50 protein-coding genes (1 of these 50 only partly in view) are annotated in these 55884 nt (G+C 68.3%); 22 read left to right on the top strand and 28 right to left on the bottom strand.

Annotated features, from left to right (window positions below; all coding sequences use genetic code 11):
- Nucleotides 1-129: 129 nt before the first annotated feature.
- A complete protein-coding gene (locus Q368_RS0117220) occupies nt 130-840 on the bottom strand; it encodes a Crp/Fnr family transcriptional regulator (protein ID WP_029460285.1) in 711 nt (236 codons plus the stop codon).
- Between the two features lie 88 nt (nt 841-928).
- Here Q368_RS0117220 and Q368_RS0117225 point away from each other — a divergent pair, with 88 nt between their 5' ends.
- Nucleotides 929-1561: a 4Fe-4S dicluster domain-containing protein gene (locus tag Q368_RS0117225; protein ID WP_029460286.1), complete on the top strand. Its 633-nt coding sequence runs from the start codon at nt 929-931 to the stop codon at nt 1559-1561.
- The gene (locus Q368_RS0117230; RefSeq protein WP_029460287.1) at nt 1558-2868 is read left to right on the top strand and encodes a 4Fe-4S binding protein; all 1311 of its coding nucleotides are present in this window, start codon (nt 1558-1560) and stop codon (nt 2866-2868) included. Before Q368_RS0117225 ends, Q368_RS0117230 begins: the two co-directional genes overlap by 4 nt.
- A 4-nt stretch (nt 2869-2872) precedes the next feature.
- Here the strand turns inward: Q368_RS0117230 and Q368_RS26685 are convergent, their stop codons facing one another.
- The 3 genes from Q368_RS26685 to Q368_RS0117245 form a co-directional block, all read right to left on the bottom strand.
- Nucleotides 2873-3019, bottom strand: a complete 147-nt coding sequence (locus Q368_RS26685) for a hypothetical protein (RefSeq protein WP_169740607.1) — start codon at nt 3017-3019, stop codon at nt 2873-2875.
- Between the two features lie 20 nt (nt 3020-3039).
- Nucleotides 3040-6078, bottom strand: coding sequence for a radical SAM protein (locus Q368_RS24880; protein WP_084158871.1), 3039 nt, complete (start codon nt 6076-6078; stop codon nt 3040-3042).
- 130 nt (nt 6079-6208) lie between these two features.
- Nucleotides 6209-8323 (bottom strand): methyl-accepting chemotaxis protein, encoded by a 2115-nt coding sequence (locus Q368_RS0117245; RefSeq protein WP_245611381.1) that lies wholly within the window; start codon nt 8321-8323, stop codon nt 6209-6211.
- A 574-nt stretch (nt 8324-8897) separates the two neighbouring features.
- On the opposite strand from Q368_RS0117245, the gene hcp reads away from it, so the two are divergent.
- From hcp to Q368_RS0117260, 3 genes are all read left to right on the top strand, one after another.
- Nucleotides 8898-10514: a hydroxylamine reductase gene (hcp, locus tag Q368_RS0117250; protein WP_029460290.1), complete on the top strand. Its 1617-nt coding sequence runs from the start codon at nt 8898-8900 to the stop codon at nt 10512-10514.
- Nucleotides 10515-10576: 62 nt separating this feature from the next.
- Complete coding sequence (locus tag Q368_RS0117255) at nt 10577-11338, top strand: ATP-binding protein (protein WP_043786327.1); 762 nt, start codon at nt 10577-10579, stop codon at nt 11336-11338.
- Nucleotides 11339-11364: 26 nt separating this feature from the next.
- The gene (locus Q368_RS0117260; protein ID WP_029460292.1) at nt 11365-11682 is read left to right on the top strand and encodes a cupin domain-containing protein; all 318 of its coding nucleotides are present in this window, start codon (nt 11365-11367) and stop codon (nt 11680-11682) included.
- 548 nt (nt 11683-12230) lie between these two features.
- Here Q368_RS0117260 and Q368_RS24095 read toward each other — a convergent pair.
- The 3 genes from Q368_RS24095 to Q368_RS0117275 all read right to left on the bottom strand — a co-directional run bounded on the left by Q368_RS24095 (nt 12231) and on the right by Q368_RS0117275 (nt 16970).
- Complete coding sequence (locus tag Q368_RS24095) at nt 12231-13979, bottom strand: diguanylate cyclase (RefSeq protein ID WP_052360257.1); 1749 nt, start codon at nt 13977-13979, stop codon at nt 12231-12233.
- Nucleotides 13980-14060: 81 nt separating this feature from the next.
- The gene (locus Q368_RS0117270; protein ID WP_029460294.1) at nt 14061-15341 is read right to left on the bottom strand and encodes a DUF1501 domain-containing protein; all 1281 of its coding nucleotides are present in this window, start codon (nt 15339-15341) and stop codon (nt 14061-14063) included.
- A gap of 120 nt (nt 15342-15461) precedes the next feature.
- Nucleotides 15462-16970, bottom strand: a complete 1509-nt coding sequence (locus Q368_RS0117275) for a DUF1800 domain-containing protein (protein WP_052360268.1) — start codon at nt 16968-16970, stop codon at nt 15462-15464.
- Between the two features lie 109 nt (nt 16971-17079).
- Here Q368_RS0117275 and Q368_RS26690 point away from each other — a divergent pair, with 109 nt between their 5' ends.
- Nucleotides 17080-17247 (top strand): hypothetical protein, encoded by a 168-nt coding sequence (locus Q368_RS26690; RefSeq protein WP_169740608.1) that lies wholly within the window; start codon nt 17080-17082, stop codon nt 17245-17247.
- On the opposite strand, the gene Q368_RS0117285 is transcribed toward Q368_RS26690, so the two are convergent.
- A complete protein-coding gene (locus Q368_RS0117285; RefSeq protein WP_029460296.1) occupies nt 17234-17617 on the bottom strand; it encodes a gamma-glutamylcyclotransferase family protein in 384 nt (127 codons plus the stop codon). The genes Q368_RS26690 and Q368_RS0117285 overlap by 14 nt on opposite strands.
- A gap of 110 nt (nt 17618-17727) precedes the next feature.
- Nucleotides 17728-18720, bottom strand: coding sequence for an NAD(P)H-dependent glycerol-3-phosphate dehydrogenase (locus Q368_RS0117290; RefSeq protein WP_029460297.1), 993 nt, complete (start codon nt 18718-18720; stop codon nt 17728-17730).
- A 142-nt stretch (nt 18721-18862) separates the two neighbouring features.
- Between Q368_RS0117290 and ahbB the strand changes: the two genes are divergently transcribed.
- The 3 genes from ahbB to Q368_RS0117305 all read left to right on the top strand — a co-directional run bounded on the left by ahbB (nt 18863) and on the right by Q368_RS0117305 (nt 21269).
- Nucleotides 18863-19351 carry a siroheme decarboxylase subunit beta gene (gene ahbB / locus Q368_RS0117295; protein WP_029460298.1) on the top strand — a complete coding sequence of 163 codons (489 nt, stop codon included), beginning with the start codon at nt 18863-18865 and terminating at the stop codon, nt 19349-19351.
- Nucleotides 19352-19440: 89 nt separating this feature from the next.
- Entirely contained in the window at nt 19441-19719 is a 279-nt protein-coding gene (locus Q368_RS0117300; protein WP_029460299.1) for a phasin family protein, read from the top strand.
- A complete protein-coding gene (locus Q368_RS0117305) occupies nt 19719-21269 on the top strand; it encodes an ABC1 kinase family protein (RefSeq protein ID WP_029460300.1) in 1551 nt (516 codons plus the stop codon). The genes Q368_RS0117300 and Q368_RS0117305 overlap by 1 nt, the downstream gene beginning before the upstream one ends.
- Nucleotides 21270-21385: 116 nt before the next feature.
- On the opposite strand, the gene Q368_RS0117310 is transcribed toward Q368_RS0117305, so the two are convergent.
- The 7 genes from Q368_RS0117310 to Q368_RS0117340 form a co-directional block, all read right to left on the bottom strand.
- Nucleotides 21386-22699 carry a phenylacetate--CoA ligase family protein gene (locus tag Q368_RS0117310; RefSeq protein WP_029460301.1) on the bottom strand — a complete coding sequence of 438 codons (1314 nt, stop codon included), beginning with the start codon at nt 22697-22699 and terminating at the stop codon, nt 21386-21388.
- 2 nt (nt 22700-22701) lie between these two features.
- A complete protein-coding gene (locus Q368_RS0117315) occupies nt 22702-23421 on the bottom strand; it encodes an ABC transporter ATP-binding protein (protein ID WP_029460302.1) in 720 nt (239 codons plus the stop codon).
- Between the two features lie 451 nt (nt 23422-23872).
- The gene (locus Q368_RS0117320) at nt 23873-24673 is read right to left on the bottom strand and encodes an ABC transporter ATP-binding protein (protein ID WP_052360258.1); all 801 of its coding nucleotides are present in this window, start codon (nt 24671-24673) and stop codon (nt 23873-23875) included.
- The gene (locus Q368_RS0117325) at nt 24670-25632 is read right to left on the bottom strand and encodes a branched-chain amino acid ABC transporter permease (RefSeq protein WP_029460304.1); all 963 of its coding nucleotides are present in this window, start codon (nt 25630-25632) and stop codon (nt 24670-24672) included. The genes Q368_RS0117320 and Q368_RS0117325 overlap by 4 nt, the downstream gene beginning before the upstream one ends.
- The gene (locus tag Q368_RS0117330; RefSeq protein ID WP_029460305.1) at nt 25629-26504 is read right to left on the bottom strand and encodes a branched-chain amino acid ABC transporter permease; all 876 of its coding nucleotides are present in this window, start codon (nt 26502-26504) and stop codon (nt 25629-25631) included. Before Q368_RS0117330 ends, Q368_RS0117325 begins: the two co-directional genes overlap by 4 nt.
- On the bottom strand, nt 26504-27646 hold the full coding sequence (locus Q368_RS0117335; protein ID WP_029460306.1) for an ABC transporter substrate-binding protein: 1143 nt from the start codon (nt 27644-27646) through the stop codon (nt 26504-26506). Before Q368_RS0117335 ends, Q368_RS0117330 begins: the two co-directional genes overlap by 1 nt.
- Nucleotides 27647-27779: 133 nt before the next feature.
- Nucleotides 27780-28925, bottom strand: a complete 1146-nt coding sequence (locus Q368_RS0117340) for an ABC transporter substrate-binding protein (protein WP_029460307.1) — start codon at nt 28923-28925, stop codon at nt 27780-27782.
- A 223-nt stretch (nt 28926-29148) separates the two neighbouring features.
- Here Q368_RS0117340 and Q368_RS0117345 point away from each other — a divergent pair, with 223 nt between their 5' ends.
- On the top strand, nt 29149-29637 hold the full coding sequence (locus Q368_RS0117345; RefSeq protein WP_029460308.1) for a hypothetical protein: 489 nt from the start codon (nt 29149-29151) through the stop codon (nt 29635-29637).
- Between the two features lie 92 nt (nt 29638-29729).
- Here Q368_RS0117345 and Q368_RS0117350 read toward each other — a convergent pair whose 3' ends face one another.
- From Q368_RS0117350 to Q368_RS0117360, 3 genes are read right to left on the bottom strand one after another with little or no spacing between them, the layout of a single operon-like run.
- Nucleotides 29730-30125, bottom strand: coding sequence for a secondary thiamine-phosphate synthase enzyme YjbQ (locus Q368_RS0117350; protein WP_029460309.1), 396 nt, complete (start codon nt 30123-30125; stop codon nt 29730-29732).
- A gap of 10 nt (nt 30126-30135) precedes the next feature.
- The gene (gene cobM / locus Q368_RS0117355; protein ID WP_029460310.1) at nt 30136-30921 is read right to left on the bottom strand and encodes a precorrin-4 C(11)-methyltransferase; all 786 of its coding nucleotides are present in this window, start codon (nt 30919-30921) and stop codon (nt 30136-30138) included.
- Nucleotides 30914-32143 carry a bifunctional cobalt-precorrin-7 (C(5))-methyltransferase/cobalt-precorrin-6B (C(15))-methyltransferase gene (locus Q368_RS0117360; protein WP_029460311.1) on the bottom strand — a complete coding sequence of 410 codons (1230 nt, stop codon included), beginning with the start codon at nt 32141-32143 and terminating at the stop codon, nt 30914-30916. The genes cobM and Q368_RS0117360 overlap by 8 nt, the downstream gene beginning before the upstream one ends.
- Before the next feature lie 130 nt (nt 32144-32273).
- On the opposite strand from Q368_RS0117360, the gene Q368_RS0117365 reads away from it, so the two are divergent.
- Nucleotides 32274-32978, top strand: coding sequence for a hypothetical protein (locus Q368_RS0117365; RefSeq protein ID WP_029460312.1), 705 nt, complete (start codon nt 32274-32276; stop codon nt 32976-32978).
- Here Q368_RS0117365 and cbiD read toward each other — a convergent pair.
- From cbiD to Q368_RS0117385, 4 genes are all read right to left on the bottom strand, one after another.
- Nucleotides 32941-34056, bottom strand: coding sequence for a cobalt-precorrin-5B (C(1))-methyltransferase CbiD (cbiD, locus tag Q368_RS0117370; RefSeq protein WP_029460313.1), 1116 nt, complete (start codon nt 34054-34056; stop codon nt 32941-32943). The genes Q368_RS0117365 and cbiD overlap by 38 nt on opposite strands.
- Nucleotides 34053-35495 carry a cobyrinic acid a,c-diamide synthase CobB gene (locus Q368_RS0117375; RefSeq protein WP_029460314.1) on the bottom strand — a complete coding sequence of 481 codons (1443 nt, stop codon included), beginning with the start codon at nt 35493-35495 and terminating at the stop codon, nt 34053-34055. Before Q368_RS0117375 ends, cbiD begins: the two co-directional genes overlap by 4 nt.
- 200 nt (nt 35496-35695) lie before the next feature.
- Complete coding sequence (locus tag Q368_RS0117380; protein ID WP_029460315.1) at nt 35696-37084, bottom strand: M14 family metallopeptidase; 1389 nt, start codon at nt 37082-37084, stop codon at nt 35696-35698.
- Nucleotides 37085-37185: 101 nt separating this feature from the next.
- Nucleotides 37186-37992 (bottom strand): enoyl-CoA hydratase/isomerase family protein, encoded by an 807-nt coding sequence (locus tag Q368_RS0117385; RefSeq protein WP_029460316.1) that lies wholly within the window; start codon nt 37990-37992, stop codon nt 37186-37188.
- A 210-nt stretch (nt 37993-38202) separates the two neighbouring features.
- Here Q368_RS0117385 and Q368_RS0117390 point away from each other — a divergent pair, with 210 nt between their 5' ends.
- From Q368_RS0117390 to Q368_RS0117405, 4 genes are read left to right on the top strand one after another with little or no spacing between them, the layout of a single operon-like run.
- Nucleotides 38203-40899 (top strand): bifunctional acetate--CoA ligase family protein/GNAT family N-acetyltransferase, encoded by a 2697-nt coding sequence (locus Q368_RS0117390; RefSeq protein ID WP_029460317.1) that lies wholly within the window; start codon nt 38203-38205, stop codon nt 40897-40899.
- Nucleotides 40896-42008, top strand: coding sequence for an HD-GYP domain-containing protein (locus Q368_RS0117395; protein WP_043786330.1), 1113 nt, complete (start codon nt 40896-40898; stop codon nt 42006-42008). Before Q368_RS0117390 ends, Q368_RS0117395 begins: the two co-directional genes overlap by 4 nt.
- A gap of 34 nt (nt 42009-42042) precedes the next feature.
- Nucleotides 42043-43254, top strand: coding sequence for a rhamnosyltransferase WsaF family glycosyltransferase (locus Q368_RS0117400; RefSeq protein WP_029460318.1), 1212 nt, complete (start codon nt 42043-42045; stop codon nt 43252-43254).
- Between the two features lie 20 nt (nt 43255-43274).
- The gene (locus Q368_RS0117405; protein ID WP_029460319.1) at nt 43275-44288 is read left to right on the top strand and encodes a glycosyltransferase family protein; all 1014 of its coding nucleotides are present in this window, start codon (nt 43275-43277) and stop codon (nt 44286-44288) included.
- Between the two features lie 136 nt (nt 44289-44424).
- On the opposite strand, the gene rnhA is transcribed toward Q368_RS0117405, so the two are convergent.
- Genes rnhA through Q368_RS0117420 form a run of 3 tightly spaced genes read right to left on the bottom strand, consistent with a single transcriptional unit; the run spans nt 44425 to nt 46114 of the window.
- Nucleotides 44425-44907: a ribonuclease HI gene (gene rnhA, locus Q368_RS0117410; protein ID WP_029460320.1), complete on the bottom strand. Its 483-nt coding sequence runs from the start codon at nt 44905-44907 to the stop codon at nt 44425-44427.
- Nucleotides 44904-45425 carry a hypothetical protein gene (locus Q368_RS0117415; RefSeq protein WP_029460321.1) on the bottom strand — a complete coding sequence of 174 codons (522 nt, stop codon included), beginning with the start codon at nt 45423-45425 and terminating at the stop codon, nt 44904-44906. The genes rnhA and Q368_RS0117415 overlap by 4 nt, the downstream gene beginning before the upstream one ends.
- Nucleotides 45422-46114 carry an ABC transporter ATP-binding protein gene (locus Q368_RS0117420; protein WP_029460322.1) on the bottom strand — a complete coding sequence of 231 codons (693 nt, stop codon included), beginning with the start codon at nt 46112-46114 and terminating at the stop codon, nt 45422-45424. Before Q368_RS0117420 ends, Q368_RS0117415 begins: the two co-directional genes overlap by 4 nt.
- A 91-nt stretch (nt 46115-46205) precedes the next feature.
- On the opposite strand from Q368_RS0117420, the gene Q368_RS0117425 reads away from it, so the two are divergent.
- The 7 genes from Q368_RS0117425 (at nt 46206) to Q368_RS0117455 (ending at nt 53472) form a co-directional block, all read left to right on the top strand.
- On the top strand, nt 46206-46826 hold the full coding sequence (locus tag Q368_RS0117425; protein WP_425423687.1) for an arylesterase: 621 nt from the start codon (nt 46206-46208) through the stop codon (nt 46824-46826).
- A 9-nt stretch (nt 46827-46835) separates the two neighbouring features.
- The gene (locus tag Q368_RS0117430) at nt 46836-47642 is read left to right on the top strand and encodes a type III pantothenate kinase (protein ID WP_029460324.1); all 807 of its coding nucleotides are present in this window, start codon (nt 46836-46838) and stop codon (nt 47640-47642) included.
- A gap of 87 nt (nt 47643-47729) precedes the next feature.
- Nucleotides 47730-48458, top strand: coding sequence for a tetratricopeptide repeat protein (locus tag Q368_RS0117435; protein ID WP_029460325.1), 729 nt, complete (start codon nt 47730-47732; stop codon nt 48456-48458).
- A gap of 154 nt (nt 48459-48612) precedes the next feature.
- Complete coding sequence (eno, locus tag Q368_RS0117440; protein ID WP_029460326.1) at nt 48613-49920, top strand: phosphopyruvate hydratase; 1308 nt, start codon at nt 48613-48615, stop codon at nt 49918-49920.
- Nucleotides 49921-50001: 81 nt separating this feature from the next.
- A complete protein-coding gene (locus Q368_RS23410; RefSeq protein WP_156955782.1) occupies nt 50002-50784 on the top strand; it encodes a dienelactone hydrolase family protein in 783 nt (260 codons plus the stop codon).
- A 117-nt stretch (nt 50785-50901) separates the two neighbouring features.
- Nucleotides 50902-51783, top strand: a complete 882-nt coding sequence (folD, locus tag Q368_RS0117450) for a bifunctional methylenetetrahydrofolate dehydrogenase/methenyltetrahydrofolate cyclohydrolase FolD (protein ID WP_029460328.1) — start codon at nt 50902-50904, stop codon at nt 51781-51783.
- A gap of 12 nt (nt 51784-51795) precedes the next feature.
- A complete protein-coding gene (locus Q368_RS0117455; RefSeq protein ID WP_029460329.1) occupies nt 51796-53472 on the top strand; it encodes an ABC1 kinase family protein in 1677 nt (558 codons plus the stop codon).
- Nucleotides 53473-53589: 117 nt separating this feature from the next.
- Here the strand turns inward: Q368_RS0117455 and Q368_RS0117460 are convergent, their stop codons facing one another.
- Both Q368_RS0117460 and Q368_RS0117465 read right to left on the bottom strand, forming a co-directional pair.
- Entirely contained in the window at nt 53590-55659 is a 2070-nt protein-coding gene (locus Q368_RS0117460) for a [FeFe] hydrogenase, group A (RefSeq protein WP_029460330.1), read from the bottom strand.
- 1 nt (nt 55660) lies between these two features.
- Nucleotides 55661-55884, bottom strand: partial view of an NADH-ubiquinone oxidoreductase-F iron-sulfur binding region domain-containing protein gene (locus Q368_RS0117465; protein WP_029460331.1) — the end only. Its footprint extends 1666 nt past the window's final position; the window shows 224 of its 1890 coding nt (coding positions 1667-1890); the start codon falls outside the window, past its right edge; the stop codon is at nt 55661-55663.

The raw sequence follows: 55884 nt of genomic DNA on the forward strand, positions 1-55884 counted from the left end.
CCGACCGTCCTCCCGCCCGTTTCCCACCCCCGCGTCGGGGAGGTCCAGGAGGGGATCATCCCCTCCTGGCCGCCGGAGGCATCTTCTCCCACCCCCCCCCCGTCCCCGTCACCGTCACCGTTACCGTCCTCACGCCTTTCCCGTCCCCCATGCCGAATCCCCGTCGCCTGTCGCGACGCCGGCCTGGGTTTCCAGGCGGGCGGGGTCGAGGATTTCCAGGGTATTGCCGGACAGGGCGATGAGGCCGTCGTCGCCGAAGCGGCGCAGCACGCGGGAGAGGGTTTCGGGGATGGTGCCGAGGTAGGCGGCGAGTTGTCCTTTGGGCAAGTCCAGGGTGAGGCGCTTTTTCTTGCTTTGGGCTTGCAGGAGCAGCAGGTGGGCGGCGAGACGCGCGGGCACTTCGCGCAGGCTTAAGTCTTCGAGTTTGCGCACCAGTTGGCGCAGCCGCATGGAAAGCAGCCCGAGCATATCCATGGCCAGGTCGGGTTGTTCGGCGAGGAGCTTGCGGAAACGCTGTCGCGGGAAGAAGAGGTATTCGCCGTCTTCCAGGGCCTGGGCGTTGGCGGGGTAGGCGCTGCCGGAGAAGACGGCCACTTCGGCGAACACCTCGCCCGGGCCGAACACGTGGATGATATGTTCCTTGCCGGCGAGCGAATTCTGGTAGATGCGCACCTTGCCCGTGACCACGGAAAAGAAGCCCTGGGCGGGTTCGCCGGCGAAGAAGATATCCTCGCCCCGGGCGTAGCGCCGCGTTTCGGCCACGCCGGCCAGGGCGGCGCATTCGCGCTGGCCGAGCCCAGTAAAGAGGCCGATGCCGGCCACGGCCTGGACTTTATCCATGGGGTTCCTTCCGGTTTGACGTAAGTCAAGGCATGTTGGGTTCTGGCGTCGCACGATGCCCACGACGCCAGAGCGACAAGGAGACGCCATGCCGCACAGCCCGTACATACTGGAATGCTGCCGGGGCGTGAAGCCGTCCGGCTGCACCCGCGCCGTGGCCCTGCCCGGAGATTTCGCTGAGGAACTTGCGGCGCTTCTGGCCCGGACGCCGCCCCCCGGGGCCTATGCGGCCCTTGGGCGCGAACCCCGCCACCACGAGCGGTTTCGTGTCAGTCTTTGCGCCTGCCCCAACGGATGCGCGCGGCCCCATGTGGCCGACCTCGGGCTTGTCGCGGCCGTGGACGTGCGCGTCGAAGCGGCGGCCTGCACCGGCTGCGGCGCGTGCCTGGCGGCTTGTCCGGACGGGGCCGTCGTCAGGACGGACGGCGTGGCGGCGATCGACGCCGCGCGCTGCCTCGGCTGCGGGCATTGTCTTGCGGCCTGCCCTGCCGGCGCGATGGCGGCCGGACCGACGCTCATTCGCGCGCTGCTCGGCGGCCGGCTCGGGAGGCGGCCGCGGCTCGGTGTGGAGCTTCGGGAACGGCTTGCGCCCCGAAGCGCCCTGAACCTTGCCGGCCGCTGCCTGCGCGCCTGCGCGGACGGACTGCGGCCGGGGCTGCGTTTCGGCGACATCGTCTTTCCGGCCGGCAAGCCGGGGCTCCCTGCCTGGGTGTGGCCATGACCGGGGCCGGGTTGACCGTCCTCGCCCTGGGGCTTGGCCTCTATGCGGCCCATGCCTTGCGCCTGGGGCAGGCGGGGCTTGTCGCCGCAACGCTTGCGCTCGCGGCGCTCATCCCGACAAGGCGGCGGTTCGCCCCGTATGTGCTCGGCCCGGCCGTGCTGCTGGCGGGGCTGGCGCTCGCCGCGGCGGCCCGGGACATGCTCGCCTTCCGGCTGGCGGCCGGGCTGCCATACATGCGTTTGACCGCCATCATGGCGGGCGTGGTCGGCGTCTGTCTGGCGGGAGGGCTTTTCTGCTTTTCCGACCGTGCGCGGCAATTTTTCCGGCGGGGACCGCAGACACCCGTGCCCCAGGCGGCGGCGTTCTGGCTGACGGCCGGGCTACTTGCCCTGGCGCGGGGCAAGGTCGCGTTTCCCATCCTGCTGGCCGACCGTTTCCTGCCCGGCTGGGGAGCGCTCGAAATCGTGCTGCTCGGCGGCTACGCCGCCTGGCTCAGCGGGCGCGTGCTGGCCGCGCCGCGCACGGGGGCGCTGCGTTCCCGCTACTGGGCGCTCTTTTCCCTGGTCTTTTTCGCGCAACTTGGCCTGGGGCTCGCCGGGGCCACGATATTTCTCATGACCGGAGCGCTGCACCTGCCCGTGCCGGCGCTGATCGTGGCCGGGCCGATCTACCGGGGCGGCGGCTATTTCATGCCGCTCCTGTACCTGACGACGCTGCTGCTCGTGGGGCCGGGCTGGTGTTCCCACCTGTGCTACATCGGCGCGGCGGACGACGCCTGCGCGCGGCTCGGCCGCAAAACGCCCAAGCGCCTGCCGCGCCGGTTGCCATTTCTTCGCGTTGCGACATTGGCTTTGGCCGTCTGCGGCGCGGCCGGGCTGCGGCTCGCGGGCGCGGATACGGCCACGGCGGTCATCGCGGCCGCCGCCTTCGGGCTCGTCGGGCTGGGGATCATGGGCACGGCGTCGCGCAGGGCCGGGGTCATGGTCCACTGCACGGCGTATTGCCCCATCGGGCTCGTGGGCAACGTGTTGGGGAAGCTCTCGCCCTGGCGCATGCGCATGGACGCGGGCTGCGACGCGTGCGGCCGCTGCGCCCGGGCCTGCCGCTATTTGGCGCTCACTCCGGCCGATCTGGCCGCCGGCCGGCCCGGGCTTTCCTGTACGCTATGCGGCGACTGCGTGGGGGCCTGCCCGCACGGCAGCATGGGCTACCGTTTCCCGGGGCTCTCGCCGCAGGCGGCGCGCGCGGCCTATTTCACGCTGGTGGTGTCGCTGCACGCCGTCTTTCTCGGCGTGGCGCGGATATGAACGCCTACGCGTTTTCCTTTTGCGAAAGCGCCTTCTGGTAGCGCTTCCAGCCCGGGCACCAGCCCGTGTGCCAGCGCCAGAGGCGCGCGAGAAACGATCCCGGCCGTTTTTCCGCCAGCCGGCGCAGCGGACATTTGTCGCAGGCGTGCATACGTGGTTCTCCTTTGCGCCCTACCCTTCCCGGCGCGGCGTCGTCTGCGGCACGGGCACGCCGCAGGATTTGAGCAAGAGGTCGATGAGCGTCTCGGCTTTATGGAAGGCGGCGCAGCGCGGCGCGGCGACCGCGGATTTGCGGGCCAGGGCGTCGTGGTTGTCGATGAAATGCGCCACAGCCTCGATGATCGACAGCCCGTCGTAGCCGCGGATCAACGAATAACCGCAGTCGAACTGCTTGACCTCGAGCGCGAGCGACGTGCCCACGGGCACGATGAGCGGCACGCCGAGCGCGATGGCCTCGATGACGATCTGCGACGAACGCTCGACGTAGCTCGTGGGCTGGTACGGCAAAAGCAGTGCGTCGAACGAGGCGATGAGCTTATGGAAGTCGTCGCCGACAAAACAGCTTTCGTGCACCCGCACGCGGTCGCCGAAGGAACGCAGCCGCTCCAGTGTATCGTCGTCCACGAAGCGGCAGGCGAACTGCGCCTCGAACACCACGTCCGGATAGGCCGGCAGGATCGCCTCGATGACCTCGGGCAAAAAGCCCACGCCCTGCTCCAGCCGGCCCTCGCCGGCGTAGCCGATGCGCACCACGCCCTTTTCGGCGCGGCTGCGGTACGGCCGGGGCGGCACTTCCAGTTGTAGCGGCACGGGAAAGACCGGGCACGGCTTTTCCGCCATCTGCTTGATCTGCGAGCCGATCAGCTTGTTGCTCGCCGCGAAGCAGACCTTGGGCTCGTTGATGAAAGGCTTGAGCGCCAGTCGGAAGATGGAGCGGGCCAGGGCCAGCTGGTCCTTGGCCACGAAGCGGAAGCAGTGGTTCTGGAACTTGAGGCACAGGTGCGGCCGCCGCGCCTTGTCCATGGCCAGGTACCAGGCCGCGATGCCGCGCACGATCTTCGGGTCGGCGGTGTGGCAGAAGACGATGTCCGAGGGGTCGAGGTCGCGCAGGTTCTTGAACAGACTGAATTCGGTGATGCTCCCGGCGATGAGGAAATCCTCCAGCCACGAGCAGTAGCGGTCTGAGGAGTGGCTATCGTAGCGCGAGGGCTGGAGCACGGCCCGCGCGCGCAGCACCTTGACCGCCTCGGGCTGGCAGTCGGCGTAGACGTAGAATTCCACGGGAAGCCCGCGCTTCACGCATTCGGTGAGCACGCCGAGGTTGTAGGCGAAATGGTGGCCGGCCAGAAAACGCAGGCCGTGGTCGAGGACGATGAGGCGGGGGAATTTCCCGTCCGCTGCGGCGTCCCCGGCGACGGCAGCCTGTTGCGATGCATCGGCCGTGTCCATGGCCCGGCGCAGGGTCCTGCCCCAGGACGAGACCGGCACGGCGGCGAGCGACCTGGCCAGGGACGCCTGGGTGGCGGCGTCCGGCGTTTCGCCGTCGTCCGGGTCCGCGCCCAGGGCGACGAGGGCCTGCCGGGCGTCCAGGCATTCGGGATCGAGGGCCAGCGCCCGGCGCAGGCACGAGGCCGCCTCCTCGGCAAGACCCTGGTCGCGCAACAGGTAGCCCAGGTGCAGGCAGGGGGCGGCGTACGCGGCGTCGGCGGCGATGGCCCGGGAGAAAAAGCGCACCGCGAGGTCGAACTTGCGCGCCCGCACGGCGATGCTGCCGAGCAGGTCGAGGACTTTTCCATCCTCGCCGCCGGTGTCGAGCAGGTTGCGGCAGATGGATTCGGCCACGGCCGGCCGGCCATGGCGCAGGCACAGCTCCGCCTCGCCAAGGCCCGCGTCGCGCAGCGCCACCAGGCGCATCTTGCGCGTGCCGTCGCGCTCGGCCACATAGCCCTCGAGGCTCGCGCCGGCGTATTTCTCCAGGCTGCCCGTGCGGCGCAGGGTGGACAGCGGCGAGCCCTCGATCTCGGCCGTGCCCGATTCCTGGAAGCTGTCGAGCGGCAACGAGGCGCGGTAGCGGCGCGTGTCGGCCATCTGTTCGGGCGTCTCGCCGGGCAGGCCCACGGTGAAGGTGCCGTGGACGGTCATGCCCAGGGCCTTCAAATGGTAGACCACGTCGCGCGCCTTTTCGAGGTCGAGGTTCTTGCGCACGATGTTGTCCACGACCCACTGATTGCCGCTCTCGAAGCCGATCTTCACCCCGAAGCAGCCGCTTTCGCGCATGACCCGCCAAGTGTCCCAGGCAATGGTGTCCGCCCGGCACATGGCCGACCAGGGCAGCCCCAGGCGCGCCATGACCGCGCAGACCTCGAGCACGTGGCGGTCGCCCAGGTTGAAGGTATCGTCGTCGAAATAGACGCTCTTGTAGCCGTAGCGGCCGATCAATTCGGTGAGCATGCCCTCCAGGTAGTCGCCGGAAAGCTGGCGCACCCGGCGCACGCCCGTGCCGTCGGGGTCGTTGTTGGACATGACCGCCGGCCAGACGCAGAAGATGCAGCGGAACGGACAGCCCCGGCTGGTGAGCACCTGGAGCTGGGGAAAGACCTGCCCCTTGGGGTTGGAATCCCAGTACTTGTTGGCATGCAGCGGGTCGAAATAGGGGTAGGGCGCGGCATTGAGCTCCGCCTCGGTCAGGATGTCGTAGCCGATCAGCCCGCTTGCGCCGCGAACGACCTTGACCAGCCCCTTTTCGTATTCGCCCTGGATGACGGCGTGCAGGGGATGCTCGGCCAGGAGCTTTTCGCCAAGCGAGGCGATGGGGCCGGCGACCACCACCCGGGTGCGGGGATATTCCGCGACGATATGCGCGATGAGCTCGGCGTCGTGGCTCCAGCTCGGCGAAGCGGACTCGATGACGACGTAATCGAATTTCCCGTCCGCCAGGTATTTGAAGAACTTGTCGTAGTCCTCGCGCAGCGCGATGGAGTCGCGAAACGAGACCGCGACGCCGGCCTCCCGGGCCAGGTAGGACGCGGCCGAGCCCAGGAAGAACGGATAGGGAATGTAGTCGCCGAAGCGGTACTGGCCGGGTTTTGAGCGCACCGTGGAGGTGAACGGCCAGCGCGAGCCGGCGCGCACGCCGGCCAGCAGTCCCGAGCCGTAGATGGCGTCGGGGTCCTCGATCCACCAGGGCGGGTTCGCGCACAGGACTTTCATCACGCCTCCTTGCGGGGCGCATCCTGCGCGATTTTCCCGCCGCCGTCACCTGCGGCGGTCCCAGGGGCCGCCCGAAAACGCGCCCCGGCAAGACGCCCGCGCGCCTTGCCGGGACAAATTCGCCGTGCCGTTACGCGGAAAGCGCCCGGGGCGAGGACGCCTCCGCCTCCTCCTTGAGGCTGTCCACCAGGGACGCGAGTTCCTGGGCCTGTGCCGCAAGCTCGACGATGGCCTGGGCCGACTGGCGCATGGCGTCCGAAGTTTCGGCCGACACGCGGCTGATGCCCTCGATGGAGCGGTTGATCTCCTCGCAGGTGGCAGACTGCTGCTCGGCCGCCGTGGCGATGGAGGCGACCTGGCTCGAAGTGCCTTCCACCAGGGAGACGATGCGCGAAAGGGCCTCGCCGGACTCGCCGGCCAGGGTCGTGGCCGCCTCGATCTTCTCCACGGCGGCGTCCACGTTGGCGATGTTCTTGCGCGTGCCGGCCTGCACGGCGCTTATGGCCTCGCCGACTTCCTTGGTGGCGGTCATGGTCTTTTCCGCAAGCTTCCTGACCTCGTCGGCCACGACCGCGAACCCCCGCCCGGCATCGCCGGCCCGGGCCGCCTCGATGGCGGCATTGAGCGCGAGCAGGTTCGTCTGGTCGGCGATGTCGGAAATGACGTTTAAAATCTGCCCGATGCCCTCGGCCTGGCGTCCCAGGGTCGTCATGTCGCCCTTGAGCGCAAGGGCCTGCTTCCGGGCGTCGCCGATGCCCGTGATGGCCTGGGTGACGACCTTCGCGCCGTCGTCGGCCTCGCGCCGCGTCTTGTCTGCCGCGTCCGAGGCCGAGGAGGCGTTCTTGGCGATCTCGAGCACGGTGGCCGTCATCTCCTCCATGGCCGTGGCGGTTTCGCCGACCCGGGCGGTCTGTTCCTCGGCCCCGCGCGTGGACTGCTCGATCTGTGCGGAAAGCTCCTCCGAGGCCGCGCCCATGACGCCGACCACGTGTTCGAGCTTGCCCGCGGCCCGGAGCATGCCTTGGGCCATGGCCTGCTCGGCCGCGGCCTTGGCCTCCTCGGCCTCCCGGGTGGCCTGTGCCGCGCGGCTCGACTCCTCGCCCGCCAGACGCGTCTTGTCGTCGGCCTCGGCGATCTTGGCCTTGAGGCTCGCCACCATGGTGCGCAGGCTGTCGGCCAGCTTGCCGATCTCGTCGCGCTGCCGCAATGCGATGGGACGGTCCAGGTCGCCGGCTGCCACGGCTTCCGTCGCCTGCATCATTTCCCTGATGGGCCGGACGATGACCCGGGCGATGAAGAAAACAGCCACGACGAGCAGCGCCAGGCCGCAACCGCTCAGCACGAACAGCACCTTCTGCACGGCGCGGACGTTTTCGAGCATAGCCGCCCGGGGTATGGTGGCGACAAAGCTCCACGCGCCTTCGACCCCCTCCAGGACGACCGGGGTCATGCAGTAAAGCATTTCTTGGCCGGAACTGCTGGCCTTCTGAGAAAACGTAACCGGCACACCCTCTTTGAGCGCCTTGGCAACCGCCGCCCTGTTGCTGTCGGACAAGAACGCATCCGCCTGTTTCCCGATGTAATCCTTGTCCTTATGAGCCACGATCATCCCTGTGTTGGACAGCAGCACGCCGTAGCCCGAATCGAAGATCTTCACGCCCGCCGCGATGCGCTGCAACCCCTCCAGGCTTAGGTCGATCCCGGCCACGCCCTTGCCTTTGCCCAGAATCGGCACGCACACACTGGCCATCATCCGCTTCTTGCCAGCCACCTCGTATTCCGTGGGCTCCACCAACAGCAACTTCCCGATTTCCAGGGTCTTCCAGTACCATTTCTCCCCCGCGTCGCGGCTCGCGGCGGTGGGCGCGGAGGTATGGGTTTCCTGCACGCCGCTCTCGCTCCGGATCACGTAGGGGAGAAACCGTCCAGACGCCTCGTGCAGCGCGTCCGCGTTGGCGAATTCCTTGTCCTTGCCGTCGAAGGCGTCGGGCTCCCAGGCGGTCCAGACGCCGAAGACATCGGGCAGCGCCTCAAGCGTACGGTGCAACAGGCCGACCACGGGGGCCCGTTGCGGGTTGGGTTGGGCTTGCGCATTGGCCACGGCCGCAGCAAGGGTTTTGGCCGCTGCAATGGCCGCATCGAGTTCCCCCTGAACTACTGCCGCATAACGGGCGCTGATTTCCTTTCCCAGGCGTTGCGTCTCGACATCGGCATTCTCCCGAATCTGCATTTGCACAACAGCCATGATGACGGCGAACACCCCTGCGCAAACCACCGTCACAGGGATTAGAATTTTATTGCGCAAGTTCAATACGTTGAACATACCACCCCCTACTCCTGCGAGATTTCGAAAAACGCCACCGGCCTCAAAATTCCAGTCATCGATTTTTTTCCTGGCAAGCGACATGCGCGTGCGCCTCAAGTGAGAACACTCTTGCGAAACGAAAGATACAAAAAAATATCCCTTCCCGCGACAACGCGAACGACGCGGATTGGCGATCTTACACCTAGTCAGCATTGCAACTGGTGACCCGCCAACGACATTTCCGTCAAAATATGCCGTGCGGCCTTTCCCGAGGCGTTGCCCGCCTTTTCCGGCGAGGCTTCGCCCGACGCCGCGCATGCCGCTTTTTGCCTTCCCCAACGCCTTGACCTTTTTCCACGCACAGGGTCTATAGTCGGTAATCCCCCTTCCAAAGCGCCTGCTCAAAAAAAAGCCGCTTCTTGACTTAGGTCAAACCGTTCCGGTCACGGCCCGCGTAGACCCGGAAGCAACGAAAACGAATACCCGGTCATCAACCTGCAAGGAGGACACGAATATGTTTTGCTACCAATGCGAACAGACGGCCAAGGGAACCGGTTGCGACAAGCTCGGCGTGTGCGGCAAGAAACCCGAGGTCTCGGACCTCCAGGATCTGCTCGTCTACGCCCTGACGGGCCTGGGCCAGGCGGCCGTGGCCACCAGGGCCGCGGGCAAGGACGTGCCGCTCGAAACGGGACGCTTTTTCGCCAAGGCGCTTTTCACCACGCTCACCAACGTCAACTTCGACCCGGCGGACTTCAAGCCCTGGATCGAGGAAGCCGTGGCCAAGCGCGACGCCCTGGCCGCCGGCCTCGCCGCCAAACTGCCCGAAGGCCCGGCCACCTTCCGCCCGGCCGCGGATCTCGCCGGACTCGTCGCCCAGGGCGGCCAGCACGGCCTCAAGGACATCCCCGAAGCCGACCCCGACATCCTTTCCCTCAAGCATACGCTGCTCTTCGGCCTCAAGGGCGTGGCCGCCTACGCCGACCATGCCGCCATCCTCGGCCAGGAAGACCCGGCCGTGTACGACTTCCTGTACGAAGGCCTGGCCGCCACCTTCTCCACGGACAAGAACCTCGGCGCGTGGGTCGGGCTCGTGCTCAAGTGCGGCGAAGTGAACCTGCGGACCATGGAGCTGCTCGACGCGGCCAACACCGGGGCCTACGGCCATCCCGTGCCGACCGAGGTGCCGCTCGGGCACAAGGCCGGCAAGGCCATCCTGGTCTCCGGCCACGACCTCAAGGACCTGAAGGTCCTGCTCGAGCAGACCGCCGGCAAGGGCATCAACATCTACACCCACGGCGAGATGCTGCCCGCCCACGGCTATCCGGAACTCAAAAAGCACCCGCACTTTTTCGGCCACTACGGCACGGCCTGGCAGAACCAGCACAAGGAATTCGCGGCCTTCCCCGGCGCGATCCTCATGACCACCAACTGCATCCAGAAGCCGGCGGCGAGCTACCTCGGCAACATCTTCACCACTGGCCTGGTCGGCTGGCCCGGCGCGGTCCACGTGAAAAACGGCGACTTCGCCCCGGTGATCGAAAAGGCGCTGGCCATGCCAGGATTTACCGCCGACGAGGACAAGGGCACGGTCATGACCGGGTTCGCCAGAAACGCGGTGCTCGGCGTCGCCGGCGCGGTCATCGACGCGGTCAAGGCCGGCAAGATCCGCCACTTCTTCCTGGTGGCCGGCTGCGACGGGGCCAAGCCCGGTCGCAACTACTACACCGAGTTCGTGGAAAAGGCCCCGGCCGACACCGTGGTGTTGACGCTGGCCTGCGGCAAGTTCCGCTTCTTCGACAAGAAGCTCGGCGACATCGGCGGCATCCCGCGTCTGCTCGACATGGGCCAGTGCAACGACGCCTACTCGGCCATCCAGGTAGCCGTGGCCCTGGCCAAGGCCTTCGACTGCGGCGTCAACGACCTGCCGCTGTCCCTTGTCCTTTCGTGGTACGAGCAAAAAGCCGTGGCCATCCTGCTCACGCTTTTGCACCTCGGCATCAAGAACATGCGCCTGGGACCCACCCTCCCGGCGTTCCTGACCCCCAACGTCCTCAACTTCCTGGTGGAAAACTACGACATCAAGCCCATCAGCACGCCCGAGGAAGACCTGAAGGCGATTCTCGGCTAGCGCGCCGCGCCTTACTGCCGGCGGCCCGGCCCATGCCGGGCCGCCAACCAAGGAATTTCGCCATGAAACGCAAGATCATCGAAATCGACGCGTCGCTGTGCAACGGCTGCGGCCAGTGCGTCACCGGCTGCGCCGAAGGGGCGCTCGCCATCATCGACGGCAAGGCCAGGATCGTGGCCGACCACTTCTGCGACGGCCTGGGGGCCTGCATCGGCCACTGCCCGACCGGGGCGTTGCAAATCATTGAACGCGAGGCCCCGGAATTCGACGAAAAGGCCGTGGAGACGCATCTGGCAGCCTCGGGCAAGACGCCCCACGCCGCCAAGCACGGCGGTTGCCCCTCGACCCAGGCCATGACGCTTTCGCCCTGCCAGCAGGCCAATGTTCCCACGGCCCAGGCCACGACCGCCGCCTCGGCGCTTTCCCACTGGCCCGTCAAGCTGCGCCTGGTGCCGCCCACGGCCCCGTTTCTCAAGGGCGCGCGGCTGCTGCTCACGTCCGATTGCGTGCCGCCGGCCTTCCCGGCCTTCCACAGCGCCTTCCTGCCCGGCCGCGTGGCCCTGCTCGGCTGCCCCAAGTTCGACGACGTCGCAAGCTCTGTGGAAAAGCTGACGGAGATCGTCCGGCAAAACGACATCGCGGACATCACCGTGCTCCAGATGGAAGTGCCCTGCTGCGCCGGCATGGCGCGCATCGCCGCGACTGCGGTCACCGCTTCGGGCAAGGCCGTGCCCGTCACGCGCGTGGTGGTCGGCCGCGGCGGCGAGATCGTGTCCATGGGACCGGCCGACGCGCCGCCCGCGCCCCGCCTGCACTCCCTGTAACAGCCCCGTAACGGGAGGTCGCCACCATGAAGATCATCAACGTCCTCGCCGAAGGCCCCTTCAAGGACAAGGGGCACGGCACCCTGTGGGTCCACGATTCGCCCAATTTCCGCATCGTCAACTTCAACTTCCGCGCCGGCCAGAGCCTGCCCGTGCATTCCCACGACGTGGACGGGGAACTCTCCATCGTGGTGCTGGAAGGCCAGGGGGAATTCCTGGGCGCGGACGACGCGACGCTGCCGGCCAAGGCCGGCGACGTGCTCACCTGCCCCATCGCCACGCCCCACGGCATCCGCGCCATCACCGACATGCGCGTCCTCGTCACCATCGCCCCGCCCCCCTGATGGGAGAGGGAGGGGGAGAGGGAAGATGCTCCGGCGGCCAGGAGGGGATGCTCCCCTCCTGGACCTCCTCGTAAGGGGCACAGGTGAGCTTGCGACTGCGCAGCCGGACGCGTCCTTGCGAAGCGCCTGCCGGCCGGGGCATCAGGCAAACGCCCGGGGCCGAATGCGAAAGACGTGACCTTGCCTTTCGGGGACTGGCGTTGCGGACACGGATCACGCCCGCCAGCGGAAAAAAAGTGCGCCTGCCCCGAAAATCCTTTCCCTGCCCGTATGATTTCAGGATGTTGCAAAGTTTGGGCCGCTTGCCATGAACTTGAATATGTGAAAAAAAGCGCGAAAGGATTCGATGCCGGGACGCGGCGCGGCAAGGCGTCCCTGCGCGCGTACCGCCAACCGCGCGACGCAGGGACGGAACGCCACAGCATACTGGCGGACGCGAACCCGCCGGCCTCCGAACGGACCCCAAGCCTTCAAGGACTTTGGCGTACCAGTCTTGCCGCGCCCCGTCCCGGCATCGAACCCGATCCTTCCGCGTCCGGCCGCCCCGGTCAGACCGTGACGACCCGGTTGCGTCCCTCCTCCTTGCCCCGATACAGCGCCTCGTCGGCCCGGCGCAGCACGTCGTCGAACTCGTCGCCGGACACCGCCTCGGCAACGCCAGCGGTCACGGTCACGGTCAACCTGACGTCGCGGCAGACGTATGCGACCGCGGCGATGCGCTCGCGGATGCGCTCGAGCATTTTCCCGGCGGACGCCGCGTCCGCATGCGGCAGCACGAACAGGAACTCCTCGCCGCCCCAACGCGCGACCATGTCGTCGGCCCGGACCATTTCGGCCATGTCCGCGCCCAGCCGGCGCAACAGCATGTCCCCGGCCCCGTGCCCGTGGTGGTCGTTGACCTTCTTGAAGAAATCGATATCCAGCACGGCCAGGGCATACACGGCGCCGTGGCGCTGCAATTCCCTGTGGCAGGCGACGGCGAATTCCTCGGCATGACGCCGATTGGGCAGGCCGGTCAGGGAATCCGTGCGCGAAAGCGCCTCCAATTGCCCGTTGAGCGTCTCAAGCGCCTCCTTGGCCGACTGGAGCTCCCTGTTGGAATCGCGGAGTTCGCTGGTACGCTCCCGGACCCGGCGCTCCAGCGTGGCGTTTGCGGTCAACAGGGCGGCCTCGGCCCGCTTGCGCCGCATCCTGTTGGCCACGAGCCCCAGGATGAGGCAGCCTTCCGCCGCGACCAGGACCGTACCGCCGAGCACCAGCCCCCGGTGGGACTCCCACAAGGACGCGGTCCTGAACACCAGACGACTGCCGGCCGGCAACCGCGCGGCGTCCAAGCCGAAATGCTCGAGCATCCGCTGGTCGAAGACATAGGCGCTGGCATCGGGACGAAGCAGCGGCCCGCCCCCGGCAAGATGCCCGTCCAGGGCTTCCAGAATCCGCGCCCCCATGAACCGGCCGAGCTTTGCGACATCATCGACGTATCCCCCCACCATGCCGTCGCCGAGCAGGTGGGCTCCCATGCCGAACACCGGGACCTTGGCCCGCCGGCAGACCTCGCGCAGCACCGCTGCCGGAACAAAGGTCGCGCCCGTAACGTCGCGCGCGACGCGCACGTACAGGATGGCCGCATCGCTTGCGGTGCCGGCGACCGTGTCCAGCATGGCCGCATGGGTCATGTCCGTGGTCAGGACCGTGTCGAGCCGGCCGGCGTATGCGGCCAGGACCGGCGCGATCCTGGCTTCGATGCGCCGCTCCTGCGCCGAGGCGCCAAGGACCACGTACACGGTGCGCGTCGCGGGAAGCAACGCCAGGATCAGCTGCAGGTTCTTCTCGATGTCCGATGCGGTCACGCCCCAGGCGACCTCGGTCATGTGCGGCGGCGGGCGGCGTGCTTCCTCGCTGTCGGCTTCCACGGGGACAAGAAGGGGAACGCCCCGGAAGGACTCCGCCAGGGAGCGCCGATAGAAGGGGACGACGGCATTGTCCATGACGATGGCATCGGGCTTCCACAAGGAATACTTCATGGCCAGATAGGCGGCCGTGTCCGGGAGGTAGGACGGCGACTGCTCGAAGGATGCCAGATCGAGGAATTCCTTGGATACCCGGATGTCATACCGGGCGTCCGACAGCAGCATTTCCTGCAGCCCCTGGTCATACGCCGCGACGGCCGGGTGATCCTGGTTGAAATTGTGCAGGACGAGCACATTCCTGCGCGTCGCGGCGGCGGCGCGTAGCGGAAGGAAATGCGACAGGACGCACAGTGCCGCCGCTAACAAAAAGACGTATCGCGAAGCCATGCTGCCTCGTGGGGTTGTCGCAAGCGCCATGTCGGCACGAATAAAAGCAGGTCGAGGCGGTCGCCGCCGCCTCGTCGAGACTCAGCCCAGGACCTGCGGCGCGCCCGTCGGGGTGAATCCAGGGAAAACGTCGGCCAGCCGCTTCTCGGGCAGGCCCAGGTGGCGCACGGCGATCTGCGCGACGACCTCGCGCCAGTCCGTGGCCACGGCCACGTCGCGCCCGCCCGCCAGGCGATGCGCGGCAAGCCCTGGCCACTCCCCGAGCACCTGCCCCCCGGCCACGGGACCGCCGAGGACGCACATCACGCCGCCCTGGCCGTTGTCCGTGCCGCCAAAGCGGTTCTCCCGCGCGCCGCGCCCGAATTCGCCAAGGGCGATGACGACCGTCTCGTCGAACGCCTTGCCGAGCCCCTCGGTCAGATGGGAAAGCCCCAGCGCCGTCTCGCGCAGCCGGTCGGCCAGATAGCCCTTGGCCCCGCCCTGGCCGGAATGGGTGTCGAAACCGCCCACGGCGAGAAAGGCCAGGGCGGCGTCGCGCCGCTTGGCCAGGTCGCGGCCGAAACGCTCGGCGAATTCCGGGAAGGCCGGGGCGGGAATGGCCCCGGCGCTGGCCTTGACCGATTCCGCAAGCAGCTTGGCCAACGCGTCCTGCCGGTCCTCGCGGCCCTTGGCGAAAGTCTTGGCGAGCGGCTCCTTCCCGGCGTAGAGCCGGGACACGGCGTCGTACAGGGCCTGATCCTCCACGGGCAGTCCCGGCAGCGACGGGCCACGCCCGGGGGCGATCATGTTGTAGTGCGGCGCGCCGGAGTAGATGTCCGACTGGCTCGCCACGAGCATCTGCCCTGCCCCGCCGCCGAGGGCCAGGGACAGGCGGCCGAGCCAGCCCTTGGCCCCGCCGCCCTTGCCCCCCTTGCCAGAAGACGCGCCCCGGGCGAAATCGGCCTGCGCCGGAGCGTGCTGCGCGGCCACGCCGGCCATGCCGCAGGCCGGAATCACGGCCAGCTTCTTTCTTGCATATAATGGGGCCAGGGCGGCCAGGGCCGGATGGAGCAGAAATCCCCGGCCCAGGTCGGTCCCGCCGCAGTCCGGGGCCAGGGCCGTGGTCGGGCGCAGGGCGCGGTAGAGCGGATCGCCAGTCGGCGCGGCCACGGACAGGCCGTCCGGTCCGCCTTGTAGAAAAACCACGACGAGTTGCCGCCCCTCACGCCAGGAAGGCTTGTCCTTGGCCTTGTCCTTCTCCCTGGCCGCGGCCTTGTCCCCGCTCCCGCCCTTTTTCGCGCGCGCGGCAAGCACCGCCCCCGGGTCCGTCAGCCCGGCAAGGCCCAGCGCGGCCAGAAATCCCAGCACCTCGCGTCGTCGCACCGCCCCTCTCCCTTTCCGTGTCCCGCCCGCAGCGTGAAAAGCACTCCCACCACCACGCATGGGGTGGTCCAGGAGGGGCCCCCGGCCCCTCCTGGCCGCCGGAGGCGTCTCCCCTCATAATCAATAGCGCATCGATTCCGGTGCAGCCAGAATAACGGCCGCACCGACCGCGCCGCCGGCTTTCTCCGCGATCCCGCACGTGTGCGCGTCCACGTCCGGGCCGATGGTCGCGGCCAGGGCCTGCGCGGAAGGCTTGTCCGGCTTTACGCCCGGAATGCGCCCGGCGGCGAGGTCGCCGGCAAAGGTCACGCGGCGCACGACCGCATCGGGCTTCAGCCACGCGCCCGAGGCCGTGGCATAGCCTTCCGGGCCGTCGGCGGCGTAAAAGGGCTGGCCAAGGCCAGCCAGGACGCCGGCCAGAGCCGCGGTGTCACCCGGGCCCACGCCGGTGGCGCGCACGGCCGAAACCACCTGCCGCAGGGGCGGCTTGAACCGGTTGCCCATGTATTTGGGATCGTAAAATTCCGGGCTTTGAAAAAGCGCCCGCAGCGTCTCGCGGATGTCGCCGCCGGATTTCGCGAACGCCTCGGCCACGCGGGCGACCAGGGGCGCGGGCGGGTCGTCGGCGAGAAAATACACGGCGAGCTTGCGCGCGATGTTCCTGGCCGTGGCCGGATGCGCGGCCAAAAGGTCCAGGGCGGCCGCGCCCTCGCCGAGCCCCGACCCCTTGATGGGATGGCCGAGCAGCGTCTTGTCCGACGGGTCGTGCAGATCCACGTCGAAATAAAACCCTCCGGAATCGGCCGCGCCCCGCGACGCGCCCACGCGCCAGCCGGTGAGGATGCGGGCCAGGGCCAGGGTGTCGGCGGGCTTTTGCGGCCCGGACGGCCCCAGGGTCTGGTGGGCGAGAAGCATGGCGGCATAGGTCGGGTCGATGGCGTCCTTGGACGGCCCCGCGCCCTGGCGGTGGACCACGTTTTTCCAGTTGCCCCGGGCGATGAGCATGGCCGGATGGCGGGCCGTGGCCGCGAGCAGGTCCGCGAACCGTCCCAGGGCATGGGGCCGGATGGCCTCGCGCTCGAAGGAGCCTTCCCAGAGGCGGGCCAGACCCTTTTGCGCGCCGAGGCTGAAATGCTCGCACCAGAAGGCCACCATGAGCTCGTAGAGCTGCCTGGGCGACCAGATGGCGCGCATGAGCCTGGCCCGCGCCGCTTCCAGGGCCGCGACCTCGGCCCGGTCGAAGACCTGGCGCATGGCGTCGGGCCCGGGCTTGGCGTCGGCGGCCACGGCAGGGCCGTATTCGCGGAAAAGCCGCACCGTATCCATGGATTCGGTGGGCAACGCGGCGAGCTTTTCGGCCAGGACCGGCGGATCGACGAGGTTGTCGGGAGCGAGCTGGGCCGCGATGAAGGCGTCCGCCCCCATGGCCGCGACCCGCTCGAGGCCGCCGGGGGTCGGGCCGTAGGTCAGGCGGGAGACCACGTGCACGATCCTGGGGTCGATACGCCCCGGCTCCTCGGCCGCGCGCGCGGATACGGCCGCCAGCACGAGGCAGGCCAGCGCCAGCACTCCGGCGAGGCCTCCGACGCGGCGAATGCGGCAGTTTCCTGCGGGCGGCATGATGGGCATACCGAAATTGTGCGCGCGGCGCGGCCAAATGTCAATTGCGTCAACACCGCCGGAAAGCAGTGCCTTTCCGCGCAACATCGGCTACGCTTGCGCGCAAAGGGAGGTGACTATGGCAGCGTATGTGAACCAGACCGTGATCAAGTACGGCGTGGGATTCGGCTCGGCCCTGGCCATGTCCGTGTCTTTCGCGCTCAACAAGTCCATTCTCTGGGCCATCATCCACGGCATCCTGGGCTGGATTTACGTCGTATACGCCTTGCTGTTCAAGTCCTACTAGGTTTCCAGGACGCGAAATCGCCCGTGTGGAGCACGCCCTCCCACGGACGGCGGGCGAAATAGACCCAGGCGACGGCCTTATGGCCGCCATCGGCCATGACCAGCGGCGCCAGGGCGCGGCGGTAGACGCGAGGATGGTCTTCCAGGACATCGATGGCGCGAAGCCGGGCCGCGTCCACGCGGTAGACCTCGCCGGTCACGCGGTGACGCGGCTCGTCCGCGACGAGGTAGGGGATGTCGCCGGCCACGTACATGGCGTAGGCGAGCGCGGTCTCGGCCCGGCCCAGGAAAGGGCAGCCGGCCATGTAATGGTGGTTGTGAAAGCCCTGCCGCAGCGTCCCGTACGCGAAAATGTCCCAGTACGCTTCCACCGCGTGCGCGTGCCCCTTCCCCTTTCCGGGGTCGCAATCCCCCCGTCGGGGAGGTCCGGGAGGGGATCATCCCCTCCTGGCCGCCGGAGGCATCTTCCTCTTCTGCTTCCCTATTCGTCCTTCAGGGAGCGCGTCATGAGGTCGCGCACGGCCTGGGCGGGGTCCTTGTCCTTGTAGAGGACGGCGTAGACCTGTTCGGTGATGGGCATTTCGACGCCGAGCTTTTCGCGCAGGGCGTAGGCGGCTTCCGTGGTCTTGACGCCTTCGGCCACCATTTTCATCTCGGCCAGGATGTCGAGGAGCTTCTGGCCGTTGGCCAGGCGCAGGCCGACCTGGCGGTTTCGCGAGAGGTCGCCGGTGCAGGTGAGCACGAGATCGCCCATGCCGGACAGGCCCATGAAGGTCTGGCGTTCGCCGCCCATGGCCTTGCCCAGGCGGCTCATCTCGTGCAGGCCGCGGGTGATGAGCGCCGCGCGGGCGTTGCCGCCGAAGCCCAGGCCGTCGGACACGCCGGCGGCGATGGCGACGATGTTCTTGATCGCGCCGCCGAGCTCCACGCCGCGCACGTCCGTGGAGGTGTAGGCGCGGAAATACGGGGACGAGAGGGCTTCCTGTACTTCCTTGCCGGCTTTTTTGTCCTTGCAGGCAAGCGTCACGGCCGTGGGCATCTCGCGGATGACCTCGTAGGCGAAGGTCGGCCCGGAAAGCATGGCGAAGCGGGGCTTCACGCCGGAAAGCGCGTCCTCGCAGACCTGGGACATGGTCATCAGGCTGTCGAGCTCGATGCCCTTGCTCGCGCAGATGATCACCGGATTTTTCGGCAGGTGCTTGATGAAGCGCTGGTAGGCGCTGCGGATGAACTGGCTCGGCACGGTGAAGAGGAAGTGGCGCGCGCCGTCGGACACGGCCGCCGGATCGGTGCTGACCTCCAGGCCGTCGGCCAGCTTGCGGCCGGGAAGATACCAGGAATTCTCACGCGTCGTGCGGATCTCGTTCATAACCGCCTGTTCGCGCACCCAAAGCCGCGCCTCGTGGCCGTTTTTCGCCAGCAGGTCGGCCAGGGTGGTGCCCCAGCTGCCGCCGCCGATCACCGCGATCTTCATCCGCTTCGCCTCCGCGTCCACTCCGCTTGCACTGGTTTTCCGGCCGGTTCGGCCGCTTCGTGCGGAGTCGCGCCGCTGTTGCCTCTAGCATACAAAGCCGATAGAGACAAAGGCTTTGACGACCACGCAAACGGGAGACGCCATGGGCGCACAGCACGCCGCCACGCCGCTTTCGGACATCGATCGGGAAATCCTCAAACGGGTGCAGGGCTCGCTGCCGGACTCGGCCGCGCCCTACGCCGACATCGCCGCGGCCGTGGGCACGGACGAGGCCCATGTGCTTCGCCTCCTTTCGCGCATGACCGAAACCGGCGAGATCCGCCGCTTCGGCGCGACGCTCAAGCACCAGAAGGCCGGATTCGGGGCCAACGTCATGGTCGCCTGGTACGTGCCGGAAGAGGACGTGGACCGCATCGGCGAGGTCATGGCAAAGCGCCCGGAGATCAGCCACTGCTACCACCGCATCAACTGCCTGGACTGGCCCTACAACCTCTACACCATGATCCACGGCCGCACCCAGGACACCTGCCGGGCCGTGGTCGAAGCCCTGTGCCGCGAGACGGGCCTCGACGACTACGCCATGCTTTTCAGTCTCAAGGAACTGAAAAAAGTCAGCATGCGCTACTTCTAGGACCCGCGCTTTTCCCCATACGGGGATTGACGCCGGGACAACAAACCCCCATATTCCCGTCATAAACCGTCGAAAGGCGAGGTGTTGCGATGAAACCTGTCGATCTGCTCTACATGGGGCTGGGGGCGGCCTTTCTGGCCAAGGACAAGTTCGAGGCGTTCGTGGACGACCTGGAAAAACGCGGCGAGCTTTCCAAGACCGAGGCGCAAAAGTTCCTGGACGACGCCAAGGCGCGGGCCAAGCAGGAAGAAGAAGCCATGAACGCCCGCGTCCGCGAGGAACTGCGCAAGGTGCTCGAAGGCATGGGCCTGGCCACCAAGCAGGACATCGCGGAACTGAAGGCGCTGCTGACGCAAAAGTCGATCTGATGCCGGCCGCCTTGGCCCCGTCGCGGGTCTGGCTGGCCTTCCGGTTCCTGCACACGGTTTTCGTGCTCGTGCGGCGCGGAGAGAGTTTTCTTTTCCTGCGCCCCCTGCCGCCGCGCGAGCTCAAGGCGGCCATCCTGACGCTCGGCGCGAGCTTCATCAAGCTCGCCCAGGTGTTGGCCACGCGCGCGGACTTTTTCACCGACGACTACCTGGCCGAACTGCGGGGCATCCACGACGAAGTGGCCCCCATGCGCGAGGCCGATTTCCGGGAAGCCTTCACCCGGGCCTTCGGTGATGCGCCGCCGTTCGCCAGTTTCGACCCCGCGCCCATCGCCAGCGCCTCCATCGGCCAGGTGCACGCGGCCACGCTCCCGGACGGGCGCAAGGTCGCGGTCAAGCTGCGCCGGCTGGGCGTTGCCAAACGCGTGCGCGACGACATCTTCCTGGTGCGCGCCATGCTCTCCGTGTTCACGCCTTTTTTCTCCCGGGCGACGAAAAATTCCGTGGAAGCCGTGCTGGCGGAATTTTCCGCCATGATCGTCAAGGAAGTGGACCTGTCGGTGGAGCTTTCCAACCTGCGCAAGTTCACCGACGCCTACGGCGACGGGACGGTGCGCTTTCCCGTGCCGGAGCCGGCGCTTTCCAGCGCCGACGCGCTGGTCATGAGCTTCGAGACCGGGCTTCGCATCGACGACAAGGACGCCCTGGCCGCGGCCGGCATCCCCTTCCGCAAGGTCCTCGACGCGATCATCGCCTTTTACATCGAACAGATGCTCGTGCGCGGCTATTTCCACGCCGACCCGCACCCGGGCAACATCCTGGTGCGCGAGGACGGCGGCATCACGCTGCTCGACTTCGGCATGGTCAAACGGCTGCCGGCGGACACGCGCGTGGCCATGATCGAGGTGGCGAAAACCGCCCACGACCGGGAGTACGAGGGGTTCATCAAGGCCTGCAAACGGCTCGGCATCGTCGCGGCCGGGGCCGATCCTTCCGAAATGATGGAATTCGCCGAACGCATGTTCGACATCTTCGGCGACGCGAGCCTGTCCGCCGCGTCCATGCAGGCCCTGGCCTTCTCGGTGCTGGCCTCCATGAAGGACCTGCCCTTCAAGGTGCCGCAGGACGTGGTCTACGTCATGCGCGCAAGCACGCTCATCGAGGGCCTGGGCACCACGTACATCGAGAATTTCAACGGCGTGAAGGATATCCTGCCGCTCCTGCGCAAAAACCTCACCCGGGCCATGGGCGCGGAGGCCGGGCTCTTCCCCACCGTGCGCCAGGAACTGGCCGGGCTGCCGCTGACGCTGCGACGCATGAAAACCGTGCTCCTGGAACTCAGCGAAGCGAGCCTCGCGGTCAAGCTCTCGCCGGAAACCATGGAATACGCGGGCGAGCGGCTGCGGCCCTACCTGCGCAAGTTCGCGCTGGGGATTTTGCTCATCGCCGCCGGCTTCCTCGCGGCTCTGACCGACGTGCCCCACGCCGTGCCCGTGGCCTGGACGCTCTTTGTCGCCGGGGCCGTACGCGTGTGGCTCGCGCTGCGATGAGGAGGGGAGAGAAGAGAAAGATGCCTCCGGCGGCCAGGAGGGGATGATCCCCTCCTGGACCTCCCCGACGGGGGGGCTAACACCTAGGGGCAGGGCTATGGGAGGTTTGTTGCGGGCTAGCGGGCGATGCCGCGGCGGTCCACGACGCGGATGGTCTTGCCTTCCTGGCCCCGGGCGAGGCTGCCCGGTTCCACGAGCTTGACGCCAAGCCCCACGCCGAGTTCCGACGCGAAACGCCGGCCGAGCTTGTCGAGCAGCGCCTGATGTTCGGCCACGCGGTCGAATAAAAGCTCCTCGGTGGGCTCCACCTCGACCAGGGCCTCGTCCAGCGCGCCCTTGCGCTCGAGCACGATGCGGTAGTTGGGCGTGGTGCCCTCCACTTCGAGCAAGATGGATTCGATGCGCGAGGGAAAGACGTTGACGCCGCGGATGATGAGCATGTCGTCGCAACGCCCGACGATGCGGCCGATGCGGCGCATGGTGCGGCCGCACGCGCAGGGGCCCGGGATGATGCGCGTCATGTCGCCCGTGCGGAAGCGGATCATGGGTAAGGCTTCCTTGGTGAGCGTGGTCACGACCAGCTCGCCCTCCTCGCCGTCGGGCAGCGGCTCGCCCGTGGCCGGGTCCACGATCTCGATGAAAAAATGGTCTTCGCTGACGTGCATGCCGGCCTTTTCCAGGCACTCGCCGGCCACGCCCGGCCCCATGATTTCGCTTAAGCCATAGTTGTCCGTGGCTGTGAGCTTCAGGCGGTCCTCGATGGCCGCGCGCATGGCCTCGGTCCAGGTCTCGGCACCGAACAGGCCGAAACGCAGGGACAGGGAATTGACGTTGACGTCCATGGCCTCGATGGTCTCGGCCAGATGCAGGGCGTAGCTCGGCGTGGCCACGAACACCGTGGTACGGTAGTCCTGCATGATCGCGATCTGCCGACGCGTGCCGCCGCTCGATGCGGGAATGACGGCCGCGCCCACGGCCTCGGCCCCGTAATGAAAGCCGATGCCGCCCGTGAAAAGTCCGTATCCGAGCGCGATCTGCACCACGTCGTCGCGACCGGCCCCGGCCGCGACCAGCACCCGGCCCACCAGCCGCGACCAGGTCTTCACGTCGTTTCGCGTGTAACCCGCCACGACCGGCTTGCCCGACGTGCCCGACGAGGCGTGCAGCCGCACGACGTCGCGAAGCGGCACCGCGAAAAGCCCGTACGGATACGCCTCGCGCAAATCGGCCTTGGTAGTGAACGGCAGGCGGCGCAAATCGGCCACGTCGGCGAACGTCTCGGGGTCGATGTCGTGCTCAGCGAAACGCTTGCGATAAAGCGGCACGTTCCTGCCCACGCGCAGCAAGGTCTGCTGGAGCCGCTCCAGTTGCAACTGGGCCAGCTCGGCCCGGTCCATGGCCTCGAATTGCGGTTCGAAACACTCGCGCATGGCTATGCCTCTTTTTCCCGGCCCAGATACGCCCGCCGCACGTCGCGGTTGGCGAGCAGTTCCTCGGACGTGCCGGATAACAGCACCCGGCCGGTCTCCAGCACGTAGCCCCGGTCGGCCACGGCCAGGGCGCTCTTGGCGTTCTGCTCCACCAGCAGCACCGTCAGGCCCTTGTCGCGCCGCAGCGCCGCGACATGGCGAAAAATCTCCTTGCACACCTGCGGCGCAAGCCCCATGCCCGGCTCGTCCAGAAGCAGGCAGCGCGGCCGGGCCATGAGCGCGCGCCCAAGGGCCAGCATCTGCTGCTCGCCGCCGGAAAGCGCCGCCGCCTGCTGCCCGCGACGCTCGGCCAACACCGGAAACATGGAATACAGCTCCTCCATGTCCGCCGCGACCCGACGCCGCTCGAAACAGGAATACGCCCCGAGCAGCAGGTTGTCCTCCACGCTCATGGGGCCGAACACCAGCCGCCGCTCCGGCACCTGGGACAGCCCCAGGCGCACGATGCGCTCGGGCTTCTCGGCGGCGATGTCCTTCCCGTCGAACTCGATCTCGCCGCCGGAGGCGCGCAACACGCCGGAAATGGCCGAAAGGAGCGTGGTCTTGCCCGCGCCGTTGGCCCCGATCAAGGCCACGATCTCGCCCGGTGCCACGTGCAGCGACACCCTGCGCACGGCGTGCACCCGGCCATAGTGGACATCGACATTGCGCAGCGTCAGCATGGGAAGAGGTGCCTCCGGCGGCCGGGGGGGATAATCCCCCCCGGACCCCCTTGTCGGGTCGGCGCGTTGTGCGGGGCTGCAAAGCCAGCCCCGCACAACGCGCCGACCAGGCAAAGGAATCCAGGAGACATTTTCTCACCCGACACGGCTTTCAACTCCATTCTCTTAATGCCTTCAAGAGGCTTTCAAAGCAAAATTCCTTCAAACTCGCCCCGAAGGGGCGACGGGCCCGCGAGGCCGGGATTGGGCCGGCGAGCCAGGAGCGCAGCGACGGCATCGCCGGCCCAATCCCGGCCTCGCCGACGGACACCCGCCCATGACCGCGCCTCCACCCCGCTCCCATCTCCCTGCCTCCCCCGTCGAGGAGGTCCAGGAGGGGGTCACCCCCTCCTGGCCGCCGGAGGCATCTTCCTCTTAATCTTTCCCCTCTCCCTCTCCGTCTCCGTCCCCACTACTCATCCTCGCCCAAATACGCCCGCACCACCTCGGGGTCGGCCTGGACTTCGTCGGGCGTGCCCGAGGCCAGGGGGTGGCCGAAGTTGAGGACCGTGACGAAGTCGCTGACGTGCATGACGAGGTCCATGTCGTGTTCGACGAGGCCGATCGTGACGCCAAGTTTGTCGCGCACGGCCATGATAAGGTCGCCCAGGCGCGCGGTCTCCTTGGAGTTGAGGCCGGCGGCCGGTTCGTCGAGGAGCAGCAATTTCGGGTCTGCGGCGAGCGCCCGCGCCATTTCGAGCAGGCGCTGGCTGCCGTAGGGCAGGTCGCCGGCCGGGGCATCGGCCATGTCGGCAAGGCCCACGAAATCGAGGCAATCCATGGCGCGGTTCCGGCATGCGGCCTCGACGCGGCGGAAACCCGGCGTGCGCACAAGACTCGCGAGGATGGAGTAGCGCGTATGGGTGTGACGGCCGGCCATGACGTTTTCGAGGACGGAGAGCGAGGTGAAGACCTCGAGGTTCTGGAAGGTGCGCACGACGCCCGCCGCGGCCCGACGATGGGGGGGCAGGCCGAGCAGGTCTTCGCCGCCGAGGCGGATCGCGCCGGCGGCCACGGGGACCATGCCGGTGATGGCGTTTAGCATCGTGGTCTTGCCCGCGCCGTTTGGGCCGATGAGCGAGGTGACGGTGCCGGCGGGGATGGCGAAATCGGCTTCGGTCAGGGCGTGGATGCCGCCGAAGCGCACGGTGACGCCCGCGACGTCGAGCAACAGGGGCAAAGGGGGCTGCGGGACCTGGCTTGTCGCGGTCATGACCGGCCTCCGCGCCGCAGCCGGCGGGACAGGCGAGAAAGGCCCCCGGCGAGGCCGTCCGGCAGGAACATGATGGTAAGCACCAGGATCGCGCCGTAGACGAGGATGTCGATGTCTTCGAATTCGCGCAGGGCCTCGGGCAGGGCCGTGAGGAAAAACGCGCCGGCAACCGATCCCCAGATACTGGCCATGCCGCCGAGCACGACCATGACCACGAGCTGCACGGAGAAGGAGAAGCCGAAGGAAGCCGGGGCGATGAAGCTCAGGTAATGCGCGTAGAGCACGCCGGCGAGGCCCGCGAGGCCGGCGGAGAGCACGAAAACGAAGCGCTTGTGCGCGGCGATGTCCACACCGAGGCTCGCGGCGGCCTTTTCGCTGACGTGCAGCGCGCGAAGCGCCCGGCCGGTGCGCGATTTCATGAGGTTGAGCGAGGCGAGCACCACGAGCGCGAGCACCACGGCCATGAGGTTGTAGTAGGAGAGGTCGGAATCGAAATCGAAGCCGGCGAGCGACAGGCGCGGGATGCCGACGTAGCCCGAGGGGCCGCCCGTCCACTCCACGGCCTCGTTGAAGACGATGGAGACGATGATGCCGAAGCCGAGTGTGGCCATGGCCAGGTAATGGCCCTTGAGCTTGAGCGTGGGCGCGGCCACGATCCAGGCCACGGCCACGGACAGGAGCACGCCAAGGGCCATGCCCACGGGGATGGGCAGGGAAAAGCGCGTGGTGGCGATGGCCGTGGCGTAGGCGGCCATGCCGTAGAAAGCCGCATGGCCGAGCGAAATCTGGCCGGCGTAGCCCATGAGCAGGTTAAGGCCCACGGCGATGACGGCGCTCAGGCAGCCCAGGATGCAGATGCTCAGGTAATATTCGTTGGGCAAAAGGTAGGGCACGGCCAGGAGCGCCAGGAGGAAAACCCCGGCCTGGACGGCGTTTTTGCCGAGAAACGCCGGCTTCATACGCGTTCCACCCCGGCCTTGCCGAAAAGCCCCGAGGGTTTGACGAAAAGCAGCAGCAGAAGGACGATGAAGGCGAAGGCGTCCTTGTAGCCCGAGGCGACGTAGCCCGCGCCGAAGGCTTCGAGCACGCCGAGGATGAGCCCGCCGGCGGCCGCGCCGAAGGGATTGCCGAGACCGCCCAGGATGCAGGCGGCGAAGCCCTTGAGCCCGAGCATCATGCCGACGTCGTAGGCGGTCATGGTGATGGGCGCGAGGATGGCTCCGGCGGCCGCGCCGATCAGGCCGCTTATGCCGAAGGAGAGCAGCGCCATGCGGGCCACGGAGATGCCGACGAGGCTCGCGGCCTTCTTCTGGCAGGCGCAGGCGAGCATGGCCTTGCCCTGGATGGTGGCGGAAAAAAAGAGCTTGAGCGCCGCCAAAAGCGCCAGCGTCACGGCGAGCACCCACAGGCTCTGCGGCTGGATGGCCGCGCCCAGGGCCATGATCGGCTTGACCCCGGAAAAGGCCGGCAGCACGACGGTATCCTTGCCGAAGGCGAGCATGGCCCCGCCGCGCAACAGGATCGAGACGCCGATGGTGATGATGACGGCGTTGATGGCCGGCGCGCCGGCAAGCGGCCGGATGGTCAGCCGCTCCATGAGCGCGCCGACCACGGCCGTGGCGAGGCAGGCGCACAGCACGGCCGCGACGAGCGGCATGCCCGTGCCGGCGAACCATACGGCCAGCATCCCGCCGAGCATCACGAACTCGCCCTGAGCGAAGTTGATGATGCCCGTGGTGTTGAAGATCATCGTGAACCCGAGCCCGATCAGCCCGTAGGCCGCCCCCTGGGTGAGTCCGGATACGAGGTATTGCGGCGCGCCGGAAAACATCAGTCGCCGACGATGACCCAGTCGCCCTTTTCAATGCGCAGCATGATGAAGGCGTCGGGACCGAGGCCGGCGTGGTCCTCGGGCGAATAGGTGAAGATGCCGCCGATACCGGGGAAGGCCTTGGTCTTTTCCAGGGCGTCGCGGATGGCCTGCGGCTTGTCCGAGCCGGCATCGCTGATGGCCTTGACCGCCAGATGCAGCGAATCGTAGCCGTGGCCGCCGAAGGTCGAGACCGGGGCATTGAACTTCTCGCCGTAGGCCTTGGTGTAGGCCACAAGCTGGGCCTTTTCGGGGTCGCTGTCCGGGAGCTTGTCGGCAGCGGTGATCTTGCCCGCGGGCAGGAGCAGCCCTTCGGCGGCGTCGCCGGCCAGCTCGATGAACTTTTTGCTGGCCACGCCGTGGCTCATGTACAGCGGCGTCTTCATGCCGAGCTGCACCCGGTTTTTGGCCACCACGGCCGGCCCGGGATTGGTGCCCCAGCAGATGACCGCGTCCGGGGACGCGCCCTGGATCTTGGTCAGCTGGGCGGTCATGTCCGTGTCCTTGGGGCCGAAGACCTCATCGGCCACGAGCGTAAAGCCGTCGGCCGGGATGAGCTCCTTGAGCACCTCGCGCCCGGCCTGGCCGAAGCCGTCGGACACGGTGAGGATGGCGAGCTTTTTATAGCCCTGCTTCTTGGCGTGGGACAGGATGCGCGCCACGGCCAGGCGGTCGGACGGCGCGACCTTGAAGATGTAGGGATTGACCGGCTTGGTGATCTTCTCCGCGGCGGAGCAGGAAATGAGCGGCACCTTGGCCGCGGCGGCCTTGCCCATCACGGCCAGGGAGTTGCCCGAGGTGGTGGGGCCGAGGATGGCGGACACGCGCTCCTTTTTCAGCAGCCGGTCCGTGGCCAGCACGGCCTTGTTCACGTCGGTCTCGTCGTCGAGGATGACGACTTCCAGCGGCCGGCCGAGCACGCCCCCGGCGGCGTTGATCTTGTCCACCTCCATCTGGATGGTGTTCTTCTCGGGCTCGCCCAGAAACGAGGCCGGCCCGCTGACGGACAGCACCGCGCCCAGGCGCACGGGATCGGCGGCCAAGGCGGCAGTAGCGGTCAGGATCAAAGCGCAAAAAGCGAAAACAGCGGCGTGCAGTCGCATGACGGGCTCCTTGACGGACATTCCCGCGCGGGAAGTCGTCTCTTCGATTCGCGTCCCGCTCCCATAGTCGAAAACGGGCATGATGGGAACCGCAAAACGGCGCGGATACGCCGTTTGTCGCGGCGCGTGCGCGCTACTCGCCAGGCAGCAGCTTGAAGTCGCCGCCCGAGACGGCGACCATGACAAACGCGTCCGCCGTGAGGCCGTTGTGGTCCTCGGGCGAAAATGCGAACACGCCCGTGATGCCGGCAAAGCCCTTGACCTTCTCCAGGCTGTCGCGGATCGCCGCCGGCGAGGCGTCGCCCGCATCGGCCACGGCCCGGGCCACAAGCATGAGCCCGTCGTAGGCATAGCCGCCAAAGGCCGAGGCCGGCACGCCGAACCGTTCCGCGTAGGCCTTGGCATAGGCCGAGAGCGCCGCTTTCTGCGGATCGGCTTCGGGCAACTGGGTGAAGACCGTGAGCTTGCCCGCCGGCAGCAGCAGGCCCTCGGCCGCCTCGCCGGCCAACTCGATGAACTTTTTGCTCGCCACGCCATGGCTCATGTAAAGCGGCGTGGCCATGCCAAGCTGGACCCGGTTTTTCGCCACCACGGCCGGGCCGGGATTGGTGCCCCAGCAGATGACGGCGTCGGGCGAAGCGCCCTTGATCTTGGTCAACTGCGCCGTCATGTCCGTGTCCTTGGGGCCGTAGACCTCGTCGGCCACGAGCGTGAATCCGCCGGCCGGAACAAGCTCCTTGAGCACCTCGCGCCCGGCCTGGCCGTAGCCATCGGACACGGTGAGGATGGCGAGCTTGTTATACCCCTGCTTTTTGGCGTGGGACAGGATGCGCGCCACGGCCAGCCGATCGGATTGGGCCGTCTTGAACACCCAGGGGCTCACGGGCCTGACGATCTTCTCCGCCGCCGCGCAGGACACGAGCGGCACCCGCGCGGCCACGAACTTGGGCGCAACCGCCAGCGTGTTGCCCGAAACCGTCGGCCCCACCACCGCCACGACGTTCTCTTTTTTCAGCAGCCTGTCCGCCGCCAATACCGCCTTGTTCACGTCCGTCTCGTCGTCGAGCACGATCACTTCCACCGGCCGGCCGAGCAACCCGCCCGCCGCATTTATGGCCTCGGCCTGCATGGCCAGCGTGTTCTTCTCGGGCTCGCCCAGAAACGCGGCCGGCCCCGTCGCGGACACGATCGCGCCGATGCGGATGGGCTCGGCAGCCAGGGCGCAAGGCGCGAAAGCAAGCAACGACAAAACGGCGATCATCAGGGGAACAAGCGGCATGGGACCTCCGGGCGAAGTTGTGGCAACGAATCTTCGGACAATAACCCGATCGCATACGGTATGGCGCGCCTTTGCACAATCGGATCATCATAATTATTGCCAACTACAAGCAAATCGCCCGCAGAACGATCTTTGCCTCCACGCTGTTTCCGCCCCGACTTGCCAATGTCGCTCCCCGTGGATTAAGCCGGAAAACAAGCATCTTACTCAGGAGGAGCCCGCCATGCAGATGTTTTTCCGCGCCCTGTCGCTGGCCTTGGCCCTGACGCTGGCCGTGGCCGCTTCCGCCGCAGCCCAGGCCAAGGCCCCCGCCCCCCAGGCCGCTCCCGCGCCGGCCGACACAGGCGGCAAGAAAAATGACGACGCCCGCAAAACCCCCGTGGCCATCGAACACGACGACAACGACGCCGTGGGCACCCGCCTGGCCTACCGCCTCAAGGAACTGCTCGGCCGCTCGTCGCTCATGCAGCCCACCAGCAAGGACGAGAAAAAAATCGTGCTCGTGCTCAAAACCAAGGAAGAATTCCCCGGCCGCTCAGGCTTAAGCTCCATCTACTCCGTCAGCTGGCTCTTCTCCTCCAAGGAAGGCGCACTCAAATACTTCCTCACCTCCGAAGCCGGCATCGTGGACAGCGCCGATATCGACCAGACCGCCGAAATGCTGCTCGGCAAGACCGACAAGCTGGCTTCGACGTACGGGTATCTGTTCTAGGGAAAAAACGCCTCCGGCGGCGGGGGGGGATGATCCCTCCTGGCCGCCGGAGGCATCTTCCCTCTTCTCCTCTCCCATCCTCCCCCACTCACTCACTGTCCGAGCCACTGCGCCCAGATCTTGCGATTACGGGGGCCGTCCCATTCGCACAGGAACACGCCTTGCCAGGTGCCAAGCTGAATACGGCCGCCGGAGACGATGAGCATCTGGGAGGGGCCGACGAGGGTGGTTTTGACGTGGGAGTCGCTGTTGCCTTCGACGTGTTTGTAGCCGGCTTCGCGGGGCAGCAGGCGGGAGAGCGCCATAACGAGGTCGGCGGCAACATCCGGGTCGGCGGCTTCGTTGATGGTGAGGGCGGCGGTGGTGTGCGGGCAGTAGACGACGAGGGCTCCGTCGCGCCAGCCTTTGGCGTCCACCAGTTCCTGGAGCGCGCTGGTGACGCGGAGGAGTTCCTCGCGGCGGGAGGTGTGGACTTCGAACGTCTCCATGAAGCCTCCTTTAGTCGTCCTCCCGGGCCGGGCGGAAGCCGTGGCCGAAGGACGGATCGTACAGTTTGGATGCCGTACCCCGGCCGAGTCCCGGCAGCACGAGGAAGACGGTCTGCCGGTCCATGCCTTCCGCGCGCACGGTTTGGGCCAGGGTATCGACGGTGGCGAGGCGGCGTTTTTCGCCGGGCCAGCCCAGGCGGTGGGCCACGGCCACGGGCGTGCTGCCGGGAAGGCCGCCTTCGCTGAGCGCCTGAGCCACGCCTTCGGGATCGCCGGCGGAGAGGTAGACGGCCATGGACGCGCCGTGGCGGGCGAGCTCGCGCAGGGATTCTCCGGGCGGCATGGGCGTGCGTCCGGCCTGGCGGGTGAGGATGAGCGTCTGGGTCGCCTCGGGTTCGGTGAAGCTGACGCCGAACGCGGCGGCGGCCGCGGCGGCGGAGGTCACGCCCGGGACGACCGTGTAGGGGATGCCGTCCGCGACGAGCAGCCGGATCTGTTCGGACACCGCGCCATAGAGGGACGGATCGCCGGTATGCACGCGGGCGGCGAGGCCGCCTTGTCGCGCCGTGGCGACGAGCAGCGCATGGGTTTCCTCGAGGCTTAGGGGGGCGGAATCCACCACCTGCGCCCCGGCGCGGGCCAGGGCGACGACGCCCGGGGACACGAGGGAGCCGGCGTAGAGCACGAGGTCGGCCTGACCGATGATGCGCGCGGCCTTGACCGTGAGCAGTTCCGGGTCGCCGGGGCCAGCGCCGACGAAGGCCACGCCGCCGTTCAGGGAAAGCGGCTCAGACATGGGATTCCTCCTTGGCAGCGGCGAGGATGGCCACGGGATTTTCGCCGCAAAGGCGCAGGTCGCCGGCCAGCGGCGTGGCCGTGGCGGCCTGGAGCTGCGTCAGGGTCGCGGACAGGCCGGCGGCTTCGAAATCGGCAAAGGCCCGGTGCAGGGAACCGAGCAGCACGCAATTGACCACGATGCGCCCGCCGGGGAGCAGGCGCTGGCACAGCCACGGCAGCAGGTCGCGGCGGCCGGTCATGCCGCCACCGACGAACACGCGGTTCGGGGCTGGCAGGTCCGCGAGCGCGTCCGGAGCCTCGCCGCACACGGGCGTAACGGTGAGCGCGCCGGTGCGGCGGATATTGTCGGCAAGCAGGTTCGCCCGGCCGGGATCGCGTTCGATGGCGAAAACCGGCCCCCCGACGGCAAGCAGCGATGCTTCCAGGGCCACGGCCCCGGTGCCGGCCCCCACGTCCCAGACCACGTCCCCGGCACGCGGAGCCAGGGCGGCCAGGGACACGGCCCGCACGGACTTCTTGGTGAACACCCGGTCCTGGCGCAAAAGCGCTTCATCTTCCATGCCGAGGGAAAGCGGCGCGTCCACGGGGCGCACGCGCTCGATAAGCACGAGGTTGAGCGGAGAAAACGTCAGGGGGACGGCCTCGGCCAGGCTGAGCCGCCGCAGGCGTTCCCCGGGCAGGCCCATATCCTCGCACACGTGCAGCACGAAGGCGTCGCCGCCACGCTTGAAAAGCCGGGCGGCAATGGTGTTCGGCGTATTGACGGCGTCGGTATAGACCGCGACCGCATCGGCCCGGCACAGCGCGGCGAAAAGCGGCAGCATGTCGCCCCGACCGTGGAGCGACACCGCCGGCAGGTCGTGCCACGCGCGCCCGAGCCGCGCGCAGGCGGCGGCCACGGCCGTGACGCCGGGGAAAAAAGCCAGCCGGTCCGCGCCGAAACGCTCGAGAAGAAGGCGGCCGATGCCGAAAAAGAGCGGATCGCCGTCGGCCAGGACCGCGACGGTGCGCCCGGCCGTCACGGCGTCCGCCATGGCCTCGCAGACGGCGGAAAGCGGCCCGGCGATGGGGATGCGCGCGCCGGCATGGTCCGCGAACGCTTCGAGCAGTCGCCGTCCGCCGACCAGGACATCCGCCCCGGCCACGACCGCCGCCGCCGTGGGAGCCAGCCATGTCGCGCCGATGCCGCAGCCGACCACGCAGATGGGATGATCCGTCACCGACACTCCTCGACGATCGTTTGCCCCCCTGTACCCGCGACGCGGGCCGCGGTCAAAAGAACTGCGGCAAGTCTTGCTCTTTTTTCACAACCGGGGCAGAAAATGGAAGCCCAGCGTATCGGGAGGGAGCATGGAGGAAAATCGCACCGTCGCCCTGACGTTCACCGGCGGCGCTCTGGCCAGCCTGGGTTACGCCCTGTTGTGCATGGTCCTGTCCGTGGTCGTCATCCCGGCGGCCTGGGGGGCCGTGGCCGCCCTTGGCTGGTGGTGCGCCGCCGTGCGCTTCTCCGACGGCACGCGGGCGGACTTCACGGGCCGGGCCGGAAAAATCTGGCCGCTTTTCGCCGCAGCCGCCTTTCTCGCCCTGCTGCCCAGCCTGGCCACGTCCGGCATGCCGCACGGCACCAAGGCTTCGGCGGCCCAGTGCGTACTCGCCGTGGCGCTTCTTCCCCTGGACGCGGCGGTCAAATTGCCCATCTACCGCTGGACCATCGAAAACATCCGACTGACGCCCGGCGGCTCGGCCCGTTTCAGCGGCCGCTATGCGCCGTTTCTCGGCTGGGTGCTGCTTTTCACGGTGTCCATCGTCACGGTCATCGGCTGGGCTTTCGTGGCCACGGCCATGGTGCGCTGGGTCTGCCGCAACACGGAAGGCGACGGCTGGGGCGTGGGTTTTACGGGCTCCGGCTGGAGCCTGCTCGGGCACACCGCGCTGTGGCTCGTCGGCTTCCTGCTCATCGTGCCCATCCCCTGGGTGCTGCGCTCCATGGCGCGCTGGTGGACACGGAGTCTCGTCGTCATCCGCCACGAGCCGGCGGGGGCGATTTTTTCGTAACGAGCAGCGCGCCGTCGAAATCGAAAACGCAAAGCGCAAGCCCCGGCCCCGGGCCGGCGAAGCGGCGCATGTGCGGCATTGCCGCGGCGGCGAGCACCGTCGCCAGGGCCGTCTTCTCCCGCGCGCCAGGGGCCATCTCGAAGGCGTGGCGGGCGGTGTTGGCCTTGCCCGCCCGTGCGCAGACATCCCCGGGCCAGCCCGCCTCCCGGCACCAGCCGGCCAGGGCGGAAAAATCCGTATCGGCGCGGTGGGCATGGGTATTGGCCAGCCCCTGCGCCATCTTCACGCACTTGCCCGGATAGGCGGCGTAGATAATCTCGCGAAAACCCCGCGCGGCCGCCGCGCCCAGGGCGAAAGCGAAGAAATCCGCCGCCTGCACGCAGGCCGTTTCGGGAAGCTGCGGCAGATGCGCGCGCAGGAGCGCCTCGCTGCGCCGGCCCGTGGAAAAGCCCACGGCCTCGTGCCCGAGCGCCCGGGCCACGTCCAGGGCCTCGGCAATGGACGCCTCCCAGGCCGCGTGGCTGAACGGCCGCACGATGCCCGACGCACCCAGGATCGAGATGCCCCCGACAATGCCCAGACGCGGGTTGAGGGTCTTTCGCGCAATGGCTTCGCCGCCGGCCACGCGCACCTCGGCGCGAAGCGCGCCGTCGCAAGAGGCCAAGGCCGCCGCCTCGGCCACGGCAGCAGCAATCTGCGCCCGGGGCGCGGGGTTGATCGCCGGCTCCCCCACCGCGACCGGCAACCCCGGCAGCGTCACGTGGCCCACGCCCTCCCCGCCCGCGACGACGACCTCGCCCGGCGCACCTTGCGGCAAGCGCTCCACGAAACAGCCGATGCGCGCGCCGTGCGTCACGTCCGGGTCGTCGCCGCCGTCCTTGATCACGGCGGCGAAAACGCCCCCGCCCTCGGGCCGCACCTCCGCCACCGGCACCGTCAGCCGTCCGCCGCCGGGAAGCGGCACGTCCACGGACGTGACCTCCCTGCCGCAAAGAAGCAAAAGCGTCGCCGCCTTGGCCGCGCCGGACGCGGCCGTGCCCGTGGTGAAGCCTTCGCGCAGGGGATTGCCGGGCGTCATCGCGCCTCCCGGCAGGCCCTGGCGAAATGTGCCGCCGCCTGCGGATTGCTCGCGAAATGCAGATGCACGTAGCTGCCGAGCGTAGCGTCCGACAAGAATCCGTGCCGGCCGTCGAGGGGCCCCTTGCGGCCGGTCGCCGCATACACGCCGGGCACGGTCCCGGTCTCGCCCACGATGCGGGAATAATGGAATTCATGGCCGCGAAGCCGCGAGCCTGCCGGTCCCAAGGGCGTCGCCGCAAGGGTCGTGATCTGCCGGTAGCCGAGCGCCGCGAACCGCTCGCCCATCGCCGCCCGGAAAGGAAACACCCCGGCCATGGCATGCTCGCCGCCCGCAAGATCCTGCAGCGTTTCCATTAAGTACATGAACCCGCCGCACTCGGCCAGTACCGGCCGGCCCGAGCCGCAAAAGGCGCGTACCCCGGCCAGCATGCCCGCGTTGGCCGCAAGCGCGGCGGCATGAAGTTCCGGATAGCCGCCGCCGAAATACAGCCCGTCCAACCGCTGCGGCAACGCCGCGTCCGTCAGCGGCGAAAACGGCACCAGCGTCAGCCCCGCCGCCTCGAGCAGGCGCAGATTCTCGGCATAATAAAAACAAAACGCCGCATCCCTGGCCACGCCCAGGCGTAAGGCGTGGGAGACGCCTCCGGCGGCCAGGAGAGGCTCTGCCTCTCCTGGCCCTCTCCGCCGGGGGGGATCATCCCCCCCGGCCTCCCTGGATGGGGAGAGGGGGGGGAGAGCGGCAAGGAGCGCGTCGAGGTCCATTGCGGCCTCGATCCAGTCGGCCAAGGCGTCCAGGCGGGCAAGCGCCTGCGCGTCGTCATCGGCTGTGATAAGCCCCAGATGCCGCGACGGCATCACCAGATCGGCGCGCCGGGGTAGAACGCCCCAAAGACGTGTTCCCGGCAACGACGCGGCCATGACCTCGCGCAGAAGCGCCGCATGGGACTCGCTGCCGGCGTTGTTGCAGACCACGCCGCAGAAATCCAAATCCGGTTCGAAAGAAAGATACCCCGAAACCAGCGCCGCCGCCGACCGGGCCATGGACGCCACATCCGCGACAAGCAGCACCGGCAGCCCCAACAGCCGCGACAACGACGCCGCACTGCCCGCCGCATCCGTGGCCGCATAGCCGTCGAAAAGGCCCATCACGCCCTCGACCACCACCACGTCGGCTCCGGCCGCATAACGCGCGAAAATCCGCCGCGTCCCCGCCGCCCCGCACATCCAGTCATCCAGATTGTGGCTCGGCGCGCCCGTGGCCAAGGCATGATGCCCCGGATCGATGAAATCCGGCCCGGCCTTGAACGCCTGCACCCGCAACCCGCGCCGCGCCAAAGCCCGCATCAGCCCCAACGCCACCGACGTCTTGCCGCAACCGCTGCGCGTGCCCGCCACCAGCAACCCGCGCGGCGGGATGGAAGGAAAATCATGCTGCATGGGAGTCGGGTACCGGAGACGTGACAGGTGACGCAAGCGGCAGCGAGCTACGAACTGGGGCTCCGCCCCAGACCCCGACGCCCCGCCCAACGACCGTCCTCCCATCCGTTTGCCACGCCCCGTTGGGGAGGTCCAGGAGGGGATCATCCCCTCCTGGCCGCCGGAGGCATCTTCCTTCCTCTCTTCCCGACATCCCCTCGCTACCGGCCAAGTTCCAGTTCGCCACTTTTCTGCAGCCGGCGCAGCAGCTTGCCGCCGCCGGCCATGGCGGGCCCCTTGGCGTCAAAGGCGGCGAGGATCATGCCGCAGAACTTGTCGCCGTTATAGACTTCGATGCGGTAGACGGAGCCGGCCTTGTCCACGGAGTAGCCGGTTTGGAGGTCGGTGCGGCCGAGGGTGACGTTGGATTCGTCGGCGAGTCCCGGCCTGGAGAAGCCGATGATGTTGGTGCGGTAGCCGTTGCCGGGGACGACGCTGAAGGATTTGGCCACGGGCACGACGCGGCCGAAGGGGACCATGCGTTTGACGCCGTCGATTTCCATGGTGACGGCTTCGATACTGCCGTCGTATTCGCAGTATTGGGGGTCGAGTTCGGTGACGTTCTTGTTGCCGAAGTAGACCTTGAGGCTGCCTTCGGCCGAGACGAGGGCCATTATCGGGCTGCCGGGGCGGTATTCGACGGCGCTGCCTTTTTTGAGGGGGATGTAGCGCAGGCGTTCGCGGGCGTTGCGCAGGTCGAGGTAGACCTTGTTGTCGAAAAACGAGACGGCGACGTTGCTTTGCAGGGCGTCGCCCACGTTTTGCGTGGTCAGGTCGAAGGAGCGTTCGAAGCCGATGCCGAAGGAGCGCAGGAAGCTTTCGACCACGGCGAGGTGGTAGTAGGCGGACATGAAGGCGCTGACGTTCTTGCTGCCTTCGATGCCGAAGGCCGGCTTGCCGTGGTTGATGGCGAAGTAGGTCAGTGTCTTGGACATTTCCTTGGCGGTTTCGTCGTCGAGCTCGCGGGTATGGGTATTTTTCACGTGGTAGGCGTGCATGGGGTCGTAGAGGCGTTCGTTGGCATCGGCGACGGCTTTATCGGCCAGGGCGGCGAGGTCGCCGAAGTGCGGCGCATCGACGGAGGGCTGGTCGATGATGACGGACTGTCCCCAGCGTTTGGGGTTTTGCCATTCGGAGACGTAGGTCGGGCTGTAGAAGCCCCAGCCGTCGTGGAGGTGAAGCACGGCGCTGACGCGGGGATCGGTGATGATGGCTTTTATTTTCTGGATGGCCTCGTATTCCGGGTCTTTCGGATCAAGGTCGGCGAATTTCCGGTTCATGTCGCCGTGCATGCCCCGGGAGTTGTGGATCATGGACAGGAAATTGAGGTTGGGTACCACCCAGACCGCGCCGCTCGTGATCTTGTAGTGGGAAACCAGCAGCGCGGCGGTGTAGAAGCCGCCGGGCTCGTCGCCCTGGATGCCGCCGACGACGAGGATGGTGGGGCCGGGGCGGCCGGAGTCGAGCTTGTGCAGGGTGAAATCCAGATTGCCGCCACATGCGGAGGAGGCCAGGGCCAGCAGCAGGAGCGTGGTCAGGAAAAGGCGCATGGGACCTCGACGGGATGGTTTTGCCCGAAATTCCCGGGGAAGAGAGCCCTGACCCTAGCCCAAAAGCCGCCGGAAGTCATCCGCGCGCACGCCGGTGCGGCTTATTGCTGTTTCCGTTTGCGGGCTTCGCGCCGCGACGCCAGGGCGGTGCGGAATTCCGGCGAATTGAGCCGGTTGAGGATCAGCATGTCCTCGGTTTCGAGAGACCGCCGCAATTCGTTGATGTCGCTTTTGAGCAGTTTGCGGATGGCGAGCATGGTGGCGACCTGCGGCTCCTGGTAGTAGGCCGCGACCTTGAGCGCTTCCTCTTCGAGCCTGTCCGAGGGCACGATCTTGTCCACGATGCCGAGGGTGAGCGCCTCTTCCGCCGTGAACCGCGTCCATTGCAGCACCTCCGCCGCCTTGGCTCCGCCGAGCAGGCGCGACAGGAAGTAGCCGCCGCCGCCCTTGGGGAGGGTACCGACTTCCGCCGAAGCGTTTTCGAACACGGTCTGCGCGCCGACGATGCGGTAGTCGCAGGCGAGGCTCATGTTGAGCATGAAGGCCGAGACGTGGCCGGCGTCGGCGTGGATGGTGACCTTGTTGAGGCCCGCCATGGTCACGATGTAGTTGTTGACGAGGTTGAACAGCCGTTGCAGCAGGTAATCCTCGCGCCGGGAGGTGAGGAACTCGTCGAAAAATTCCAGGGTGTCGGCCGCGCCGTCCTTCTGGGGGCAGCCGATGAAGACCACCACGCGCACCTGATCGGTATGGGCGATGATTTCCAGGTGGTCGAAAAACGTGTCGATCTGCTTGAGGTCCCGGACGTGGCGGGTGAAGTGGGGCTTGCCGCGCACGATCAGGACGTTGTCGCGGCGCTCGGCGGAAAAAAACTCGTTGTCGGTGACGAGGCTGGTGGCGACTTCCATGGAACCCTCCTTGGGGCTCGGGGCCGTTTCGCGCCGGTGCGACAAGGATTTCGGCTGCAATCCGGCATCGTTATTGGAAGCTGCCATCGCCATCCCGTCCTGTCAACAACACGGGCCGGCGGTGCCGAAAACCGCGAAACCCCTTGCCTTGCCTGCGCGGGCCTTCTATCCTTGGGCGCAACCTCGTAACCTTCTGCCCCGGAGCTTCTGTTGAGCGCCCGAAGCCTTGACGCCTTGTTCCGCCCCAACTCCGTGGCCGTGATCGGCGCGTCCGCGGACCCCAGGCACCCGGGCGCGGTGATCATGAAGAACCTGCTCGGGGGCAAGTTCCTGGGGCCGGTCATGCCGGTCAACCCGGCCCACGACGCCATTTCCGGCGTGCTGTGCTACAAGTCCGTGGACACGCTGCCCCTGACGCCGGACATCGGCGTCATCGCCACGGAACCCGCGAGCGTGCCCGAGTATCTGCGCGAACTCGGCCGCCGCGGCGTGGGCGCGGCCGTGGTGCTGCCGCCGGGCTGGGCGAAACTGCCGCGCGGGGAAAAACGCGCGCTCCAGGCGCGCATGCTTGAAGCGGCCGCGCCGTCCGGCATCCGCATCCTCGGCCCGTCGGGCCTCGGGCTCGTGGTGCCGGGCATCGGCCTCAACTGCTCGCTGGCCGCCTCGGACGCGCTGCCGGGCAAGATCGCGTTCATTTCCCAGTCCGCCTCGCTTTTCACCGCGGTCCTCGACTGGGCGCGCACCAAGGGCTTCGGCTTCTCCCACATCCTGTCGCTCGGCGACCGGGTGGATCTCAAGTACGCCGACATCCTGGACTACATGGCCCAGGACCCCAACACGCGCTCGATTCTGCTCTACGTCGAATCCATTTCCGACGCGCGCTCGTTCATGAGCGCCTCCCGCGCCGCCGCGCGCAACAAGCCCGTGCTCGTCATCAAGCCCGGGCGCAAGCTGTGGACCGTGTTTCCGCCCGATCCGTCCGAGGGCCGCGACGAGGTCTACGAAGAGGCCTTCCGCCGGGCGGGCATGCTGCGCGTGGGCGAGATCGACGCGCTCTTCGACGCCGCCCAGACGCTCGCCCGCTCGCGGCCGCTTCGCGGCGAAAACCTGGCCATTTTGACCAACGGCGGCTCCATCGGCATCATGGCCGCGGATGCGCTGCTCGAAGGCGGCGGGTCGCTGGCCGGATTCGACGCCGAGGCGCGCGAGGGCCTCTCGCGCCTGCTCGGCCCCAACTGGCTGCGCCACGGCGTGGTGGACATGAGCTTCGACGCCGCCCCGGGCGATTACGCCGAAGCCTTGCGGGCGCTTTTGCGCACGCCCGGCGTCAACGCCGTGCTGGTCATCCATGTGCCCTTTCCCGGGGTCGACGCCGAGCAGGCGGCCAAGGCCATGGCCGAGGTGTTGGCCAAGACCAACCGCACGGTGCTCGCCTGCTGGATGGGCTACGACCCGGGCTCGGGCGCGGCGCTCAAGACGCTCAACGACGCGGGCGTCCCCACCTACGAGACGCCGGACCAGGCCGTATCCGCCTTCCTGCACCTGCTGCGCTACCGCCGCAACCAGGAACTGCTCATGGAAATGCCGGCGAGCCTGCCCTCGGAGTACGCCCCGGACCCGGACGCGGCCCGGGCGGTCATCGAGCGGGCGTTTTCCGAGGGGCGGCTTGCGCTCACCGATCCCGAGGCCAAGGAAGTGCTCGGCTACTACGGCGTGCGCGCGGTGGCCTCGCAATTCACCGAGGACGTGGACGACGCCGTGGCCGCGGCCGAGGCTCTGGGCTATCCCGTGGCGGTCAAGATCGTTTCCCCGGACATGCCCCAGCCCTTCGACGTCGGCGGCATCGTCCTCGACATCACTGGGCCGGAAGCCGTGCGCGAGGCCGCCGACGCGGCCCGGCAGCGCGTGCTCGAGCACGTGCCCGGCGCGCGCATCGAGGGCTTCGTGGTCCAGGAGATGGCCCGCCGGGGCGGGGCCTACGAAGTGACCATCCAGGCCCGGGTGGACGCGGTGTTCGGCCCGTACATCGTCTTCGGCCAGGGCGGGCTCGCCGCGAGGGTCACGCGCGACCGCGCCGTGGCGCTGACGCCGCTCAACATGTCGCTGGCGCGCGACCTCGTCTTTCGCACCCGCGTGGCCGCCTCCTTCGGCGGCGCGGCCGGACAGCCGGCCATCGACGTCAACGCCCTGTGCCTCACCCTCAACCAGGTCTCCCAGTGCGTGGCGGACATCGAGCGCATCGCGGCCATCGACCTGAACCCCGTCCTGGCCCAGCCCGGCGGCGTGCAGGTCATCGGCGCGGCCATCCGCCTTACCGCCGAGGCCGAACCCGATCCCCACCGCCTCGCCATCCGGCCCTACCCCCGGGAGCTCGAGGAGTGCGTGACCCTGAAAAACGGCCGTCACGCCATGCTGCGCCCAATCCGGCCCGAGGACGAACCGGCCCATTTCGAATTCTTCAAACACCTCTCGCCCGAAGACCTGCGCTTCCGCTTCTTCGGCGTGGTGCGCGAACTCACGCACACGGAAATGGCCAAGCTCACGCAGATCGACTACGAGCGCGAGATGGCGTTTATTGCCACGGCCCCGGACGCGGAAGGCCGCCCCGAGACCCTCGGCGTGGTGCGGGCCTCGACCCGGCCGGACAACTCCTCGGCGGAATTCGCGGTCATCATCCGCTCGGACCTCAAGGGCCAGGGCCTGGGCCGGTTGCTCATGGAAAAGATCATCCGCTACTGCAAGGGGCGCGGCACGCGCGAACTGACCGGCCAGGCGCTCATGGAAAACGGCGGCATGCAGGGCCTTGCCGACAAGCTCGGCTTCTCCGTGGTGCGCAACTACGACGAGGAAGTGGCGGAAATGCGCCTGCCCCTGAACGACCCAGGCCCCGGGGAGACCGTGCGATGACGCAAAACGCAGCTCCGGCCGAGGAGGCCGTTTCCGCGCAGGATCTCAAATCCTACCTGCCCGTTAAGACCCTGTCCCTGCGGCCCTGGGGCAAGGGACGTTTTTCCGTCTACGTGCGCAAGGGCGGCGGACTGGTCCTCTACGCCACGCGCGGCGCGGCCTTCACCGCCGAGCAGCTGGCGCGGCTGCGGGCCATGGGCGTGACCACGGTCTACATCCACAAGGGCGAGCAGCGCCATTACGACAACTACCTGCGCGAGACCCTGGGCGAGCTTTTGCTCGACGAATCCATTCCCCTGGCCGAGCGGTCCGAGGTCTGGCACGCCAGCGCCGTCACCCTGGCCAAGGGCGTGCTCGAGGAAAAACTGCCCCACACCCTGAGCCGCGCGCGCTTCGATCAGGTCGGCAAGCTCGTGCGCCAGTCCATCGGGTTTCTCCAGGCCCCGGACGCCGTAAAAAACGTGGCCCGGCTCATCAGCAAGGGCTACCAGGAATACCAGCACGGGCTGTCCGTCATGGTGCTCACGTCGCTTGTGCTCATGGACCGGCCGGGCATGGACGAAGACCTGCTGGTCAAGGTCGGCGCGGGCGCGCTGCTGCACGACGTGGGCAAGCTGGGGCTGCCGGGCGGCCTCATCGAACGTCGGCCCGAGTCCTGGTCCCCCGAAGAGGAGACCGTTTTCCGCTCCCACCCCGCGCTTGGCGTGGGCATGTGCGTGGGCCTGCCCCTGCCGCCGGAGACCCTGCACTGCATCCTTTTCCACCACGAGCAGGAGGACGGCAAGGGCTTCCCGGGCGGCCTGCCCGGGCCGGGCATCCCGCCCTACGTCAAGGCCCTTTGCGTGTGCAACACCTACGACGCCCTGACGCGCGCCTGCGTCTGGCGGCCGGCCTATCCGCCCTTCGAGGCCCTGCGCAAGATGGAGGCGCGCAAGGAAACCCTCGACCGCGCCATGTTCAAGCGCCTCATCATGATACTGGCCGACGCCGAGGTCCTGCGCGGCGGCGGCGCGGCCGCCAAGCGCGGCGAACTGCCCCCGACGCCCGATCCCGCGTCGCCCGCCAAGGACGCGGAGGCGACGTCGCCCCGGGCCGAAGGCGCGGCATGACGTCCCGTTGGCCGGCAACGGAGACGCTGACGCCATGACGCAGGCCGCGCGCTACGATCCGGCCGTGTTCGCCGCCTCGGCCCTCGATCCGGCGCGGCTGCGCCTTCTTCCGGGCGCGCACCCGCCGCGCCTGACCGTATGCCTGCCGCACCTGCAACGGGACCACGTCTTCGGCGGCCTGGCGTCGGTGCTGGAGCTGGCCCGGTTCCTGGCCCCACACTACCCGTCCGTGCGTTTCGTCTCCTTGACGCCCCTGCCCGGCGCGGCGGAACGCCTCGACCCGGCCCCGTTCGTGCGCCGCCCGGGCGACCCGCCGCCCGAGGTCGCCTCCGTCCATGACGACGCGCCCCTCGCCGTCCACGGCGGCGACATTTTCCTATGCACCTTCTGGCGGGCCGTGCCGGTCTGGGAGGCGTTCTCCGAGCTCCTGCGCCAGGCCGGCCGGCCGGCCAATCCCTTCTACTATTTCATCCAGGACTGGGAGCCGGGCTTTTATCCCATGAGCCTCGACCACATGCTCGCCGAGGCCACCTACGGCCACGGCGAGGCCTGCACAGCCGTGATCAACTCCGTGGAGCTGGCCCGCTTCCTGACGAAAAAGCGCTACGCCCTGGGCAAGGCCGTGGCCGTGCGCCCCTCGCTCAATCCCGTCCTGGCGGCGGCCCTTGCCGGCATGGGCCGCCGCCTGCCGCCGCGTGCCGCGGACCGGCTTAATATCCTCGTCTACGGCCGCCCCGGGCACCACCGCAACTGCTTCCCGGCCGCGCTCGCCTGCCTCTGGGCCTGGCTCGCCGCGTTCCGACAGGCCTACGCCCTGCCCGTGACGCTTGTAAGCGCCGGCACGCTCCACGAGGATGTCGCCTTTCCCGACGACACGACGCTTGTCAGCCGCGGCATGCTTTCCCTGCCGGAATACGCCGCAACGCTTTTGCAATCCCATGTCGGCCTGTCGTTCATGGCTTCGCCGCACCCGTCCTACCCGCCGCTCGAGATGGCGAGCTTCGGCCTGGAGGTCGTGACCAACGCCTACCCGTGCAAGGACCTCGCGGCCGGGCATCCCTCCATCCGCAACGCGCCCATGCACCGCCCGGCGCAGGCCGCCGCCGTCCTCGACCAGGCCGTCAAAGCGGCCTTCAGGGACGCCGGCCGCGCCCGGCAGGCGCTGCTGCCACAATCATTAAGCCCCGAGGGCTGGCAGGAAAACTTCCGCCGCGCCGGCATCCCCCTCCTCGCGCCAGCGGTCTGAGCGGCGGCCCGGGCTCTCCCATGAAACGCCTGGCCTGGCTCGCCAATCCGCTTTTCGCCCCGGCCCTCGCGCCGGTCCTCGCCCCGCACGGCTGGAGCGTGGTGCACGCGCACGTGCCGGCCCACCGCTTTTTCAGCTGGGACTCCCTCGTTTCGGCCTTCGGTTTCGCGCCGGACGCCCTGGTTTATGGCGACATGAGCGTGCCGCCCATGCTGCTCGGACTCGAACGCTTTCCCTGCCCCACGGTCTTCGCCTGCGTGGATTCCCACATCCACGCCTGGTATCCGCTCTACGCCAGGGCCTTCGACCTCTGCCTCGTGGGACTGCGCGACCATTTGCCGGATTTCGTCGGCCCGGGCGGCGACGCCGCGCGGCTCTTGTGGTCGCCGCCCTTCGCCGCCGCAGCCGACAGGCCCGGCCCGGAAGGCCCCAACGCGCCCAAGCGCCACGACATGGTGTTCGTCGGCAAGGATGATCCGGCGCTGACCCCCGTGCGCAGCGCCCTGCTCGCCCGGCTGCGCGCGCGCTTTCCGGGATTTATCTCACTGACCGGCCCCTACCGCCAAGCCTTCCACGAAGCGCGGCTCGTGCTCAACATCGCCGAGCACCGCGACCTCAACTACCGCGTGTTCGAGGCGCTCGGCTGCGGGGCTTGCCTGGTCACCCCGCGCATCGGCCACGGCCAGGACGCCCTGTTCCGCGACGCCGAGGACCTCTTCCTCTACGACCAGGACGATTTCGAAGGCCTGTGCCGGCTCGTGGAAGCGCTGCTGGCCGACCCGGCGCGTCGCCGCCGCGTCGCTGCCTCCGGGCTGGCCAGGGTCGATGCCGGGCACCGCGCCACGCACCGCGCCCAAACCTTTGCCGACTGGTTTCTGGCGCAGCCGCTTGAGGACATGGTCCGAACGCGCCTCGCCGCGGCCGCGACGCTCCACGCCCGGGTGCTGCGCCCGCTCTACCTGCACTGGGCCGAGGCCGCACCGGAACTGGCGGGCCGTCTGCTTGCCGCCGCGAAAGACGCCCCGGGCTACTGACGCGCCATCGCCGCGCGGGCTGGATCGCCGGCCAGCGCATCAAAGTCTCGGGGGATGTTTCTGTGGAGGGGAGGAAAGAGGAATATGCCTCGTCGGCCAGGAGGGGATGCTCCCCTCCTGGGCCTCCCCGACGGGGCTAGCCGGGATAGCCGTCGTCGGCGGGCAGGTTGCGGGAGTTGGCCGCCTGCTTGGCCAGCACGTCGCAGCGTTCGTTGTCGGCGTGGCCGGTATGGCCGCGCACCCAGCGGAAGGAAACGCTGTGGCGGGAAAGCAATGGAATGAGCCGCCGCCAGAGGTCCTGGTTCTTGACCGGCTTTTTCTCGGCGTTGACCCAGCCGCGCTTCTGCCAGCCCGCAAGCCAGCGTTTTTCGATGGCGTCGTGCACGTAGCGCGAATCCGTGACCAGGACCACCTTGGTCGGCGCTTCGAGCGCCTCCAGGGCCACGATGGCCGCGAGCAGTTCCATGCGGTTGTTGGTGGTGAGCTTGCGGCCGCCGGAAAGCTCCCTGGGCCCGTCGTCGGCTTCCCACACCGCCGCGTAGCCGCCCGGGCCGGGATTGCCCAGGCACGCGCCGTCGGTGTGGATGACAAGCGGCGGCGTGGTCGTCTCGATCGTCATGGTCGGTGTTCTCCTTTTCCCCGGCCCGCCGCTGCGTCCAGGGAGTCGACAAAAAGCCCGAGCGCGGCGAGCACGCCTTCGCGCAGCCGTCCCTGCCGGCAGTTCGCGTCCAGGTGCTCCCGGCCAAGGTCTTCCGAAAATCCCGCGGGCAACGCCGAGGCGGCCAGGGGCGCAAGCACCACCCGGCTGGCCCGGCATGCGGGATCGACATAAAAAAACGCGGTCTTCGGCCCGGCGGCGACGTCCCCGGGCGGCTCGCCGCCCACGCGCACGCGCAGTTCGAGCCCGAAGCGGCCGCGCAGTGCCTGCGCCAGTTCGAGGATCGTGACCCGGTCGTCCCGGGACAGCGCATGGCCGGGATCGGCCACGGTGCCCGTGGCCTGCGCCTTCTCGATCACGGCGTCGAAGTGCTTGCGGTAGGCCACGAGGACCAGCGCGAACACGGCCCCGAGCAGCGCGCCGCGCAGCAGCCGCTCCCAGGGGCTGCGGCCGCGCGGCGCGAAAAAAAGCCGCTTCATCCGGCCGCCGCCGCCCCATCGACGACGCGGCCGTCGCGCACCCGCGCCACCCGGCCGCAACGCCCGGCCAGCCCCGGGTCGTGCGTGACGAGCACGAGGGTTGCCGACGCGGACAGGGAAAAAAGCAGGTCCATGACCTTCTCCCCGGTCGCGCCGTCGAGGTTGCCCGTGGGTTCGTCGGCGAGAAGCAGGCGCGGCCCCGGGGCCAGCGCCCGGGCCAGGGCCACCCGCTGCTGTTCGCCGCCGGAAAGCTCGGCCGGATAATGCCCCAGCCGGTCCTTGAGCCCCACGGCCACAAGCGCCTCCTCGGCCCGGGCGAAGGCGTCGCGCCGGCCGGAAAATTCCAGGGACAGCGCCGCGTTTTCCAGCGCCGTCATGGACGGGGACAGGTGGAAGGCCTGGAAGACGATGCCCACGTTGTCGCGGCGAAAGGCCGCCAGCCCGTCTTCGCTCAGGCTCGAAAGGTCGTTCCCGGCCACGCGCACCGTGCCGGCGCTCGCCCGTTCGAGCCCGGCCAGGAGCATGAGCAGCGTGGTCTTGCCCGCGCCCGAAGGCCCCATGACGGCCAGCCGTTCTCCCTGCGCCGCGCACAGGTCCACGCCGCGCAGGATGTTGACCCGGCCGGCCCGGCTTTGTAACGTCAGGTGCACGTCGGTAAGCGAAATGATGTCATCGGCTCCGCAGTCCATGCGCAAGAAACCCTCCGGCGGCGTCGCCAAAGGATACCAGCTTGCCCGCAAAAGACAAACCCGGGTCGCGGCCCTGGCCGCGCTCCTGGCGATGTTGCTGCTCGGGTGCCTCGTGACGTCCACGACGGCCGCTGCGGCGACACGCCTGGCGGCGTTCGGCGACAGCCTGACCGCCGGCTACGGCCTGCCTGCCGGCGACGCCTTTCCGGCCCGGCTGGAACAGGCGTTGGCCGCGCGCGGCCGCGACGTGACCATCGCCAATTTCGGCGTCTCCGGCGACACCACGGCCGGGGGCCTGGCGCGCCTTGACCAGGTGCTTTCCATGCGCCCGGACGGGGTCATCGTCGAACTCGGGGCCAACGACATGCTGCGCGGCCAGGATCCCGAAACGGCCATGGCCAACCTCGACGCCATCCTCAAGCGCCTGACGGGCGCCGGCATTCCCGTGCTCCTTTGCGGCATGCGCTCGGCGAAAAACTACGGCGCGGACTACGCCGCGGAGTTCGACGCCATCTATCCCGCCCTGGCCAAACGCTACGACGCCGCGCTCTACCCCTTCTTGCTCGACGGCGTCACGGGACACCCGGACCTGACCCTGCCCGACGGCCTGCATCCCAACGCCAGGGGCGTGGGGGAGATCGTCGCGCGCATCCTGCCCACGGCGGAGGCCTTCGTGGACAAACTCGGCAACACCGCGGCCGCCAGGCCGTAACCCGTCGCCATGCCCGCCCTGCTCATCGACGTCGGCAACACCAACACCAAGTTCGGTCTGGCCGAGCGCCACGGCCTCGGCCCGTCGTTTGCCCTGCCCACGGACCGCGCGGCCACGCCCGACAGCCTGGGGCTCACCCTCGTCACCGCCCTGTCCGTCCACGGCTGCGCCCCGGCCGACGTGGAAGCGGCCGTGTGCTCGTGCGTGGTGCCGCCCATGGCCCCGGTGCTCACCGCGGCCGTGTCGCGCTACCTCGGCGTGCGGCTGCGCTTCGTGCCGACGGACGTGCCCGTGCCGCTCAAAAACCTCTACGGCCGGCCCCACGAGGTCGGCGCGGACCGGCTGGTCACGGCCTATGCCGGGCGCATGTCCGTGGACGCGCCGGGCGTCATCGTCATCGACTTCGGCACGGCCACCAATTTCGACTGCGTGCGCGACGACGCCTTTCTCGGCGGGCTCATCTGTCCGGGCATGCTGACGTCGCTGTCCGGGCTCGTGAGCAAGACGGCCAAGCTGCCCCACGTGGCCCTGGAGCCGGGCGACGGCGCGCTCTCCATCGGCCGCTCCACCGCGGAATGCATCAACCAGGGCTTCGTTTTCGGCTTCGCGGACATGGTGCAGGGCGTGACCACGCGCCTGATCGCGCACTTGGGCGGCGAGGTCCGGGTGCTGGCCACGGGCGGATTCGCCGAGAAGCTGGCCCCGATCTGCCCGGTGCTGCGCGACGTGCGCCCGAACCTGCTGCTCGAGGGCCTGCGCCGCCTCTGGCTCGGCCACGGGCCGCGCCGGGGCGGAGCAAAAAAGGGATTGTCATAATCGTCCCTCCGTCGCACAATCGCGAGCATCGAAAACGGCGAAGGCATGCGTCGTCCGGCCGGCGCCCGCAACCCCAGGAACGCGTCCATGCTCCCGGAACTGCTTGGCTGCTACCAATCCCAGAAGCTGCAAAAGATGGGCAAGACCGCGGGCTCGGGCCGCGACTTCACCCAGCGCATCAACTGGCTGGCCCTGCGCCTGGACGCCGCGCGCATCCTCATCTTCCCCCTCGACGACGCCAGCCTGCCCATGCCGCTGCAAAAAACCGTGACGCCGCAGGAGTTCCTGGGCCATTTCCTACCCGCGCCCCTGGTCTTCCAGGAACGCCTGGCCCAGGCGTCCCTGGTGCTCGGCCGGCTGCTCGGCGACGGCGACACCCACCTCGACCAGAACGCCCTGCCCGAGGCCGAACGGGCGCTGTTCACCGTCATCCTCATGGCCCTTTCCGCCGGCGGCCACGCCGACAGCGACGGCGCGGTGCTGGCCGTGCTCAAGGGCAGCGGCGCGACGACCGGCGGCGAGGCGCAAAAACGCACCATCAACGCCTTCGGCATCCAGCTGCGCAAGCAGAAAAACTTCGACATCGCCGCTGCCTACTACCGCACCGCCCTGGAGATCGCCCCGGACGACGAGCGGCTGCTTTTCAACCTGGCCCGGGTGCTCTACGAAAAGGGCGAACTGGCCGCCTGCCGCGACCTCCTGGAAAAGGCCCTGGCCGCCGCTCCGGACTTCCCCGAGGCACGCAAATTCCTGCGCCACGTGCGCCGGCGCGAGGGCGCGCCGGCCGAAGCGGACTTCCCGGACATCCGCCTGTAGGGCGGAACCGCCTCCCCGCATCGCCCCGTCGCGAAAACGCCGTGCGGCGGGGGTTATAAATCGCCGCGAATTGCGTTACGTCCTGTGGTGACGGGCCGCCCGGCCCGCCGTCAACACACGCCACACCGACCAAAGACCGAATAAGGAGACGCTCATGAGCACCATTGCCGCCGTTTGGGCCAGGGAAATCCTCGATTCCCGCGGCAATCCCACCGTCGAAGTGGAGGTCACCCTGGAGTCCGGCGCGTCCGGACGGGCCGCCGTGCCTTCCGGCGCTTCCACCGGTTCCCGCGAGGCCCTGGAAATGCGCGACCAGGACGCTTCCCGCTACGGCGGCAAGGGCGTGACCAAGGCCGTGGAGCACGTCCAGGGCGAGCTGGCCGAGGCCGTCATCGGCATGGACGCCCTGCAGCAGGTGTCCATCGACAACACCATGATCGACCTCGACGGCACGGAGAACAAGTCGCGCCTGGGCGCCAACGCCATCCTCGGCGTGTCCATGGCCGTGTCCCGCGCCGCGGCCATGTTCCTGGGCCAGCCGCTGTACAACTACCTCGGCGGCATCAACGCCAAGGTGCTGCCGGTGCCGCTGATGAACATCATCAACGGCGGCGCGCACGCCCCCAACAACCTGGACATCCAGGAGTTCATGATCGTGCCGCTCGGCGCGCGCACCTTCGCCGACGCCCTGCGCATGGGCGCGGAGACCTTCCATACGCTCAAAAAGATCCTGGCCGCCGACGGCCACATGACCGCGGTCGGCGACGAGGGCGGCTTCGCTCCCAACCTCAAGGACCACGACGAGGCCTTCAGGTACATCACCAAGGCCATCGAAGAGGCCGGCTACCGCCCGGGCGACGAGATCTCCCTGGCCATCGACGCCGCGGCTTCGGAATTTTTCAAAAACGGCAAGTACGTGCTCGGCGGCGAAAAGCGCACCATGAGCTCCGACGAGATGGTCGCCTACCTGTCCGGGTTCGTGGACCGCTACCCCATCATCTCCATCGAGGACGGTCTGGCCGAGGGCGACTGGGAAGGCTGGAAGAAGCTCACCGTGGAACTGGGCGAGCGCATCCAGCTTGTGGGCGACGACATCTTCGTCACCAACCCGGACATCCTCGACGAGGGCATCAGCCAGGGCGTGGCCAACTCCATCCTGATCAAGCTCAACCAGATCGGCACCGTGACCGAGACGCTGGACACCATCGAGATGGCCAAACAGGCCGCCTACACCACGGTGGTCTCCCACCGCTCGGGCGAGACCGAGGACAGCTTCATCGCGGACCTCGCCGTGGCGGTCAACGCCGGCCAGATCAAGACCGGGTCGCTGTGCCGCTCGGACCGCCTGGCCAAGTACAACCAGCTGCTGCGCATCGAGGAGGAGCTGGAGGACGCCGCCATCTTCTACGGCCCCTACATGGCCGCCAACTGGTACGACATCGAGGAAGACGAAGAAGAGTAGCCCGCAAGGCGCTCCCTTTTGGCGCGCCGGGAGGTTCGGCCTCCCGGCGCGCTTGCTTTTCCGCCGCCGAAGGTCTTCCCCATGAGATTCCCGCTCCCTCGCGGCATGTGGCTCTGTCTGCTCCTTTGTCCGGGGCTCTTGCCGGTCTCCCCCGTCTTGCGGGCGGACGCCGCCCCGGTCGCGGCACGGACCGTGACCCTGTCCACGCCCCGGCATCCGGTGGTCGCGACACTGTTTCGCGCTGCGGGAAACGGCAAGCGGCCGGCCGTCATCCTGCTGCACGGCCGGCAGGGACTCGCCCCCTTCGCCGCCGCTTACCGCCGCCAGGCCGAAGCCCTCGCCGAGGCGGGCATGGACGCCTATCTGCTCACCTACTACGACGCGGAGGACCTCGCCCGGGCCAACGCCCCGGACCCGGCCGCGCGCCAGACCCTTTTCCGGGAGCGGGCCGGAGCCTGGGCCGGGCTCGTGCGCGACGTTGCGGGCGACATCCTGGCCGGAGCCCTGTCCTCGGGACGCGTGGGGCTTCTCGGTTTTTCCCAGGGAGGGTTCCTGGCTGCCGGCGTCGCCGGAACCGACCCGCGCGTCACCGCCCTGGTCGTCTATTACGGCGGCGTCCCGAGCGTCTTCCGGGATGCCGTCAGGCGTCTGCCGCCCCTGCTCGAACTGCACGGCGACGCCGACACCGTCGTCGCGCCCGCCGCAGGCAAGGCGCTGGTCGATCTGGCCCGGGCATGCGGCGGGCAGGCCGCGATGCGGGTTTTCCCCGGGGCCGGGCACGGATTTTCCGGCGACGACGCCAGGAAGGCGCAGGGGATGGCCGTGGATTTCCTGCGCCGGCATCTGCTGCAAACCGCCGATTGAACGGTGGACGCGGGCAGGCATTGGCGGCTAAGGGAGAAAAGGACGCGCACGCCTTGCGGCCGCACCGGTTTCTGCCCGGAAAACCCGCTTTTCCGGCGATGCAAAGGAGAGACAGCCATGCTTTTGATTGACGGGAAAAAAGTCGCAGCCGAGCTGCGGCTCAAAGTCCGCAACGACGTCGACGCCATCACCCGGGAATGCGGCCGGCCGCCCCATCTGGCCGTCATCCTCGTCGGCGACGACCCGGCCTCCCAGGTCTACGTGCGCTACAAGGAGAAAGCCTGCGAGGAAGTGGGCATCGCCTCGCGCATCTGGCGGCTCGACGCCGGGACCACGCAGTGCGCCCTGGAGCGCCATATCACCGAGCTGTGCGAAAGCGACGACATCGACGGCATCCTGCTCCAGCTGCCCCTGCCGCGCGGCCTCGACGCCAACCGCTGCCTGGCGATCATCGACCCGAAAAAGGACGTGGACGGCTTCCACCCGGAAAACGTGGGCCGGCTTTCCATCGGCCTGCCGGGGCTCAAGCCCTGCACGCCCTTCGGCGTCATGAAGCTGCTCGAATACTACGGCCTTTCCCCGGCCGGGAAACAGGCCGTGGTCGTCGGGCGCAGCAACATCGTGGGCAAGCCCATGGCCATGCTGCTCTCCGCGCAAACGCCCTTCGGCAACGCCACCGTGACCATGTGCCACTCGCGCACCCCGGACCTCGCGGCCGTGTGCCGCCAGGCCGACCTGCTCGTGCCGGCCATCGGCAAGCCGAAACGCATCACCCGCGACATGGTCAAGCCCGGCGCGGTCATCGTGGACGTGGGCATGAACCGCCTGCCCGACGGCAAGCTCTGCGGCGACGTGGACTACGAAAACGTCCTGGACCTCGTTTCGGCGATCACTCCGGTGCCCGGGGGCGTGGGCCCCATGACCATCGCCACGCTCATGGCCAACACCGTGGAAGCCTTCCGCTGGCGGCGCGAAAAGCCGCTGTGCCCGGTGGACTAGGGCCGGGGTCGCATGTTCTCCCTGGCCACCATCCCGCATCTGGCCCGAAACGCCCGGCGGTTCACGGAAATCGCCGGCGTTTTGGCCAAGTACGGGCTGGCCGAGTTCCTGGCCGCCACGGACACATCGTTTTTCCGCGGCACGCTCAAGGGGCCGGCCGGGGCGACGCTGTCGGGGCTCACGCGCGAGGCGCGGCTGCGCCTGGCCATGACCGAACTCGGGGCCACGGCCGTCAAGATCGGGCAGATCCTGTCCACGCGCCCGGACCTCGTCGGCCCGGAGACGGCGGCGGAACTGGCCAAACTGCGCGAGGACACCGCTCCGGACGCCCCGGAGGTCGTGCGCGCCACCATCGAGGCCGAACTCGGCGCGCCCCCGGAAGCGCACTTTTCCGCCTTCGAGGAAACGCCCGTCGCCTCGGCCTCCATCGGCCAGGTGCACCGGGCGATCCTCGCCGACGGGTCGCGGGTGGTGGTCAAGGTGCAGCACGCGGGCATCGAGGAGGACGTGCGCGCCGACCTCGACATCGCCATGGGACTGGCCGAGCTTGCCGAGCGCGGCATCGTGGAACTGCGCCTGTACCAGCCCCTGGCCGTGGCCGCGGAGATGCGCCGCACCATCCTGCGCGAGCTCGATTTCACGCGCGAGGAGCGCAACCTGCGCCATTTCGCCGCCAATTTCAGCGGCGACGCGCGCGTGGTTTTCCCGCGCACGTTCCCGGGCCAAAGCGCCAGGCGCGTGCTCACCATGGAGGAGCTCGACGGGGAGTCCGTGGCCGCGCTCGCCGCCGCGCCGGCCACGCCCGAGGAGTCCGCGCGCCGCACGCGCCTGGCCAAAAACGCGGCGGACATCTTTCTGGAGATGATCTTTCGCGACAACTTCTTCCACGCCGATCCGCATCCGGGCAACCTCCTGATCCTGCCCGGCGACCGGTTGGGGCTGCTCGATTGCGGCATGGTCGGGCGCATCGACGAGCGCACGCGCCGCGCCCTGGAAGACGCGCTTTTAGCCGTGGCCTCGGGCGACGCCGAGGCGCTCACCGAACAGGTCATGCGCCTGGGGCGCGTGCCGCCGGGACTCGACAGGCAGGCGCTGGCCGCCGATGTGGAGGAATTCGTCGCCGACTACGCCGGCCAGTCCGTGGGCGCGTTCGACCTGTCCGGCGCGCTCGGGGACATGGCCGCCCTGGTGCGCCGACACGGCATCCTGCTGCCGCCGACCGTGGCCCATTTGCTCAAGGTGTTCGTGGTCCTGGAAGGGGCCTCGCGCCAGTTGCACCCGGGGTTTTCGCTGATCGAGGTCCTCACGCCCTACGCCGCCAAGATTCTCGCCCGCCGCTTCTCCCCGGGCGAGGTGTTTTCCAAGCTGCGGCGCGGCGCGCGCGACTGGAACGCCCTGTTCGAAACGCTGCCCCGCGACGCCGCCGAGATTCTGCGCCGCGCCCGCGACGGCCGTCTCGACGTGCGCCTGGACCACAAGGGCCTGGACGGCACGGTCAACCGGCTGGTCTACGGCATCGTCACGGCGGCGCTGTTTCTCGGCTCGTGCATGCTGCTCGCCAGCCGCGTGCCGCCGCGGGTTTTCGACGTCTCCCTTTTCGGCGCGCTCGGCTGCCTCTGGGCCATCGTGCTCGGGCTGCGTCTTTTACGCGCCATACGGCGCAGCGGCGAACTCGGCGGACGCTCGTAACTCCCGAGTCCCCCCTTCACCTAAAAAGAAACGGGCCCGCCCCGAAAGGACGGACCCGCCAGCAGGCCCGCGCGGCGTGCGGACGGTCCCGGACCGCCGCGCGCCGCGCGAGGATTTTTATCCCTTGCCGCAGGCGCAGCCGCAACCGGCACCCGCCGTGGGCGCCGCGGGCGGCAGGGGGTTTTGCAGGTGGCGGTCCAGGGCGGCCAGGACCGATTCCAGGGTGCAGTGGTTGAGCGTCTCGTCCCCGACCTGCACATTGGGGCCGCTGGCGCATTGCTCGTGGCAAAACGACGCCTTGACGACCACGGCGTTTTCCAGGCCCTGGTCGATGATGTGCGCGAGCAGGCCGTTCAGGATTTCCTGCGCGCCGCGCAGGTGGCAGCTCGTGCCCAGGCAGACCTGCACCTGGATGCGCGGCTCCCTGGGATCGCCGAGCAGCACCAGGGTCTCGTCGGTGATGCGACGGCGGCTCTGGTAGCCGGTGTGCAGCAGCTCGTGGGCCTTGTGTCCGCCGATGTCGCCCAGGAACTTGGCGTAGCACTGGTTGACGAAGATGTTGTCCTGGGCCTTGTGCAGCTGGCGGCCCTTGTCGCTTTTGTACAGGCCCTTGGCGCGGCGCTTGCGCACGGCCAGGTCCAGGTTGACGGGCTGGCCCGCGCCGCCGACGCAGCCGCCGGGGCAGGCCATGACCTCGATCAGGTCGTAATCGCACTTGCCGGCCTTGACCTTCTCGGCCACGACCCGGGCGTTGGCTAGGCCGTAGACCACGGCCAGGCGCAGGGTCGCGCCGCCGACTTCGATGTTGATCTCGCGCAGGCCCGAATCGCCGCGCACCTCGTTGAAGTCGGTGTTGTAGAGGGTTTGCCCCGTCATCTTCTCGGCGGCGTAGCGCAAGACGGCCTCGGTGACGCCGCCGGACGCGCCGAAGATCACGCCCGCGCCCGTGCCGAAGCCGAAAGGCATGTCGCGCGACTGGGGCTCGAGGTCGTTGAAGCGCAGTCCCGCCTGCTCGATCATGCGCGCGAGCTCCTGGGTGGTCAGCACGTAGTCCACGTCCGGGCTGCCGTCCTTGGCGAACTCGGGGCGGCGCGCCTCGAACTTCTTCGCCGTGCAGGGCATGACCGAGACGATGGCCAGCTTCTTGCGCGGGATGCCCAGCTGTTCGGGCAGCATTTCCTTGACCAGCGAGCCGAACATCTGCTGCGGCGAGCGGCAGGAAGAGAGGTTGGGCAGCAGTTCCGGGAAGTACTGCTCGGCGAACTGCACCCAGCCGGGACAGCAGGAGGTGAACTGCGGGAGCTTCACGCCCTTGGCCTTTCGCGCCAGGAACTCCTCGGCCTCCTCGATGACCGTAAGGTCGGCGGCGAAGGTGGTGTCGTAGACCTGGTCGAAGCCGATGGTCTTCATGGCCGCGACCACGCGGCCCATGATCGGCTCGCCGGCGGGCGTATTGAAGCACTCGCCGATGCCCACGCGCACGGCCGGGGCGATCTGCGCGACCACGGTCACGTCCGGGTCGGCGAGCAGGTTCCAGACGTCCTCGATCTCGGACTTGGGCGTCAGCGCGCCGGTCGGGCACACGCTCGAGCACTGGCCGCAGTTGACGCACTCGACGTCGGCCAGACCCTTGCCGAAGGCCGGCAGCACCGCGGTCTTGTGGCCGCGGTAGGCGAAGCCGATGGCCCCGATGCCCTGGATTTCCGAGCACATGCGCACGCAGTCGCCGCACAGCACGCACTTGTTGGGGTCGCGCACCAGCGACGGCGAGGAGACGTCCACGGCCACGGGCTCCTGGATGGGCTTGAAGCGCACCTGGGACACGCCGAGCTTGCGCGCGATCTCCTGGAGCTTGCACGCGCCGTTGCGGAAGCAGGTCGGGCAGCTCTGGTCGTGGTTTGCCAGCAGCAATTCCACGGCGATCTTGCGGATCTCGCGCAGCTCCTTGGTGTGGATGCGGATCTCCATGCCCGGCTCCGGGGGCGTCGAGCACGCGCCCATGATGCCGCGGTTTTTGACTTCCACCAGGCACAGCCGGCAGGCGCCGTAGACCGAGAGGTCGGAGTGGTAGCAGAAGGTCGGCAGGTCGATGCCGACCTTGCGGATGAGTTCGAGCAGGTTGCGCTCGCCTTCGATGGGAACGACCTTGCCGTCGATGACGACCGAGTTTTCGGTATTCTTGGCCATGCTAGATTCCCTCCACCGCGCCGAACTTGCAGGCCGCCGCGCACGCGCCGCATTTGACGCAAAGCCCCTCGTCGATGCGGTGGGGCTGTTTTTTCTCGCCCATGATGGCCCCGACCGGACAGGCTTTCACGCACAGGCGGCAGCCCTTGCACACGGCGGGGTTGATGCTCGGACGGGCGAGCGCCTTGCAGCGCCCGGCCCGGCAGCGCTTCTCGAAGACGTGCT

The sequence above is a fragment of the Solidesulfovibrio alcoholivorans DSM 5433 genome (genome assembly GCF_000702665.1).
Lineage (GTDB): Bacteria > Desulfobacterota > Desulfovibrionia > Desulfovibrionales > Desulfovibrionaceae > Solidesulfovibrio > Solidesulfovibrio alcoholivorans.

Coding starts and splice junctions, on each gene's coding strand:
- Q368_RS0117245 (WP_245611381.1), bottom strand. CDS start 8,323: ATGGCTGTTGTGCAAATGCAGATTCGGGAGAATGCCGATGTCGAGACG.
- Q368_RS0117330 (WP_029460305.1), bottom strand. CDS start 26,504: ATGTTTTCCGGCGCGCCGCAATACCTCGTATCCGGACTCACCCAGGGG.
- Q368_RS0117400 (WP_029460318.1), top strand. CDS start 42,043: ATGACGCAGGCCGCGCGCTACGATCCGGCCGTGTTCGCCGCCTCGGCC.
- Q368_RS0117305 (WP_029460300.1), top strand. CDS start 19,719: ATGCCGGCCGCCTTGGCCCCGTCGCGGGTCTGGCTGGCCTTCCGGTTC.
- Q368_RS0117340 (WP_029460307.1), bottom strand. CDS start 28,925: ATGCCGCTTGTTCCCCTGATGATCGCCGTTTTGTCGTTGCTTGCTTTC.
- Q368_RS26685 (WP_169740607.1), bottom strand. CDS start 3,019: ATGCACGCCTGCGACAAATGTCCGCTGCGCCGGCTGGCGGAAAAACGG.
- Q368_RS23410 (WP_156955782.1), top strand. CDS start 50,002: ATGAGATTCCCGCTCCCTCGCGGCATGTGGCTCTGTCTGCTCCTTTGT.
- Q368_RS0117365 (WP_029460312.1), top strand. CDS start 32,274: ATGGAGGAAAATCGCACCGTCGCCCTGACGTTCACCGGCGGCGCTCTG.
- Q368_RS0117375 (WP_029460314.1), bottom strand. CDS start 35,495: ATGCAGCATGATTTTCCTTCCATCCCGCCGCGCGGGTTGCTGGTGGCG.
- Q368_RS0117430 (WP_029460324.1), top strand. CDS start 46,836: ATGCCCGCCCTGCTCATCGACGTCGGCAACACCAACACCAAGTTCGGT.
- Q368_RS0117315 (WP_029460302.1), bottom strand. CDS start 23,421: ATGCTGACGCTGCGCAATGTCGATGTCCACTATGGCCGGGTGCACGCC.
- cbiD (WP_029460313.1), bottom strand. CDS start 34,056: ATGACGCCCGGCAATCCCCTGCGCGAAGGCTTCACCACGGGCACGGCC.
- Q368_RS0117225 (WP_029460286.1), top strand. CDS start 929: ATGCCGCACAGCCCGTACATACTGGAATGCTGCCGGGGCGTGAAGCCG.
- hcp (WP_029460290.1), top strand. CDS start 8,898: ATGTTTTGCTACCAATGCGAACAGACGGCCAAGGGAACCGGTTGCGAC.
- Q368_RS0117460 (WP_029460330.1), bottom strand. CDS start 55,659: ATGGCCAAGAATACCGAAAACTCGGTCGTCATCGACGGCAAGGTCGTT.
- Q368_RS0117325 (WP_029460304.1), bottom strand. CDS start 25,632: ATGAAGCCGGCGTTTCTCGGCAAAAACGCCGTCCAGGCCGGGGTTTTC.
- cobM (WP_029460310.1), bottom strand. CDS start 30,921: ATGTCTGAGCCGCTTTCCCTGAACGGCGGCGTGGCCTTCGTCGGCGCT.
- Q368_RS0117290 (WP_029460297.1), bottom strand. CDS start 18,720: ATGAAGATCGCGGTGATCGGCGGCGGCAGCTGGGGCACCACCCTGGCC.
- Q368_RS0117380 (WP_029460315.1), bottom strand. CDS start 37,084: ATGCGCCTTTTCCTGACCACGCTCCTGCTGCTGGCCCTGGCCTCCTCC.
- Q368_RS24095 (WP_052360257.1), bottom strand. CDS start 13,979: ATGGCTTCGCGATACGTCTTTTTGTTAGCGGCGGCACTGTGCGTCCTG.
- Q368_RS0117260 (WP_029460292.1), top strand. CDS start 11,365: ATGAAGATCATCAACGTCCTCGCCGAAGGCCCCTTCAAGGACAAGGGG.
- Q368_RS0117420 (WP_029460322.1), bottom strand. CDS start 46,114: ATGGACTGCGGAGCCGATGACATCATTTCGCTTACCGACGTGCACCTG.
- Q368_RS0117405 (WP_029460319.1), top strand. CDS start 43,275: ATGAAACGCCTGGCCTGGCTCGCCAATCCGCTTTTCGCCCCGGCCCTC.
- folD (WP_029460328.1), top strand. CDS start 50,902: ATGCTTTTGATTGACGGGAAAAAAGTCGCAGCCGAGCTGCGGCTCAAA.
- Q368_RS0117455 (WP_029460329.1), top strand. CDS start 51,796: ATGTTCTCCCTGGCCACCATCCCGCATCTGGCCCGAAACGCCCGGCGG.
- Q368_RS0117310 (WP_029460301.1), bottom strand. CDS start 22,699: ATGCGCGAGTGTTTCGAACCGCAATTCGAGGCCATGGACCGGGCCGAG.
- eno (WP_029460326.1), top strand. CDS start 48,613: ATGAGCACCATTGCCGCCGTTTGGGCCAGGGAAATCCTCGATTCCCGC.
- Q368_RS0117220 (WP_029460285.1), bottom strand. CDS start 840: ATGGATAAAGTCCAGGCCGTGGCCGGCATCGGCCTCTTTACTGGGCTC.
- Q368_RS0117275 (WP_052360268.1), bottom strand. CDS start 16,970: ATGCCCATCATGCCGCCCGCAGGAAACTGCCGCATTCGCCGCGTCGGA.
- Q368_RS0117300 (WP_029460299.1), top strand. CDS start 19,441: ATGAAACCTGTCGATCTGCTCTACATGGGGCTGGGGGCGGCCTTTCTG.
- Q368_RS0117425 (WP_425423687.1), top strand. CDS start 46,206: ATGTTGCTGCTCGGGTGCCTCGTGACGTCCACGACGGCCGCTGCGGCG.
- rnhA (WP_029460320.1), bottom strand. CDS start 44,907: ATGACGATCGAGACGACCACGCCGCCGCTTGTCATCCACACCGACGGC.
- Q368_RS0117395 (WP_043786330.1), top strand. CDS start 40,896: ATGACGCAAAACGCAGCTCCGGCCGAGGAGGCCGTTTCCGCGCAGGAT.
- Q368_RS0117255 (WP_043786327.1), top strand. CDS start 10,577: ATGAAACGCAAGATCATCGAAATCGACGCGTCGCTGTGCAACGGCTGC.
- Q368_RS0117345 (WP_029460308.1), top strand. CDS start 29,149: ATGCAGATGTTTTTCCGCGCCCTGTCGCTGGCCTTGGCCCTGACGCTG.
- Q368_RS0117320 (WP_052360258.1), bottom strand. CDS start 24,673: ATGACCGCGACAAGCCAGGTCCCGCAGCCCCCTTTGCCCCTGTTGCTC.
- Q368_RS0117415 (WP_029460321.1), bottom strand. CDS start 45,425: ATGAAGCGGCTTTTTTTCGCGCCGCGCGGCCGCAGCCCCTGGGAGCGG.
- Q368_RS24880 (WP_084158871.1), bottom strand. CDS start 6,078: ATGAAAGTCCTGTGCGCGAACCCGCCCTGGTGGATCGAGGACCCCGAC.
- Q368_RS0117335 (WP_029460306.1), bottom strand. CDS start 27,646: ATGCGACTGCACGCCGCTGTTTTCGCTTTTTGCGCTTTGATCCTGACC.
- Q368_RS0117350 (WP_029460309.1), bottom strand. CDS start 30,125: ATGGAGACGTTCGAAGTCCACACCTCCCGCCGCGAGGAACTCCTCCGC.
- Q368_RS0117230 (WP_029460287.1), top strand. CDS start 1,558: ATGACCGGGGCCGGGTTGACCGTCCTCGCCCTGGGGCTTGGCCTCTAT.
- Q368_RS26690 (WP_169740608.1), top strand. CDS start 17,080: ATGGCAGCGTATGTGAACCAGACCGTGATCAAGTACGGCGTGGGATTC.
- Q368_RS0117435 (WP_029460325.1), top strand. CDS start 47,730: ATGCTCCCGGAACTGCTTGGCTGCTACCAATCCCAGAAGCTGCAAAAG.
- ahbB (WP_029460298.1), top strand. CDS start 18,863: ATGGGCGCACAGCACGCCGCCACGCCGCTTTCGGACATCGATCGGGAA.
- Q368_RS0117385 (WP_029460316.1), bottom strand. CDS start 37,992: ATGGAAGTCGCCACCAGCCTCGTCACCGACAACGAGTTTTTTTCCGCC.